Source organism: Granulicella aggregans, from assembly GCF_014203275.1.
In the GTDB taxonomy this organism is placed as follows: domain Bacteria; phylum Acidobacteriota; class Terriglobia; order Terriglobales; family Acidobacteriaceae; genus Edaphobacter.
In genome coordinates, this window is sequence record NZ_JACHIP010000013.1 from 1 (window position 1) to 57,671 (window position 57,671).

Consider the following 57,671-nt stretch of genomic DNA (forward strand, 5'->3'; position numbering starts at 1 on the left):
GGGGGGACGCTTGGCGGATCGACTGCGCTCGGAACCACACAGACACTGATCTCGGTCGATGCATTGCAGGAGTTCCGCGTTCAGAGTTCGACCTATTCTGCCGAGTTTGGCCGATCGCCTGGGGGCCAGTTCTCGCTCGGGACGCGTGCTGGGACCAACTTCCTCCACGGGAGCGTGTTCGACTATCTTCGGAACGATGTCTTCGACGCAAATGACTGGTTCAACGCTCACTATGGCAAGCCGACGCCTGCTCTTCGACAGAATGACTTTGGGGGCACGGTGGGTGGTCCCGTCTTGATTCCTCGACTCTATAACGGCAGAAACCAGACGTTCTTCTTCGCTTCGTATGAAGGCCTTCGTCTGACACAGCCAACGGCCGCGACGATCCAATATGTTCCAGACGTGTTCATGCGGCAACAAGCGGTCGATGCCATGCGGCCTATCCTGAATGCCTTTCCATTGCAGAACGGAGTCGATTATGGGACTGCTGCAGGCCCAAGTCTCGCGCAGTTCATCTCCCCCTTCTCGCTTCCCAGCAAGATCGACTCGACTAGCGTACGGATCGATCACGCATTTCGACCCAAAATCGCTCTCTTTTTTCGGGTCGGAGTCACGCCAAGCTCTACGGTCGCCAGGCCGTATTTCGCCCGGACAACTACCAGTAGCAACGCACAAAGCTACACGATCGGGGCAACCGTCCAGTTGTCCGATCAGACTACGGATGAGTTTCGTCTCGGATATGCGCGTTCGGACTCTGCGCAGATTGGTGAGTTGGACAGTTTTGGTGGTGCCACTCCGATCGACCTCGGGGCTGCGATGGGGGCCGGTTCCTATCAACGGGCCGAGCCAGTGGTTGTCATGTCAATCTCAGAAATCGGATCGCCGTTGTTGACCGCTTACAACGGACGCAACGCAAGCCGGCAGTGGAACGCCATCGACACGATCAGTCTTCTGAAGGGTGTTCATGCACTGAAGTTTGGGGTGGACTACCGCCACATAAAATCACCGATAACGCCTCCGACTGTGGAACCGTATGCGATCTTCCTCAGTGCGCAGGAGGTGATCAGCGGCATGCCCAGCCTACCCTACGTCTTCAACTTCGTTCCCGCTACGCCACTGTTCAATCAAGCTGCCATCTTCGCGCAGGACGAATGGGGTGTCCACCAGCGGCTTCACCTCTCGCTTGGCGTTCGCTGGGAGCTGAACCCACCGCCAACAGAGGAACACGGCCGGGACGCGTATACGTTGCTTGGAGATATCAATAATCCTGCGACTCTCACGCTCGCGCCTCAAGGCACCTCGCTGTGGAAGACGGCTTGGTACAACTTCGCACCTCGGTTGGGCATGGCATGGACAGTCCACGACCAGCCGGGAAACGAAACGGTGTTCCGCGCAGGCGGGGGCGTATTCTTCGACTCTGCGAATGAAGTGGCGTCGCTCGGATACAGTGGGCTCGGGTTTCAGTCATTCGCGCTGCAGAGTGGAGCCGAGATTCCGTTTACCCCCAGCCAGCTGGTCGTTCCCGTCTCCGTGACAGCACCGTATACCAGCGGGACGATCACCGCGTTTCCATCTCATCTGCAACTGCCTTACACGCTACAGTGGAACGTCAGTATGCAGCAGGCACTTGGGAAGAATCAGTCCCTGACGCTTTCCTATGTGGCGGCTGAAGGACGACGACTAATCGGGCTGCAACAGGAATCTTTATCCGCGCTCAACCCCAACTTCGATCAGGTTCAGTATCTCGCATCAGGCGTGACCTCGAACTATCAGTCTTTGCAGGTAAAGTTTCAGCGCTCAGTGTCCAAAGGACTTCAAGCACTTGCTTCCTATACGTGGTCACATTCGCTCGACTTTGGGTCGAACGCCAACGCGCTGCCTTTACAGCGAGGAAACTCAGACTTCGACGTGCGTAACAATCTACAGGGAGGTCTTAGTTGGGAGCTTCCTGCTGCTTTCGATTCGAAGTTTCCCGGGTTGCTCCTGAACGATTGGGGAGTGGACGGTCGCCTCAGTGCGCGCACCTCCTTTCCGGTAACGCTTGGCGGAGCGCTCACCACCAACGCGGCCAATGGGAGCCAATACTCAGGCGGCCTCAATCTCGTGCAGGGCGAGCCGGTCTACCTTTACGGGTCGCAATATCCTGGCGGCCGCACGATTAATAGGGCGGCGTTCAGCCTGCCAGCAACGGGAGCGGCGGGCGATGCTCCACGAAATTTCATCCGTGGCTTCGGAAGCACCCAAGTCAACCTCGCGCTCCGGCGAGACTTTCCTTTGCATGACCTACTGGTTCTCCACTTTCGCGCCGAAAGCTTCAACCTTCTTAACCATCCAAGCTTCGGGTACGTCGATCCGACTTATACCGACGCGACTTTCGGTCAGGCGACTCAGATGCTGAACGCAAGTCTTGGAACCGTAGCGTCGCAGTATCAGCAGGGTGGTCCCCGATCAATGCAGTTCGCCCTCAAAATGACATTCTGAGGCCCGGCCTCTCCTCTCCCATCTGAAATTCTCTGCTCTCACCCCATCGCAACCCTTGGAGTTGGATATGACCCTTCGTGTGCATTTCGTCGCCATCGTCTTCGCTCTGCTGTGCCCTTTATCTAAAGAAGCATACGGCCATTCGTTCTCTGTGAAAGACGATATTGCGATGGTGCGGTTTAGCGACCCATCCTTCGATCCTGCGATCGTGGGCAGCGAGATGGCGAGGCCGTCGCCGCGTGGCGACTACGTCGCGATCGTTACGACCAAAGGCCTCCTTGCAACAGACGAGATCGAGTCCGACCTCACAGTCTTTCGAATCAAGGAGCTCTCTGTGTTCCTCGAGGGCGGGGGAGCTCGGCCTCAGCCGCGCATCGTCGCCTCGATCGTCTCCTACCCTCACCGGGAGCAGACGATCTCGTATGCGCCGGTGATCAAAGACATTCTGTGGTCGCCGGACGGGAAGGGCATCTACTTTCGGGGTGAAAACGGATCGGGAGCCTACCAGCTCTATCTCGCCAGCGCAGATGGAAGTGGGTCTCACGCCCTGACGCCCGCGAATCAGAGCGTTGACCGCTTCGACATAGTCGCAAACATGGTGGTCTATAAGGCTTCCATGCTTGTAGACAAGCATAGTTCAGAGATCGCTCGGGTCAACGCCGATGCATTGGTGGCGACGGGTGCTCGCATACAGGACGTCGTCTTTCCTAGCCAGCTCGGTACTCTCGAACCTGAAGTTTTCGCCATTTCGGTGCTCGAACATAAGAATGGTCGCTGGATCGCCCGGCGTGTGCCGGGCGATTCGAGCACGGAGATGACCTATCTCTCGGCGCTCTTTCCATTCGTGTTATCTCCGAAGGGACACCAGCTAGTTGCGCCTATGCCCGTTTCGACGATCCCAGATACTTGGCAGCGATTTGAACCGGTAACGGGATCCGAATATCTCCGTCTTCTGCCCGGTAAAGATGCTCAAATTACGAACGCTGGCGAAACCTTGCGGCCCCTGCAGTACATGCTCATCGACCTCGACACCGGTAAGCGAACGCCGCTCACGGATGCACCGAATGCCCGGAGCCTCGGATATGCTTTCGATAACAGCCGGGTGGCCTGGGCGACTGATGAGAAGCGCGTTCTGGCGACCAACACATTTCTCGGAACGCACGACGACAACCCGCTGGAGAGAAACCGGCCGTGCGGCGTTGCCAGCTTCGACCTTCCGTCGTTTGAACCCCGGTGCCTCTTCTTTGAAGAGAAGGGTCTCGACCGAACGGCATTCCACATTGAGGAAGTGTCTTTTGGGGCCAGTGACGATGAGGCCATCGTCACTTTGACACAAAGGCCCAACAGGCGCGTAACTCGACGCTATCGATTCTTTCAAGATAGCTGGCATCTTGCAGGGGAGGGTCCTGCCGCTGATACTACCACCGGGTCTACGGCCCTGCTTTCTCCTGAGATCTCGGACATGCAGATATCGGTCCGGCAGAGCCTTAATGAACCGCCGAAGCTGTGGGTATCGAGTCGCCGTACCGGAAAGGCCCGCGAGGCTTGGGACCCTAATCCGCAACTCGCGGATATGAGCTTTGGCGAGGTATCTCATTATCAGTGGGATGACGAGAGCGGCCACCACTGGTCTGGGCTGCTTGTAAAACCCGTCGGTTATCAATCCGGACGGCGATATCCCTTAGTCGTGCAAATGTACAACTACGTTGATGGTGAGTTCATGACCGACGGACTTCACCCGACAGCCTTTGCCGCGAGGCATCTTGCCAGCGTGGGTTTTGTAGTTCTTCAGGTCAGGAGGCAGGTGGATACCTTGTCGGAGGACGATCCAGAGGTGCATCTGGAAGGCTATAGGAGTGCAATTGATAGTCTCGACGCGGCGGGGATGGTCGATCGTAACCGGGTGGGCGTAGTCGGGTTCAGTTGGACCTGCTGGTACGCAGTCAATGCCATCATCAAAGACCCTCAGCTCTTCAAGGCTGCGACGATTGCCGACGGGCTCGACAACAGCTACATGCAATATCTGATGTTTGGTGCCGGCTCGGAGTCTCTCGAGAGTCAAATGGCACAGATACGGCAGACAACTCCGTTTGGGCAAGGACTGAAGAAATGGGTCGACGAGGCTCCAGGATTTCATCTTGACCAGGTACAAGCACCGGTCCGCATCGAGGCGATCAATCCGTTGTCGGTGCTTCAGGAGTGGGAACTCTACGCATCGCTGCGGCTACAGAACAAACCGGTTGACCTCATCTACTTCCCGCGGGGAACCCATATTCATCAAAGACCTTTGGAGCGCCTTGAGTCTCAGCAGGGAAGTGTCGACTGGTTCCGCTTCTGGTTGCAAGGCTATGAAGACCCGGACCCAGCGAAGGCGGCACAATATGAGCGCTGGCGAGGCTTCGCCAAGCTTCGAGCTGCAACCGCTCGAAGCTACGCCAGCCCAGCTGGAACGACGCCGGTCCCATCCCGCCCATAGATCAGGCGAGACGGGGCCGGCTCTAACGTCAACTGCAATTCCGACTACTCGTCCGCCTGGTAGGCGGCGTTGGAATTGAGCAGGGAGGTGCCGACTTCGTGCGGGGTGAAGATCTTCGGTCCCTTGATGGTTGATGTAGCCTTGAACGTTGCTGTTACCTTCGGTTGGATGTAGCGCATAGGTTTGTCCTCTTTTCGTCTTCAAATTTCCGTCGTCGCTGGAACGTGCACCGGCGCAGGCGGATCTTGTCGGCCGCCGTCAGGCGATCAATCTTAGGCCAGCATCGCCGGCGCGTTCTCCGCTCCCTCCGCGCATCGAGCGAAGCCAAAGTTCGAATGCAGTGGCTCGGAGAATCAAATGCCACCATTTTGGGTCGCCCTCAACCGTTTGGCGCAACGAGTGACGTAGCTTATCTCCATCAACCAACCCGGCATCGGCGATCATTGAGTTTGCAAATAACCCCTCGAGAACTTCGGATGCCTGCTGAACGGCGTGCAATGGCGCCCGAAGCTGGAAGGCCTTGCGGCGTCTCTCAAGTACTTCGTGAGGAACAATATTGATGAGCGCCCTCCGCATCAGCGAACGCCTACGGCCAGGGCGAAGTATCTGCTCCCTTGGAACGCTAAAAAGGAAGCTCACTAGGTCCTTGTCGAGAAAGGGATATCGATACTCGGGCCGCACAAGCAGTTGCGGAAACAGATGCGGAAGTGTCTCCATGACAAACCACCAGGCCGAGCTGTTATCGATGCGGTGCGGTGCGATCCCGATTCGAGCAGGAACCATCGCCTTGACGGATTCGATTCGCAGCGCCCGCTCCCGCAGTGATTGCGAAAGCCACGGTGGAAGATCGATTTCCTTCGGGCCTGGGTTAAGATAGAGACCGCCGGTATAACGGACTGTGCGCCACAGCATTCCGACAAGCGGGCTGCGATCAACCAGAGACCAGGCAAGGGAACGGCGAAGCAGTTGAGAGACGTTCCCTGAGAGTAGATGACCAGCGAGTTCCGGCAGCGGGTCGGGGACACCGCCCAAAACCTCATCCCCTCCGATGCCAGAGAGCACGCTGCGATAGTCCCTTTTCCACGCGGCACTATGGAGCCGGCGTTCCTGTTCGATGGAGAAGCTGTCCGCGCCAGGCATCAGGTAGACGCCACCACTGCCATCATGTGGCTCGAAGGTCCGCTGAGAGAAGGCAGTATTGACGTGCGCGCCCACCTTCCCTCGTCTCGCCTCAGTGATGGAGAAGTACGGTCTCTCATTAAGTGAGGCCTCTGAGTCGTCATAGAAGGACACGGTATCGAGAATCTCTGCGTTGGGATACTTGCGCCGGCGCAGGAAGTCGGACATACACACGATCGCGGTGGAATCCATGCCTCCGCTCAGTTGCGCGAGGATCGGTTCTCCAGGACCGCTGCGTCGCTCGACTGAATTCCGAAATAGCGCGAGAAAGTGCTCTTCATACTCGGTATCCGTGCGGTACTGAACTGTGGTCATGACCGTGGAATTCCAATGCTGATGCCGGCTCAGCACTCCCTTATGAACCTTCAGGAAGTGGGCTGGCGGCACTGAATAGATGCCCTCAAAGGGGGTTAGGTCGCCCACTTGACGGCCAGCCATGTAGCAAGCGGCGTAGTCATGTGAGAGCTGGAGTGTATCGTCCGTCAAATGGAAGGCTTCGAGATAGGTCCCCCAGACGGTTTCGCATTGGGTATGGCGGTAATAGAGCGATCTCGCGCCCGCATGGTCACGGGATAGATAGAGCGATTGATCCGTTTCTGACCACAAGGCCAGCGCCCAATCTCCAACGAAGCGGGAAAAGCATGCCTCACCCCATCGAGCGAATGCCGCAAGCGCGATCTGTGAGTCTGAGAGCGTTTCCGGATGTTTGACTCTAAGTTCTTCTGCGAGAGATTCGTAGTTGTCGAGACGACCGTCGAACGAGAGGACGTAGCGACCTTGAGGACTCTTGACCGGGCCTCGTTCAAATGTCGAACGCATGTGGCTCAAATAAGGTTGAACTCCCATGCCGAGCCTGCCGTCAAGGATCACTAATCCTGCGCCGGTCGCGTACCGTTGCATGTCAGCGCCAAGACGTTGCAACTCGGAAGCTGTTGCCGCGATTCCGTGTTCCTTCAACACACCGTAGAGGATGCTCATCGAATACCTCGCTCAGCAACGTTCTAATACCTCAAAGATCTCCGTGACGTATGGTTTGTCATTGATCACGCGCCCGTCGATTTCAACCCATGCGTGTGATTGGAAGGGAAGCAGCTGTGCCCCGATAACCATCTCCGCGTTCCGGCCATAGCGCCGCAGCAGAACAGTTGTTGTGGCCGAACGTTGAAGGCACAGCACTGGTTTGAAGTAGAAGACGCAAGCAAGATCGACGGCACGCGACAACTCGCCGTCACCCCGCGCCGTCTTGCCCACAGCCCGGGGTTTCAAGTTGCGGACAGCAGCATGGATCTCCTGAAACCCACGAAAGTGCATCAGCCAATCGAAGTACAACAGCAAGAGCCAGCTTTCAGCGACGCGTAGCAGCATGTTCTCTCCTGGCCAATCGATCAAACGAGCAACGCTCTCAAGAGGCTTGGCGCTTGTGCCGCGCGGTCCATATGCCTCGCAATCGCTCTCACTAAGGGGAACCGCCGCGGATCGCTGAGTTCTCGCGTCTGTAGCCAGTCCTTCCTGCCGAGAATTGTGGAGGCCGCCGCGATGAGAGGAGCGAAAGGCAAAGCGTCCTGGAGCACTCTCGCATCACAGATCGACGACATGGCCGTCAGATAGGTGTTTCGGAGATGCCGGTTGTAGGAGGCCTTCTGTGATGGATCCTCGATCTGATTCAGGAGCAGAAGGTGCTCCAAGGTCACAAGAGGATTCCCAACGTAGGCTTCACTCCAGTCAATAAACACGCAATGTGTACCGGCAAATAAGATATTGTCGATATTCAGATCGCCCTGCAAAATCGTGTCCGGAATGTCCAACTCGCTCAGGTAGTCGCAGGCATCTTCAAAGATATTCTTGAGCTCGCCGAGCCGTTTCGGCCCAAGAGGTGAAACTTTGGTGGATGTTTGACAGCCCATCGCCTCGTCGATGTACGCGAAGAGCGCTTCCGCGTCGTTTCGCAAGACATGTGTTCTGTGATCGACAGCTCCGGCATTGAGTAAGTCGAGTTCCTCACCCACCGTTCTGATCTGCAACACGGCCAGGGACTCGACAGCGATTTGCAGCATGCGTTCTACCTCGGGGGCTTCCCGCGGCAATTCGCTCAGGCTCTGTCCGCTGCTGTGCATCAGCCACGCATTCCATTCTGGCTTTTGCGCCACGACTTCAGGGACGTAATCACGGCATAACCGTGACAACAAAACAGACATGGCCCGTTCCTGCGTGTTCGGTGCGCCGGTTGCTTTGAGCCAACAGGTCGATCCATCGTTTATATGAAAGCGGAGAAGGCTAAACCCGTTACCAGCGTTGAATTGTTCGACATCGGCCTTCGATGAAACTTTGCTGGCAGTCGTAGTCTCAACCCACCGAACGGCCTCATCTGCCCACCCGATTTCGGTGATGGCATGAACTGTCTCCCCGCCCAGGACGGACAGCAGCCATGCTCGCTCCGTCGGTGATAGTTCATCCTTCGGAATTTGGCCAGGCTTGATTCCGATAAGGCCTTCGAAAATCTCTCTTTGGAGGAGTTCAACGATCGCGCAGGGGCGATCGCTATCCTTCGGAATCATCACATCGAGAACCAAGACCGGGAGTCCCCATTCCTCGCGAAGCGCCTTCTGTAACTGTTGCGCTGGCCGGGTGCCGGTCGGCACCGACACGCGGATCAGACGATACTGGTTTCGGTCTTCACGCACATACATCGCACGAGCAAAGGGACCCACTACGAGGACTCGGTACAGACTGGCGTCCTTAGAGGATGCAGACATCATGCGTCTCCTTCCAATGCTTAATGGGGCAACAGCTTCTGCGCCCGCAATGACTCGACAAACTCGAGGACATCGCGTTCCACGATTTCTGGGGGAACTCCCGCTTCACTGGATAGGCTGGCGACAATCGTCTCTAGACTGTCGCCGCGCTCAAGTCCCTGCCATACAAAGGCACCGGTTGAGTTGAGCGTCGCAATCGACCCAAGCTTCGTGTCGAGGACGGCTGCGCCGTTCTGGTTCACGATGGTCCGTAGATGGGAGCTGCCGTTTATCATGAGCGCACCTTACAGAGATCGTTCCTGAATCGTGAACTGAGCTTACCTCGGTCTCGGCGCCCCGCAAGGGCAAACTGCCCGTTTGGCCAAACATACTTCCATCGCTGAATCAACGGCAGTTACTAGCAAAAGTCGTGGTACCTAGCAATGAAGTTTTGGCCAGATCTACGCGTTCGTAGAAGTGATCTCTATACTGGGACGGCGACGCCGGAGACGCGGCTAACATCGCGAAGGTCATCGGCGTCTAGCATTATCTTTGAGCTAACGTCTTTGGGATTTGCTAACAATACAAAACGATTTCCCTCGCGCACTAGCCGTCCGCAAATAATTTCCATCCCTCGCCGCAGCACATAGATTGGCTGTGACCAACCCTGTTTGCGAGCGTCCCCGCGCGTATCGGGGACGCTCGACAGCGGCTCCAGAAGCATCCAGGATCCAGGCTTGATCACCGGATTCAGCCCCTCAATCGCTTTCTCCTTCGCCAATCGAATTACGCGGTCGTCCCAGATACGAAGCTTGGGAAACTTTACTGCCAGCAACGATGGCCATTCCGCGAACTCTTGTCGTCGAGTCTCCCAGACTTCCCTTGGTATCGGTGTGCTTGCTATCAGGGGTGAAACCAAAAGGTCGGCGTAGGTTTTCGTCATCAGCAAAAATTCGAGTGAAAAGCGGCTAGTGTCGCGAATCGTGTAGCCCCCGGATTGCAAGGCGTCCGTATAGCGCGTGGAGTGCATCAGTGCCAGCGTTAGGAGTACATCAACGTGCGGTTCCGACCGATTCGGACTGCGATACCGACGCAAGGTGCGTTCGCTGACTTTCGATCTAAATTCCATCTCAAGAAACTGTCGAACGGATCGCTCCTCGTCATGTGATCGCTGGAACCGTCTATACATCGTGGCAAGCAACCGATCTCGAGTCTCATGCTCCCAGGGAAGTAAGAGTTCGCCGCTACCATGGTATTTAGCAAGAGAGACTGTCGAATACTCGGGCAGAGGCAACTGCGTAGCAAACATGCGGATGCGACCGGCGATGCGAACTGAGCCAGGGTAGGAGAACTCCTGCGGGCCAGCGTAGGTTCGTTCAGAGGTCAGAAGGTAGAGCTTGCCCCGGATGACCATGCATCCGCTACAACGGTAGCCGTTGGGGAATTGAAGCAGATAGATGGAGCGCGGCTGCGGCTGGCGCAACTCTTCCGCATCTATAGGCTCAACCAATGCCACCGCTCCCGGCGGGAGACTCGATCCAAGACTGTCTTCTGTTCCGACTTGGACGTAGAACGCGTGAGGACGGCGCCACATTGCTCCCCTCAACGAACGCATAGGGACATCGCGCTGCCAGCTTCGTACCAGCTCGCGAAGTGTGCTGTCCGATGTGAAGCTTTCTGCGGGAGCCAGATTTAACGGCACGTCCGACAGCCTGTCTCTTTCGAAGGTGTAGGATTCCACGATCCGAGTGCGTCCTGCATTGAGTTGGCGGTCGTAATCTCCGAACACGCCCAAATCGTAACCAAACAGCCGATGTGCACCTTCGACCGTCAACGAAAACATGTCGGCGATCTCAAGTAACATGCTTAATGTGGGGTGCTCTCTCATCCGATGGAGGTTTGAGAGCAGGTTTTTCGTAAGGAGTTCGCGTCGTTCGGCGGCATGGCGCTCGCGACTGTTCGATGGTGTGATCTGCCGGTGCAGGTCACGCAGGTGCTCTAAGGCATCAGAGATCTCACTACGGGGAACGGGTCGATACACAGCGATGGCCCTCTCCTCAAAAGACTCAATTGCGGAGATGCGACATTGCAGATACAGGAACCGTATGCCACCGTCGGGTGGGTGACACACAATCGAATCCTTGCTATTAGAACCAGCAAAACGGATATTGCATCATTGGCAGCTTTGCTGAATAAAGCGTTGGTACCGGCTATGACGTTTCTTGCAAGTTTGCCTTGACTGCGCGGAATCTGCAAGGAGGGGCAGAGCTTCCGAATGGGAACACATGGCACATCACGTATAGCGTCGGCATCGGGTTTGTGCAGAGCCGAGCATCGATCTGAGATACCTGCTGCACTTGAGACGAGCTCGGGACCGGCGGACTCTTGTCCTAACCCATCGTTGGGAGAATGTGATATCGCGCGTGGCGTGCTTGGCATTGCCGAAGTGTTTCACGCAGTCAGCAGCCATTTGAACACTTTGCGTCAGCTCCTCAGCTGTGGCAAGGCAGTGATCCTGCCACCGGACGGATGGTGCGGATCCTCGGCGCCGTCGATGCCTACACGCGCGAGTGTCTGGCGCTGGAAGCCGACACCAGCCAGGGAAGTGCTCGTGTGACGCGAGTGCTGGAGAGTCTCATCGCCGAGCGTTGCCGCCCCGAGAAGTACGCTCGGACAACGTACTAACACAGGAAGGAAAAGCTGGAAAGAAGAGAAGATCCCTTAGCATCAAGTATGGGATGTGCTTGACGACGACTGTACCCTGCACATCCTCATTTATTCATTTTCCTGACCACGCGTCGGAAGATACAGAATAGCCGCGCCTTTCAACCCAGCGAACGCCTTTGGCAACAGCGGCTGAATGTCTACGTTGACAGATGTCTTATTCAGGTATAACCAGCGACCCTCTTCTGTAAGAATCAAGGGTAATTTAGCTTCTGATTCGTTGAGTTTGGGTTCGCCAAGCCTTTGCCTAACTTCATTAATTGTAAGGAGCCCGGTTTCAACATACCGTTTGAGCCTCCTGACATGTTTACGAGATAAGGTCATTTGGTTGCACATCCGCTTCGGGTTAAAGGTTAGGCCGCCTAATCATACTGGCCGTTGCGAACCACATCGGGAGAAACAGCCGAGGATAAACATCCTTAAAGGGTGGAGCGGGCGCCCTCCGCCTCGCTGGCATCTTAGACGCGGCCATGTGGGCTAGACAAGTGGGTAGCTTGGATCATCTCGTGTCGCTGTCTTGCACAAATATCTGGCCTAGTTTGGCTGAAGCTGAGAACTGTTGCGGTTCATGATCGATTCGCGGGCGGCGGCCCAAGCCGATGCAAGTCTCTGTTTTTGTTTGTGAATGCACGGAAAGGCCGCTTACGACCTGCCCTCATCACCCGGCTGTGAAAAAGCCTTGACTACACCAATTTGGCTGGAGGCTACGCTCGATGATTCTGACAGGGACGCGCCGGTAAAAGCGTATTTGGCGGCCACCGCCAAGAGGTCCTCATGAGAAGATTATCTTTGGCGCGTATGAGGATGCCCAGAGCTAAGAGACGGAAGCGATAAATAACATTTCGGCCTCTGGTTGCCAACGGTGTAGACAACGTTGTCATTTCCTAAACACTTCTGTATTGTTCCTGTATAGATCGACCGCAGACTGCCGCCACCCCTTAGACCAAAGGCTGAAAAGAGCCTTGACAGCCCTCGGTTGAGACTTAATTCAATGTTCGCGACTTGAGGGCGAGATGATTCAAATGCGTACCTTCAGTTGGGTAATGTGCAAAATGCTCGCGGTGTTTGCGCTGATTCCGCTTCTTCAAGCTCAACAAGCGGTGATGCCGTCAGAGGTGGAGAACGAGCAGGTCCTAGGTATCAACAAGGAGCCCTACCACGCCACATTGATGCCGTATAAGGACCGGAGCGAGGCGCTATTGGCTAAACGAAGCGCCTCAACCTGGGCTCGAAGTTTGAATGGCCAGTGGAAATTTCATTGGGTTCCGCGGCCTGAGGAGCGCCCTGTCGACTTCTACAAGCCGAGCTTCGATGTGAGCGCCTGGAAGGAGATTCCCGTCCCGTCCAACATGGAGATCCAGGGTTACGGAACGCCGATCTATACCAATTTCACCTACCCGTTCAAGAAGGATTGGCCCAGGGTGACCAGCGAGCCGCCCAAGGAATATACGGCTTTCCTCGAACGCGATCCGGTCGGGAGCTACCGGCGCGAGTTCGAGGTTCCTTCGACGTGGAATGGGCGGCGCATCTTTATTTCGTTCGACGGTGTCGACGCCGGCTTTTTCGTGTGGGTTAACGGAAAGAAGGTGGGATATAGCGTGAACAGCCGCAATCCGGCGGAGTTCGACCTGTCGTCCTATGTGGTTGCCGGGCAAAAAAATTTGCTTGCGGTCGAAGTGTACCGGTATACAGCCGGCAGCTACATGGAGGACCAGGACATGTGGCGGCTGAGCGGTATTTTCCGCAATGTCACGCTGTGGAGCGCGCCGCAGGTCCATGTGCGGGATTTCGCCTTGACGACAGATCTGGACTCGCGCTATCGCGATGGCATTCTGAGCGTGACCGCCAAGATCAAGAACTACTCGACCGTGACTCAGCCGGCGCGTCGCCTGCAGATTGAACTGGTGACGCGGAACGGAGCGAGCATCATCGCACAGACATCTGTAACGGTACCCGGGCTAGCGCCTGGGGAGGAGCAGGCTGTGTCGACCTCGCTTGCGGCCGCAAATCCTGCGAAATGGACCGCGGAGACACCTAACCTTTACACGGTGGTTTTATCGTTGGGAGGCGACGCAACGTCCGCGGAAGTTCTATCCGCGCGCACTGGATTTCGCAAGATCGAGATCAAGGATGCCGTATTCACGATCAACGGGGTGCCGGTGAAGTTGAAGGGGGCGAACCGCCACGAGAACTGGCCCGACACAGGACACTACGTCTCGGAAGATCGGATGGTCCGGGACCTCGAGCTGCTGAAGCAGGTCAATGCGAACCATGTTCGGACGTCGCACTATACGGACGACCCACGATGGTATGAACTCGCTGACGAATACGGAATCTACCTGGTGGCCGAGGCGAACGTCGAGTGTCACGGGTATATGAACGTGCTCGACCGGGAGCCGCGATACGAGAAGAGCATCGTCGACCGCAACGTCGCCAACGTCGAAAACATGAAGAACCATCCGTCGGTGGTGGTATGGTCGCTGGGCAACGAATGCGGCGGCGGCAATAGCTTCAAGACGGCGCTGGCGGCGGTCAAGGCAATCGATTCTACTCGGCCCACCCACTATGAGCCGTTCGGGGGTGGGCCGGACTTGCCCACGGATATTGAAAGCCACATGTACACCAACCCGACGGAGCTGCTACGCGTGGGAGAGGATTCTAAGCGGACCAAACCCTTGTACCTTTGCGAGTACGCCCACGCCATGAACAATTCGATGGGCTCGGTGGGCGACTACAACGATCTTTTCGACAAGTATCCAACGCTAATGGGCGGCGCGATTTGGGAGTGGGAGGATCAGGGGCTGTGGAACGGCCGCGACCCCAACCACCAGTACATGGCCTATGGTGGCGGCTTCGGAGATTTTCCGAACGACAAATACTTCATCCACAAAGGCGTGGTCTTTTCCGACCGATCGCCGAAGCCTCACTATCCCGAGTTGAAGCGGGTCTATCAGTGGATAAGCTTCACTGCCATCGACGTCGAACACGGAAAGATCGGTATCCACAACCGGTACGCGTTTACCAACCTCAGCAAGTTCGTGCCGCATTGGACGTTGAGCGAAGACGGCGTGACCATTGATCAGGGTACGCTCGCGCCTATCGATCTAGCGCCGGGCTCAACCAAAGAGATTACGCTGCCCGTTAAGCTCGCGTCGCCGAGAGCGGGTCGCGAATACTTTGTCCAATTCTCGTTCGAGCTGGCCAAGCCGGAGATGTGGGCCAAGACCGGTTATGCAGTGGCCACGGACCAATTTGAGATTCTCGCGGCGCCCTCGGTAAAAACCATGGTTGCGCAGTCTGCCGGACCTTTGAATTTGAACCAGGACGACAAATCGATCACGGTGGAAGGGGATCGATTCAGCGTCGTGTTCGACAAGCTTCAGGGTACGATCTCGCAGATTACGCGCAGCAGCATGGCGATGTTGGTTTCCGGTGGAGGGCCGAAGCTTTATCTATGGCGGGCACCTCATCGCAACGATGACCAATGGGCATCGATGTCGTGGGACAAGTATGGAGTCAACTCCCTGCAGACGATAGTGAAAGATATCAAGGCGACGCAGCTGAGCGATTCGTCGATTGTTGTCGAGGCGACCCTGCTTGAGCAAGGGCGTGAAGGATGGTCGGCAACCTTTACTACTGCTTACGCCATCTCGGGCGATGGTTCCATTGCGGTGAAAAATAACTTTGTTCCCGTGGGGGAAAAGATACCTCTGGCTAGAATCGGTGTGCGCTTAATGCTGAACAAGAGCCTAGACCGCCTTACCTATCTTGGACGCGGACCGATGGAGAACTACTCGGACCGGGATCGCGGATCGGATGTCGGCTTATATTCGAGTTCGGTGCTGGAGCAACTGACGCCGTATCCGAAGCCGATGGAAGCGGGAAACCACGAGGATATCCGATGGGCCGCCCTGGGCGGAGCCGGCCTGCCGACACTGGTGGCGGTTAGCGAGGGCAAGCTGCTGCAGGTTTCCGCGCTTCCGCTGATGGATGAACAGCTCGAAGCTCCCGCTCATTCGGAGGATCTGCCGCCGAGCACGTCCACGGTGCTCACGCTGGATACGAAGACGCTGGGTGTAGGGTCGAACAGCTGCGGCCCGAAGCCTCTACCCCAATATATGGTCTGGTCCGAGCCGACCGAGTTTTCCTACGTGCTTCGTCTTCTGCCGGTTGGAGACCACAACCTATCCGATGCCGCCAGATTGCCTGTTTCCAACCAGTCCAGCCCAACTGTCAATAGCCAGAAATAGGCGGTTCGTCGATTCTGCATCGGGAGTGCCCTGTTGAGTTTCAGGTCCGTTTGAATGAATCCTCGCTGGTCCAGACAGCGGTTCGGCTGCGGCTGCCGGACTGGTCAGCGCGTGGCCGGATCTGTCCGCGGTCTGTCCGCCACCGACTAGCCCGGGACATACTTGAACCCGGTCATCTCGGGCGCCATCCCGATGCGGGCGCCATCCGCGTCGGGAAGGACTACTACCTCATTCATACAACCGACCATTAGATCCTCCCGACAGGGGCATACCGCCCAGCGAACGATTTCCTCGCACTTGCGAAGATTTGGTTCGCTGCTAGCTGGTGGGAGGGATTCAGCATCGGGCCCGTCTCTGTTCGCGACTAGCATTGAGGAATGATGGCACCGACCCTGAAGATCATTGGTGTATATCAGCCTCATATCTGTGCGGAGGCCTGGAGAGAGAGCAACATCAGGTCACGGACAATGAAACTTACACGCAAGAGCACTTCGACAAAGCTTGTACTCATCGAAGCCGTCGTGGACGGCTAAAACGAGCCTTTTGATATGGGCGGGTTCGTGCAGGGGGACTCTGAGTCTCCGGATGATCGCATCCGGATGCAAGTGAAATATGACGAGGAGTCTCTCAGAAGGCGGCGATACCCTAAGGAACCGGAAGATAAATTGCATTTCCAGAACGGGACCGCTTAGATTTGCGGTCTGCCTCCATAACTTTCTTCCCGGCGAGTTCTGAGATGGCAGCAGGGCGAAGTAATATGCCGCCCGTTCAAGATATCCCCCTTCGCCTGCTGCTTTTGATGCCACACAACTTATTCGGCTCGTAGGAGTGCTAAAACCGACGTGATTCCAGAGGGCAGAACAAGTTGTAGATGGGAAGACATTCGTTGGATAGCCATTCGCCCACCAAAAGGTCCATGCTTCGAATTACTTGCCGGGCGGTCAGGGGATCGACATATCATGAAGCATTGGAGAAAAAACCCGAGCGTTCAATGCCTAACGCTGGCTCTCAGCACCACAATCTTCGGAATCACTGTTGGTCTATGCTTTCCGCCGGAGATGATTCGCCGATTCCACACCGGCGGGAGTGCTCTGATGACAATGGTAAGCAGCGTTTCCTTGCTTCTTGTTATCAGGATCATAGCGCTCAGATCCAAGCAGGACAGCAAAAACCAGATAGATCACGACCTCCTAGAGGCCTTCCTAAACCACATCCCAGATAACGTGTTTTTCAAGGATCGAGACAGTCGGTTTGTGCGCATCAGCCGCGCAATGGCCGACTATATTGGACTCCCTGATCCGAAGCTGGCAGAGGGGAAACTTGATTCCGATATATTCAGTCCGGAGCACGCCGGCCAGGCCCTCGCGGATGAGCGTGAAATTATTCGTACAGGTCAGCCTCAGATTGGTGTCGAAGAGAAGGAGACTTGGCCGGATGGTCGAGAGAGCTGGGTGCTAACAAACAAATTACCACTGACCGACCACTGCGGTCAGATCATTGGCACGATGGGAATCGCCCGTAACATTACTGACTGGAAGCTGGCTGAACAACGCCTTCAGCACATGGCGCTTCATGACGCGCTGACCGGGCTTCCAAATCGAGTCCTTCTGCAGGATCGTCTCTTGCAGGCAATAGCTTTAGCTCGTCGCTCTAAGAACTCAGTGGCAGTCCTCATGGTGGATCTGGACCGTTTCAAAAATGTCAACGATTTTTTCGGTCATAATGTGGGCGACCGTCTCCTAGTAGGCGTTGCTGCCCGCTTACGAGCCACCTTGAGAGAGAGCGACATTTTAGCGCGATTGGGCGGAGATGAATTTGTCATCGTGGTTCCTCTCGTCCTTGCAGACGGGGATGTCGAGACAGTGGCAAACAAAGTGATTGCTGCACTATGCGAACCGTTTCAACTCGAGGGACATACTTTACAGATAGGCACCAGCGTCGGAATCTCCCTTTTCCCGGCCGACGGAGCCGATGCGACAACCCTGCTGCAGTTTTCAGATGCTGCAATGTACGAAGCTAAGAAGAAGGGGGGCGGGACCTATTGCTTCTTCACGTCAGAACTTGCGAATGCTTTACGACGACGCCAGACGCTGGAAAAGAACTTGCACGGAGCATGTTCTCGAGGTGAATTTGCCGTCCATTACCAACCGCTTATATCGACTAGCTCAGGGCAAGTGACGGGTGTTGAGGCGCTGTTGCGGTGGAATCATCCAGAAGAGGGGTTGATCTCGCCGATCGAGTTTATTCCGAGACTGGAAGATTTGGGATTGATGGTAGATGTGGGAGATTGGGTTCTAAAAACGGCATGTCTCCAAATCATGTCATGGAGAAAGAAAGGGATTACGATCCCTCGTGTCGCGGTCAATGTGTCGGCGCAACAATTTTATAGAGGGGACCTTGCGCGGAGCGTCGAACAAATATTATGTGAGACGGGACTGCGTCCAGATTGCCTGGAACTGGAATTGACGGAAAGCCTGACACTCGATGATTCTGCGATCACTATCGAAATCATGCAGAGTCTCAAAGGAATCGGGGTGAGCCTCTCGCTTGACGATTTCGGCACCGGGTGGTCGTCGCTATCGTATCTAAGACAATTTCCTATCGATCGGCTCAAGATCGATAAATCATTCCTGCGAGATATTTCCTCTGATCCAGCCGCAGCTAGGATCGCTCGGAGCATTCTTGATCTGGGAAATAACCTCGGACTCAGTTGCATAGGCGAAGGAGTCGAAACCTGGGTGCAACGTGAATATCTCTACGAGCAGGGATGCGAGGAAATGCAGGGATTTCTATTTAGCCGCGCATTACCTCCGGATGATTGCGGGGAGCTGTTGCGTTCGTGGGAACCATGGAAAACAGAGGATCCAGAAATTCCGGAGACTAGCCTCCCGATTGAAGAGGTCAGTTTAACCCGCGTTGTCGGCCCGGCAATTTGCAGTTAAGTGAGCACACCTTCAGTCGACCAATTGACTCTCATCCCTGTTCGCGGAGCGGTTCGTTAGCTTCAGTCTGCTTCTGACCCAACGACTGCTTGGACCTCAGAGAAAGTCCCACGCGGCCTGCGAATTCTGTGCCGGGCGCCCTCGTACACGCGGTCGATCCCGGAAGCTGGGCCCAGGAAACCGGCTTCTGCAAATGAGACCTGATCTTTAGCATCGAAGGCAAAGATGTGGAGGGTATCCGTTTTGGTGATGAGAGGAGGATTCCTGCGCCATCACTATTCGCACCTTCTTCGACCATTATGGCGTTCTGTCCCCTTCCGTCCCGGCTTACTCTTTGACCGCTGTCGTTTAGGTTGTACCACCCTGCGCCCGGCGAGAGCGACAGACCGCCAGGTCGCCCTCATGAGGCGGTTGAACGGCGCAACTGGTAAGGTCCAGACCAGCAATTGACTTCACTCCATAGGAAGAAAGTCCAAGAGTGTCTCCACCAAGAAACCCGGCTGCTCCTCTTGCACGAAGTGGCCGCAGTCGGCAACGATGACCGACCTCAGCGTTGGCGCGACTTGTTCGAAGGACTTCGCCGTGAGTCCGTTCACGGAGTTGTCGCCGTCGATGGCGAGTACCGGAAACGTCCAGGGAGGAGCGACTGTCTTGCTGAAGAAATCTTTGCCCGCGAGCAGAGCGCGGTAGTAAGCAAAACCTGCCTTGAGCCGGCCAGGGCGGATCTGCTCAGCAATGTACCGATCGATGTCCGCCTGCGTAAAGGCTTCTTTGCGGTAGACGAAGTCTCCAAAAGCGAATTCACTGAAGAACTCCTTCTCCTTGCCGGTAACCAGCAACTCCGCAAAAGGTGACGCCAGGAAGCCGAAGTGCCAAAAGCTGGCAAACAAGTTCTCAAGGCCAAACCCTGAGAGTGGCGACTCGATCACCACGAGTGCCGCTACAGCATCGCGATGCTTTGCAGCGTATGCACTCACAATCTGCACGCCAAAATCCTGTCCGATGAGGCTGACCTCCTCAAAGCCCAGCGTTTTGACGAGTTCGTAAATGTCGTCAGCCACCTCTTCGAGCGAAAATCCATCTGCCAGGGAAGACTGCCCGGTTCCTCTGGTATCCGGTGCGATCACAGTGAACTTCTTCGCGAGCTCCGGCATGATCTTGCGCCAGGTCAGAGACGACTCAGGGTATCCATGAACGAGCACCAGAGCTGGTCCAGTTCCGGCTCTCAGGAAGCGAATCTTCTGTCCATTAACCTCAGCCGTTCCTTCTTCGATCCCGGGAGCTAGAAGGGCTCCTCCCGCCGAAGCAACAGAACTTTCGGATCCCGCATGCCCGTTTAACACGTCGGACGTTGGCGGCACACGAAACACCTCTGTAAACAAGCCCGGCTCGGGTGAACCGAACTGCGCGAGAGAAGCGCGTGATTTCTGCGCCTCCGGATCGGCGGCAATGGCTGTATCGAAAGCTTCTTTCGACTGCCAACGCCCTTCGACCAGAACGCGGCCATCCTCAGCGCATTCCAGCACAGTCATGGCGACAAACCCTGCCTTGGATGCGAGCGCGGGTGACTCATCTTTCATCCGGGCGAGTAACGCAGCGCGATCCCCAGGAGTTTCGGTCCGCCACATATTGTAAAAGGCGATGTCTGGCATGTTTGTCTCCGATCTGTCGTTGATTTTTGCTGCGAAGGTCGAGAGATAGGAAGTCCTATCATTGTGGCGTTGAGAGACCAATCCGGTCCAGCCGGACTCAACTCCGGCTGAACCATAGACTGCCACCATTCTGCGATCTAATCCATGATGGATGGCAGTAAGGACAGGCATCAAGAACTACTGGCGTGGTCTAAGAGCCGCGTTCCGCGCTCTGCTTGCAAATAGATACGATCAACGGCAATCTCTTGGGCGAGAGGGTGCCTGGATTGAACGCTAACTACGTGAAATCCAGCAGAACGAAGAAGTGTCTCCAATTCCTCAGATGCGCACGCAGCCCAAAACGTATCTACGGGGCCGCCCATGGGGTCAGGAATCCACATCTCACCCTCCCCTCTTTTCATTACGATCAGAAGTTTCCCACCGGGCCGCAGAACACGAGCAAAGCCTGTGATCACTTGAGACCATGAGCGCCGTGGAAGGTAATGAAGGAGGTAGTACGCGATCAAACCGTCCAAGGCGCATTCGTCGAACTGCAGGTCCGCCGCGTCCATGACTCGAAGATTTAGCGAGGGTTTCTCCTTTCGCGCAAGATCAATGCAAACGGGGGAGATGTCAATTCCCACGAGGTCTAGACCGAAGTCGGCTAGCAGGCTTGTCACGTGCGCGCAGGGACCGCAGCCGACATCGCACACACGAGCAAGCGGGCCCAGATCCTCGGCAAAGCTGCGGAGCACGGCGAGGTCGAATGGCTTGCCCTGCAATTCGTTGCGGAACATAGCCAGATATTTGGGAGCAACTGAATCCCAATAGCGAATGACATCTGCCTGTTGGCTGCCCTTGTAAACCCGTAGCCAATCGCTTAGCACGTCATTGTTGATTTGGTTGCTATGCAAGAAGGCTTTGCGGTCTTCGGCGGCGGAAGACTTCCTGGCGAGAATGTAGGCTCTTCGACTCTGATGTTCAATCTTTGGTGCATACGCTTCTCGCTCCAAGCTTCCTTCGAGGGTGAGGCCGGCATTCTCAATAGATTTACGCACTGTCGAAGCTTGAAAGAAGAAGAAGCGCAATGAGATCGGATGTCCCCATAACTCCGACAACTCAACCAATCCGTTGCCGATATGAAAGGCAGCCAACAGCACGCCATCGGGCTTGAGGACTCGAGCCACCTCATGAAATACGGCGTCCAGACAATCTTCGCTTAGATTCACGATGGAGTAGAAGGCGACGACCCCTGCTAGTGTTTCATCTCCGAGATTTAGCCTCAGCATGTCACCTTCGCGAAATGGGATGTTGGGGTTCAATCGCCGCGCCTCTTCGATCATCCGAGGAGATAGATCCACGCCAAACACATGGGAGCCAGCGTCGTGCAGGAAGCGCGCCACATGGCCAGGGCCACAGCCAAGGTCACAAATCAAACCTTTCCCACGCCTCTCTTCGCTAAATTTGAGAAGTTGACTTCGGTCAAACGGCTTATGTTGGAGTTCGTTTGCGATGCGACAGGTGTACTCCGTCGCCAGTTCGTCGTAACTCTCCCGAATAGACTTTGCAATTGCCTTGTCCACTTTGGTGTTGGTCACGACGACCGCTGATTCCGGTGTCTTCTTGTAAATTACCTTGGTCCGATCATTATTCGGCATTAGCTACTTTCCTTGTCTACAGTTTTGTGCGCGTTTCGGAGCACGAGGGCACCTGCCTATGTTTTGCCGGTATTTTGGGCGCACGAGCCGGAATCGCCAATTGGCATTCACAATTACCCACCATCGACGTTCTACGTATTCTTGCAAAGACAGCCAGACCAGATTAGTATCAGTGTACCAATGTACGCACATACCTGTGAGGAATTTGATGATCAATTTGGGATCAAAGGCATTAGCCGATGACGCTTTTCTTGCCGCATTACGCGCCTGCGACTATCCGATAGAAAACTTTCGGCACGCCGACCATCTGCGCCTAGGTTGGATTTTGCTCAGGAGCTCGGAAACTGAGACTGCATCGAACGAGGCAGTCAAAATCATCAGAGCTTTCGGCCTTCATCATGGTAAAGGTCATGCTTACAATGAGACTGTCACGAGAGCTTGGATGCGGCTGCTCGCGACTCACACGGAGGAGGCTTCGTTCGAAGAGTTTTTGTCCAAGAACCAAGCGCGAATCTCTACAGGACTACTCCATGAGTTCTGGCGGGCGGAGACGCTGAATAGTTCGAAGGCTCGGGCAGAGTGGACGGAACCCGACATCAGGGCGCTTCCCCCGTTAGCGACCGCAAGGATACCCTAGACCGAAGTTGCGAATCCTACGTCTTCCGAGCCGGTAGGCGTCTGTTGCCTTCCTTGAGACTGTGGCTGTCCGAGGCGCGAAGCGTCAGTCCGTAAATTCCTCGAAACTCGCCGATCTGTCTTAGCGTTTCCGGAGTAAATGCAGATTTACCTTCAAAGGCGTGAAGCACGATGCCCTCGAGAAGATCACCGACGGACATGTCTTTCAGTTCGGCGGTTGCCTTTAAAACTTTGAGAATCCGACGTTCGATGCGAATTCCTGTCTGTACTCGCTCCACAATGACATCTCTCACTACCGCCATGCGGAAATTGTACCAGTGTACGACGTACCGAACTGATATGTGATTTGGGTACGTCGATACCGAAGTGTGGAAGTAAAGATCCTGTTGAACAATTCGTGATCGCCTTTCGTTCCTAGTCTTCACCAGCCGATCCGTGTTGGAGTTGCGAACAGGAAACACTTTGATTGCTGAGAGGATGTTGTGCGTCGAATCCAGACCAAGTGTTTGCAATCCTGGTAGCTCCCCGACTGAGACTGCTACAAGGGAAGTGGACGGTTCTTTGTGCTATGTGCACTCGGCGAGACACCTGTACGGTTTTAGTGAACTGCGGCGCCAATCCCCGGTGCTTCCAAGAAAGCTTTGACGGCGAGCATACGCCCACTTGAATCGAGGAAGTTGGTCCTCAGGCATGATTTGGTACTTCAGCCCTTCACGTCGAATACGAGTTGGCGGAACCGGTGCGCGCACCCGTTATTTCGTTCCTGAATCATCTTGAACAATCTGCACTTCTGCTCAGTATTGCAGCCAACGGACTGGATAACGGTCCGGCAGATCATAGTAAAGACGGGAGTGGCCGAAGGAAACGCCGTTGGATTACGGGGTTAGCCCTTTCAAGCGGGAACGAGGTCAAGCCCTTTGGCAAGAGATAGGGGCAGCGAAAGGCGGTTCCATAGAAAACGACCTTCATGCCGTCGTACCTCACTATCCCGAGTCTCAAATTGTCAGGAGATGTCTCCAATGGCTTCCCTCGAAGTCGATCACGTGTATGGTTGCGCTTTGCTTTGACGGCATCATTCACCAGGACACTGTGCTCATTTTCAGGGATGATGTCGGTGTAATCCTGATCCCTATCTCGGTGGCGTCGCCATCATGCGCAATAATTAATTACCTACCGGAAGTTGGGATTCGACCAACCTGGCGAACGCCGCGATCTTCTCACAGGCTTCTAACGTGTGACCGGCAGCAGCGATCGGTGTGCGGTCGCGCCCAAATAGCTCGCGATCATCTTCTGTGCGCGCGCAACTTACGCCTACTACGTCCCGCGCTCGGCCCCAAGATGTGTGTTAAGCGCAACCAACGTGGCGAGCCGCCAGAACCATGAATTCGCCTTGCATATGCGTTTATCCCGATCCGAAACTCGTTTGGAATTTGCCGAGGACATGCGCTACGGTAAGTTCGTACTTCCGACTTGTCGCCGATTCCGCTGGGTTTAATCTCACACGCCCTTAAGCTCCCGGAAGCCAGAGGCAGCCGACAGGATCATCTTGGAGTTCGGCTATTCCTCCGTTAGAGTCCCGCTCCGGAATTTTGCAGTTGCAGGAGCCCGGTGCGATTTGCTAATTTGTACTCATGCCACGGTACACACACAACGCTGGCCAACAGCAAGGCCTTTCTGTGGTCTTGCGTATTGCGCATCGTTCAGGTACAGCGTAGGGAGTCTAACCCGCCACCGGACTGAGCCGCATACCCAAGACCCGCCAACCGGCGGGTTTCATGTTTTTCGGCTGAATCCTGTCGGTTCGAAACATGGAGGCCGATATGATTCCCTTTCTATTCACGAATGAAAATGAGATTTACGAAATTATGTCTGGACTTCTTGACCTAACTCTTCCACGCGAAAAGTGGACTCATGCTGCGCATCTTGCCTCCGCCGTGTGCGCCTTATCCATCTACTCAGAAGAAGCAGCATTTGAAGAACTTGCGCGGCTCATCAGCGTTTATAACGAAGCCACTGGCTTCCACAATACCGACTCCAGTGGCTTTCATTACACGATTACGAAGGCATCTTTGATTGCTGCGAAATCGGTAGTCGAATGCCACAAGGGAAAGCCACTTCACCTAGTGACCAATTCACTAGTCGCTTCGCGATTTGGCAAAAGTGAATGGATTTTTAAGTTTTGGTCGAAAGAGGCTCTGTTTTCTCCTAGCGCAAGGCGTACGTGGGTAGAACCAGATGTCAAACCGTTACCATTTGAGTGATCTCCGACGTAGGCGGCGCCGCTTCCAGCGAATCTGTGCCTCAACGGGTCCGCAAGGCTCACCCAGAGATCATTTCAACCGCGCATTGAAGCGGGACCCTCCCGCGGAGGGTGTCTCTGTCGTTTGTCAGTGGCACGGCGGCGAATGGTGCAGTTTTGCCCCGGGGGCACCTCCGGCATCGGGGTAACAGTCTACGCATACTCCAGCACGTGAGGCGGTTCCCACAGGAAGATCTTCCCATCAGATCGATATCCTGCTGACCCCAAACCCACTTCATTCGCTCGCCAACTCGCTACAGATTCTTGCTGACAAGCTGTTTGACTTCCGTGATACGCACTTCGTCGCGCTTGTACAAAGTCCACTGCTTGATTCGCTTGGTCTGGAGAAGACCACCGTAGTCAAGACCTTAAGGTGTTCGCTGGCTGCTGGTTGACTCACTCCGAGCTTCTCCGCGATGAGTAAGCCGCATACACCATTCTTCCCCGGCAAAGATAAATCGGATTCGCGAATTTTGATCCGAACTTGTGATCACCGGCGAATCGTACGCAGAGGCACTCGCGGCCTCAGAAGAGTTTGGGCACAAGTCAGGTGCGATGCCCGTCCATGCCCTTGGCCAAAGAGAAACCATCTCGGTCAGGGAACGTTGGAGCAGGAGTTTGAACATCGATCGCCACAACTGGATACGATTTTGGCTTCGGTGGGAGGCCGGGGTCTCATTGCGGGCATTGGCGATTGGTAACCGCAATACGACAGCAGTGATTGGAGTGGAACCGGAACTCTCGCCCACAATGACGAGAGCGCCTGAAGCGGGCGGCCCGGTCGACGCCGATGTCGGCGGCATAGCTGCAGACTCTCTCGCCCCGAAGCGAGTGGGAGAGCATGTGTTTCCTCTTGCGAACCACTATGTGAAGCAAGTAGTCCTCGTCAGCGAGGAAGAAATTCGATCTGCACAACGTACACTGTGGAACAGTTTGCGGGTCGTAGCAGAGCCCGGTAGGGCTGCCGCTTTCAGTGCAGTATTGTCAGGAAAATACATAGCCAGTTCCGGAGAACATATAGGCATTGTCATCAGCGGCGGGAAGACAGTCGCAGTGGATTTTTGAATTGCAGGAGACCCGAACGCAGTAGAAACTTACCCAGCCGGTGTCGAGCTCGCAGTTAATCCTGCTTGGCCGCTTCACGCGCACGCACCAGATCGCGTAGTGCCTCAGAACCCTTGTCTGGAACCCAAACCGGCGTCAGTTCACGGGATCGATAACTCCGCGCGCGCTTCTCGGCGTCGCGCCGATCGGTCTTCACCTGGTCGCCAGCCTTCACCGGCTCCAGTGACGGAGCGATCACCTCGCATTGCACACCCAGCTCCGCCAACTGCCAGCAAAGGACATAGCCGGTCGGCTCGGCCTCGTAACAGACCCCCAACTTCTCCACTGGGCCAAGCTTCTTGATCAGCTTGCGTATCCGCTCGATCCGCTTAGGAATGGTGCCAAGACTTCGTACCTCGCCACCCGGTTCGGCTGTGGCCACGGCAATCATTTCGGCATGGACATACATGCCTAGAAATCGTAACTTCTCCTTCATGACCGGCTTCTTCCGCTTGTGGCTGTGAACTGTGCGTCCTTCGGACGATCAAAGCTTAACCCACGTCAGCGCATCGCGCCGGTCACTCCATAGTGACCGTTCTCAACTCGAGCGCGTTTGGAGATCGCTCCGACACGCCGACATACCCAGACCTAACTTGTATAGCGCGGGAGCCCTCATCTTCTGTTCGAAGATTCGGGCACCCGATGCGCGCTCCTAACGGGGTCATCGAACCGGCACGGCCGGTCCTTAACTCCTCCCAAGAGAGCAACGTTGAAAACTACGGGCGTGCGAAATCAGGGCGCTCGTCCGCGCTCGGTCCCCACGACGATGGCACCGGCACGTCCAATATGCGCAGGTAGACGCTGAACTGTCCGCGGTGCTGGTACCAATGGTTGAGCATGATGTTGCGGAGGAAAGTCTGTCTCGGAATAGCGAGCAGCTCTTTGTTCCCGTCGACAATTCGCCACAGACCATGCATGGCTTCATCGTCGAACGTTGGCATCGTGCGGCGCACGGTGGCAATAGAAGTCTCAAACGCATCAAGAATCTCTCGGACCGATTCAGGTTGTGGAAACTTAACGTTGGGCGGTGGCACTTCGCTCTTTTGCGCTCCGCTGATGACACCTGCAGGAACCACGGCCAGGTGGTGCGCGAGTTGCCCTGCGGTCAGCGATTTCTCATGTGGTTTCCAGGTCAGTTTGTCCTGCGGAAGGCGCTCGAGAAAGCGACGCGTGATCGGTGCCTGCTCTTCGAATTCGTTCAATAGCTCGTTTGCGATAGACAAAGTAGACTCCTCTTTCCGTGTAATGAGTAGGTTTACTGGGCGCGGTCAGGGTTGGCACGGGTATGAACGCGCTCATAGGCTCAGGTTCGGGCGCAGCTCTTCGGCAATTGTGCCGAATGTAAGGATCGGGCGGCGTATTCACCCCGGGCATAATGCCACACGGTGCGGGCGTAAGGGCATCGACCGCACCGGCGTCCGCTCTTCTCCGAGTGAAGAACGGCTTCGCCAGGGTTGAAGTACATCGTGCTTACGGTCCTGGCGTTTGTGTCAAAGCAAAGTGGCCATCCTGATCATCTATGGCCTGCAGGATTCGCGAGCCTCCAGGAACGTCCATCGGAGGGACCACTACTTTGCCGCCTGCTTCGATCACCCGTTTCTGGGCTGCCTCGATATCGTCGACAATAAAATAGAACTTCCAGTGTGACGGGATACCTGCGGGCATTTGGACGCCGCTACGGTTCATCATTCCGCCGGAATAGAGGGGCCTGTCGGTCCTAAAAGTCTGATAGATTCCCATGGCACCCATGTCGTGCTCACGGTCTTTCTGCCAGCCGTAATGCTCTGAGTAGTAGTCAAAAGCCGCCGCTGAATCGTCGGTAAGCAACTCGTGCCATCCCACATTTCCCAATGCCATTTGATCGAGACGAGGCCGGGCATCCTGCTTGCCGGGTTCGAAGAGCAGATATTTAGCCTTTTGTGGGTCCAGCACGATGGCGAACCGTCCGACGCCCGGGATATCCTGAGTGGGCTTCACGATCGTCCCGCCGTCGGCTGTTACAGCCTTCAACTCTTCGTCGAGCTTCGCCGTGTGGATGTGGCCCATCCACTGTGTCGGAAGATCAGGCGTGCCAGTGCCCGGCCAGGTCATGATTCCACCGACATCTTTGCCGTCCTTACCGAAGAGCATGTACTTCATGCCCGGCGTGCCGGAGTCTTTGACGTCCCAGCCGACTACTTTCCTGTAAAAGCTGACTGCCTTGTCCACGTCTCTGGTGACAAGCTCGTACCATATGAAACCGTCTGCCATTTCGTACCCTCCGTCTGCGAGCTATGGCTCTAAAGTGGACGCCGTCTACATAAACTAACACCGATAAGTGGATGCTGTCCACATCAAGGCTACGCGCGGTACACTCTTCTTTAGCAGACGATGAAGAGGGAGGTTTCCATCGAGAAGCGCAAGACCTTTCGCCACGGAGATCTGAGCAACGCCCTTGTGATGGCGGGACTCGATATGGCTCGTGCTGGAGGCCCCAATGCAGTCACACTGCGAGAGGCGACACGCCAGGCGGGTGTCTCTCCAAACGCGGCTTACAGGCACTTTGCTGGCCAGGCTGAACTGCTGGGTGCGGTTCGGTCGGCTTGTCTTTCACGGCTCGCCGCGGCGATTGAAGATGAGATGAAGAAATGCCGGCCGGGACGCGATCCGCAGACTTTCGCACGGAAAAGCCTGCGCGCGGTTGGGATAGGATATCTGGGCTTCGCAATGAAAGAGCCCGGGATGTTTCGGACGGCTTTCTCAGTTCCGCCTCTGGTGCAATCTACCGATCCGGCGAACACTGCGGCCATGGAGATGAATCCATTCCAGCTGCTTTCATTGGTTCTGGATCGCATGCAGGAGAGCGGCTTACTTGGTAAGAAACTTCGCCAAAACGCGGAGTATCTCGCGTGGTCGGCGGTTCACGGGCTGGCACTCTTGGCACTGGAAGGACCGCTGCACACGATGCCAAGGGAGTTGGTGCTGGAACTAGGCGAGCGGCTGGTGGTCATGGTGGAACGGGGTCTTAGCGAGCTGTGATAATAAAAGGTACGCTTCTCGTAATCGATCTCCTATTGACCTCAACGAGCAGCCATCAGCTCGCTCTTCTACGATGGACCTGAGTGTTTCAACTCCGTGGGTTGGACAGTGCCACGAAGCACGGTAGTGACTTCGATCTTGATTTGAGCGTTTCCTTGACGAACAAGGACGACGGTTACGCCCGCGTTAGCGGTGTCGGTGAGCACGCTGTCTGGGATCGCTTTACCAATCTTCCGGGCAATACGACTTATCGCAGATCGCATTCCGATAGGTGACGTCTCTCAGTCCTCAATCGGCAGATAAACCAGATCGATGTCTTCTGAAAGACGAGGCAGGTCCCCAAGTTCGCAAGACAGTCAAACAGGGCCTCATTACAACCCTCATTGGTGTCTAGCGCGCAAAACGGGAGCCTCCGCATAGGTAAATGAGGGATCCGGTGCCACTTCCCGCTGAAACAATTTCGGCGGACTATATGCCAGCTATGCCAAAGCGTTCATCATGCCCACGGAGAGCCTTCAGAAGAAGCTGCTGGAGTTGTTGATACTCTGCATCTGACAAAGCAGACAAGAAGTCGCGCATTGAACTGTTCAATTCGCGGTCGCTAAACTCAAGTTGCCGCTTTCCTTTCGCTGTCAATCGGACACTGTGTCTTCGTCGATCTTGGCGGTCTTCAACCCTCTGCACAAGACTCATCGACTCAAGCTCATTCATCAGCTTTGTTACATCGCTCTTGTCGAGGGCGATGTATTTGGAGATTTGCTTCTGGCTGCACGGCTCCAACTCGGCCAATATCGCGAGAACCACATAGTGTGGCATCCTCAACTCGATGCCACTACGGATGGCATGTTTATAACCTTCGCGAGTCAAAGCCAACATGAGGTAGACCGGTAAGCGCAGGACGCGCTCCGGCAACGAAACCTTTCTCGTAGAGTCATTAAAGTCTTTCATTCGAGACAAGGATATCAGAGATAGTTGACTACTACCTACCAAATTGGTAGGGTAGTGCCTACTATGCCCCTCTCTCCAAATCGTCGTTTTCCTGTCAGTCTTTTGGAATACCCGTTTGAGGACCATTGGTTTCCCTACCGGGACGGTTTCATGCACTACGTCGATGAGGGTAGCGGGCCAACCATTTTGCTGCTTCACGGCAACCCTACGTGGTCTTTCCTCTACCGCAATGTCATTAAGGAATTGCAGGGGTCATGCCGACTCATCGCACCCGACTACTTTGGCTTCGGCCTTTCAAACGCTCCGTCGGACTTCGACTTCTCGCCGAGCAGTCATGCTTCCGTCGTGAAAGATCTGATTGAGAGGCTCGACCTCGAAGACATCATTCTCGTAGTCCAGGATTGGGGTGGTCCAATCGGAATGAGCTACGCCATTCAGAACAGCGCGAACGTTCGCGGACTTGTGGTGATGAATAGCTGGGCTTGGGAGGCATCGATCCCGCAGAAGTTGTTCTCCTTGGTGATGGGCAGTTGGCCTTTGGGATATATGCTCCAAACGAGATTGAATCTGTTTGCTCGCAAGATCGTTCCGCAGGGCATCTTTCACAAAGAAAAGATCACTGACGAATTGCAAAAGGCTTACACGGAACCTTTCCCAACGCCGGCATCGCGTCTGCCGACTTGGGTCTTCCCTCGGCAAATTCGTTTGTCGCGTGATTGGCTCCGAGCGATTGAGAGCCGCTTGCATCTTCTTTCAGACAAACCGACCCAAATCCTCTGGGGCGCTAAAGACGAGCCTGGTTTCAGGCCGGTCGAGATGCGCCGTTGGCAATCGCATCTGCGGTCCCATCGGACAGAAGTTCTAGACGATGCCTCTCATTATGTCCAAGAGGATCGGCCCGATCGAGTGGTTGCTGCCATCCTCAGCGTGATCCAAAGGACGCCTCGATAACCATTGAACGGGAATCTCACTTTCTCGGCTGAAACGCTGTTCACGTACCCTCCACCCAATACTAGAAGGAGACATCAATGAAGGTAACTCTATGGGCCACTCTCAGTGCCAATGGCAACTACTCACGCTCGACTCCAGAGAATCCACCGCGCCCGCAAGCCTTCCAAGACTTTGAGAGGCATGCGAGAGTGGCAGGCAACTTCATTGTGGGCCGCTCTACATTTGAAGGCTTCGCTGCACGCGGCCCCAATCCAGCTTTTGCGTCATTAGATATTGTGGTTGTGTCTACCAACTCTCCAGCGATAGAGGGGGTTCATGTCGTATCCAGTCCTTCCGAAGCACTTGAACTGCTCGAACAGCGAGGGTACACTTCGGCGCTGCTGTCGGGCGGCGAGAAATTGCACAATGCATTCCTCGCACAAGGTTTGGTTGATGAGCTCGTGCTAAACCATACACCAGTGATCGAAGGCGCAGGTCTGAACATCCATCTCCCTGCAGGGAAACATCAAGTCGGAGAGCTACTCGAAATGATCGACCTCGGTGGTGGTGTTGTCCAAACTCGTTACTCGATCAAACGTTAGGGATCAAGGGACAGCAGCCCATCAAATCCGAATTTGGTCGCCAGCGCCAAAAATGCTATTTCCCTGGGTTTGCACCAGCTAGCACACAAAAGCCGGGGGATTGAAAAGATGAACGCTCAGAACATTGGATCTGTGGCGGTACTTGGAGCGAGCGGCCGTCTCGGAAGGTTGGTAGTCCAGTCTCTCTTAGCCAACGGCCTGAGGGTAGAAGCCCTCGTTCACAGACGCCCTTTGGAGTTGAAGGACTCGGGCCTGGTCGCTCCGGACACGGACTCGGGCCGCACGCATTGCAATTGGCACGGTGTGGGGCATTGGTCGCCCAAGTTTTTATCCGAAGACGTCTTTAAACTCGCCTTTCGCGAGCTAAGAAAATGGCTGGTAGTTAGCCGCCGAGAAAAAGGATCAGAGAGAACAATTTCGAAGAAAAGAGATCAGAGCTCGGAGCGTTTGCGAACCATCGGACGTCGGCAGCGTAATGGATCACGTTTGACCGATGTCCCTACAGGTCTAAGTCATGCTGTTGGTCGTTCTTCTCAAGCCGGATTACCCAGGGGCAGTGCGAATACTCTGTTATTTTCGTAATCTTTCGGTCGACCAGACTTAGACGATGCCGATGTGTTTGGACATGTTCCGTCGTTCTCCTAAAAGAGCGCAGGGTTTAAGGATCTTATGTCCCCAAGCCAGTTCTGCCGGGCAGCAGCGTCTTGCTTCTCTGCATCCTCACAACGCCCTAAGGCCTTCTCGCTTTCGGCCAATAGCTCCAAACTCAAAGGATCAGAGGACCAATGCAGGAGAGCCTGCTGAACTTCAACCTTCGACGCACGCGGGTCGCCTCCAGCGAGAAGGGCGGCAGCGACGCTCCTTCGGATCGGATACCACCACGCAGGTGGGTCTGTGAACGCAGAGAGTTTCTCTTCTTGTATCCCGGCCGCGGCGCGGTAAGCCGCCTCGGCATCGCTCCATCGTTGTTCGATCATCGCCAACCGTCCAGTTAAGACCAGTCTCGCAATGGCAATGAGAGCTTGTGCCTCAGGGGATGAGTCCTTTAGCCTTCCTGCTTCCTCCGCTGAGATCTGGACCGCAGCAATCTCCCTGTTCAGCGAAGACACATCTGACGAGCGCGCCGCGAATTCACCTCTTGCGTAGTGCCACATGGCTCGGGCGTAAGGCATCGCCGGCCCGGGATCAATGAGCCATTCGATCTCCTTAGCAGAGCCATAGCGCCCGTAGACTTCGTAGGCCGTGGCAAGTCCAAACTGTTGAAAGAAATTGCCGGGTTGCATCGTGGGGAGTTGTTGCAGCTCCGACCCAGCGAGCAGGAGCCCGCCGTGCGCATCGCCGTCCATCAGGGCCGCGGCTTGTCCGTACAGAACGCTGTGATCGTGATACGGGATGGCAAAGACACCGCCTTTGGGGTTTAAGCTGAGCGCATTCGCATTGTCGATTTTGACCGCATCAAGATTCGCCTGCTCTGCCTCTTTATACCGGCCCAGCCAGAAGTACACATGCGACGGCATATGAACGAGGTGACTCGCCGCCGGAGTGAGAGCCTGAAGTCTTTCGGCATAAGGTAGTGCTTCTGCTCCTACACCATCCATTTCCGTTGCGTGTATATAGAAATGGATGGCTCCCGTGTCATTCGGAGACCTTCTCAGCACTGACTCCAAGATTTGGATGGCGCGATCGAGGTGTTCCCGCGTGTCTTCTTGAGCCGCAGGTATCATCCAGGCGTCCGCAGCCAGGATCGCAATCTCGTTGTCGAGAGGGTGGCGACGGTAGACAGCATCCATTGCCAGAGCGTATGCGGCGTCGCCCGGTCCTTTTCCGCCGCCATCCCTGTAACGTTTCTGCATCGCTGCAATAAGCTCTCGCTCAATCGGCGCATTGTTCGCGGATAAAGCAGCTGCTTTGGCCGCCAATATGTCCAGCTCGTGCTGACGTTCCTTGTCGATCGTGAAGTTGATCGACGGACCTCGCGCCCAAGCTTCGCCCCATACACACATTGCACAACCCGGATCGATCTGCTCTGCTCTTCGGAATGCGGCTACAGCCGACTTGTGGGCAAAGGCATGTCCAAGTTGCATTCCGTTGTCGAAATACAGCTGTGCATCCCGGCTTCTAGTCTTGATAACAAATCCACCTGAGCCGTACCCACTGAGGATGCGATCTGCGACCGGAGACTCTTTAATTGTCGGCGGTTCTGCATGACATGATGTCAGCTTGGCAGGCCCATCAGATGGATGTGGAGCTTGAGCTGTCGCGAGAGTTGATGACAGTGCGAGCGTCAGAATTAGGATTTGAATTCTAAACATATCTTCCTTCAGTCAGAATACTCTCGCCATCACCTGATCATTTACCTTCCAATCGCTCTTGCTTCAACAATCTGAATGCAATGAGAGAGAGCCAGCAGCAACCGGCGATGCTGAACAGCCGCTCCAGGAGACCAGGTGGCACGCCTCCGCCGTCGGGATGGCGGGTTGCTGCACCGACGGCGGCGAAGAACCACACAACCAGAACGATAATCAAAATACCGGAAGCGATTGAGTACACTGCCCAGCCCTGCGCAGAATCGCGGGCGAAGCGGCGGGCCATCACAAAAGACAGAGCGGGAAGGGCGATGAAGACGATCAACGAGGCAATGTTATGAACCGTTCCATGAAGACTAGGCGATCCATTGCTGGGGAGAGTTGGCGGGTAACCAAGAATGGGATCGGTCACGAATGGGCCCGCCAGGATAAGCCCGACTCCAATGATGATGAGCAGATGAGGTCCCCATCGTGAGCCTGGGCCGTTCCGCATCAGCCGCTTCAGTGCGATCGCAATGCACAGCGTCGATGCACCGAACAGGCAGAAATTTCCAATCTGTACCCATCCTCCGTCGCCCAAACTCAGTGTGCTAATCGTGGTTCGCCACTGGTTGTAATTCGGACGGATCGTCCCCGCGATGAGAAACGCGCCACGAATAGAAGAGGGCCTGTTGCTCCACAAAGAAGTAGAATTCTGGTCTGCAGTGATCGTCCTGTTGCATGCTCGTCTTATATTTCCATAACTTGAAATGGTCCTTTGATGAAGGAGCGGCTGCTCGGTGAACGAGCCTATTGTGATGAACGTGCGGTCGCCTTGGGCAGCGCCAGTAGGCTCTCGGCGATCCTGACCACAATCGATCGGGGAGCAAACCGCATCGACCATACCTGGAACCAGTTCTTGAATCCGGTAATGGTAGTCATTTGCCCGCGCATCATGGCCTGGTATCCCAACTCTGCGACTTGCTTTGCGGTCATCAAGTTACCGTGGAAGACCTTGGTCTGGAGCATGCCTGCCCGATCTGCGAAGCCGGATTCTGTTGGCCCAGGGCAGAGAACCCCGACGGTCACACCTGTTCCCCGAATCTCAGCGGAGAGGGATTCCGAAAAGCTGAGGACGAAGGCCTTTGTGGCTGCATAAACGGCAACGTAAGGCGCAGGCCCGAACCCAGCCGTGGACCCGATGTTCAGGATCTTCCCCTTCCCTCTGCCCACCATGTCGCGAAGAACCAGTTGCGTGAGAATCACGAGGCTGGAGAGGTTCACCTGAATCATGGCCAAGGTCGTGGAAAGCTCTACATCCGCGAAGGGGCCATAATAGTTGAAACCGGCGTTGTTGATCAGAACCTCGATGACCAAGCCACACCTCTTGACCTCTCCGTAAAGCTCTTCCGCTCCTGAAGGCTCGGAGAGATCGGAGACGATGTAAACGGCGATCACGTCGTACCTTTCGCGAAGCTCGGTGGCTAATGATGCAAGACTGATTGCGTCGCGAGCTGTGAGAACGAGATCATAACCGTGTTCCGCCAACACATGGGCAAAGGCAAGACCGATTCCGCTGCTTGCTCCTGTGACCAATGCAAGGGGTCGGGTAGGACGTGATTCTAATGAAGATGTAATCATTTCGCTCCTGTCTCTGCCACGACGGCGGGCCTGCCCGTTTGCGTGCCAGGGTGATTCAAGAAAGTGGAACGTCACGCGAGATATTGCGAGCTTGACGTCACGGAAGGATTGACGCTCTTACCGAGAATGGCGCGCAGTGTGAGATAGAGGAGCAAACCGATCGGCCCGAAGAGGAATGTGAGTATTAGGCAGGGCACCACTAGAAAGTGGGAGATCTGTCGCATCGTTGCGTCGCGTGCTTCCCATGCGCCAATGAAGAGATCGAATGCCAGATAATGCACCCAACCGCCCAGCAGAAGCCAACGATTCTCAAAGAGCCCATGCACCTGACTGAGAGAGCCGAAGCCGCCCGTTCTCTCATGCCAATGAAGAACGATAACGCAGCCGTAAACAATTCCGATAAGCGCCGGAAAGACGAACCCAGCGACCAAGCCGGCAACGACGCGAACCCGACCCAAGAAGACTAGCAGGAGCCACCCAAGAACGGCGAGATCGCCACATAACGTAAATAGGAAGTCAGGACTCATGTCTCGCCTCCGATCTGGGGTACATCATTGGCTGTGCTGTTCCTACAGAATTCATCGCAGCAACGCTGAGCGCAATCGCAGCCACGAAGAGGACAGCAAAGATGGATTTGACGAAGTGGTCCGGGTGAAGAAGCGGCTCGCCTTTCAGCGCTTGATACAGGAGCAGAAAGAAAAGGCCACTGTAAATGCCAGCCCCCAGCCGAATCAAAACCTCAGCTTTTCGGAGATCCACCTTGGTCACGTTAAACAACAGAGCCAGTAGGCCGAGTCCCTGGAGTCCATGGATACCCACGAAGTGAGCGATTCGTATGTCTCCGTGCTCCATGCTCCATCCCAGGACCGGCAGTCCCGGACCGCCGTCAGGCGCACCGACAGTATGGGAGCCAGAGATGGGCATACGGTGTGTGACTTGGGCCACTGCTATCTGCGATGGCGAAGGGGGAACCATAAACGCACCGGTCCCAGCGCCGAGAACGACCAGGGCCATCCCGACCCGAGCCACAATGCCCCAGAGCGCAGAGGAATATTGATAGCGCATTGTCGCTGAGGTCACAAGGACGGCTGAGAGCCAAAGAATCGCGATCCCAATGGCCATGACCAAGAACACGTTCCGGTCAAACGGCGTCGAGTTGTTGAAGTGGCTGGTGGTGTGTCGGAAGGCTTGCAAGTTGATGAGCGCAACTTCAAGGACGAGAGCGGCAGCCGTCGCGAAGTCGACGATCTTCAGAGCCGCTGTCCATATCTTCGTCTCGCGTATGACAACAGCGAGCGATGCCGAGTAGATCCCGCTAGACACCCCGAATTTCAACGGCTTCACCCACGCGGGCGTCCCCGTGATCACGGTGTGATCTGTCGCTAAGCCGAACGTCGTACCGGCGACGTCGAGGATCATAATCGCGGTCACGATGCATAGCGCAGGGGACGCACGAAACGCTCCGGCCAGGCACTGTTTTATGCGAGTTTCTTGTTTGTTGATTTTGTACAAAGCTTCCATGTGTACTCCACTTTCACGGTTGTCGCTATCTCACTGCGTCTACTTGCCTGTGAATTCCCCGATCAGATTGCCAATGGGCAGTCCGATGTAGAAGTTGCCGCTGATCCGTAACGAGTCGCTCACGGAGAAGCGTGAGGGATACCAGCCCGCCACTCCGCTCTCAGCTGCCACAAAGGGTGCGACGATCGCCGGAACAGACAGTACAGCCTTACCGCTTCGCGTGTGGGCAACGAAAGACTGTGTGACGGCGTGGACAGTGCGGGGCATCACACCTGTACAGGTGCAGGGATGATAGGCAACGTCTTGGCGTAGCAACTCGCCCAGACCGTAGCGCGTTGTGGTTCCAATCATGCCCATCCCGAAATTCGAAGCGTATCGCTTACTAAATCCGCCCATTCCCTGGCCCCACTCCGGTGGAGCACCATGTGTCGGATGCTTTTCGGGGCCCTTGTACCCTGGGTAAGGATAGCCATCGTTCGGATAGCCAACATTCAACCCGCGAACCTGATCGATTGTCGTGATGATTGCAGGCCCGATGAACGCTCCGGGGCCCACAAGTTCGTAGAGGTAACGCTTGCCACGCGCACTTCTGCTTGGAAATCCATCGGGCGTTGTTGCCGCGGGTGGAGTGCGCGGACTTGCAGACGAAACGTCAGTCTGCGACGAGGCGCCGGGCGCGTCCGGGAGCGTTTCACCGCTGTTGCTGTTGAGTGCCGTAGCCGTCTGAAATATCTGTGCAAAACACGTGGCGGAGCCAATACCAATCATCATGATCCCAGTGAGTGAAATCCTCAGGTGATTTTCTTTCCACCGCCGCAGTCTCATCAGCAATAGCCTCCCCATGCATGTGAACAACGATCACATACAATGTCATCAGTGTCAACATGTGTATGGAAGCATCAAGAGCTGTGAGAGATGCCTTCGAAAGATTGTGTCCCGCCGACTGCGAGCCTGTCGAAAAGGTATGCTCATAGGCGGAACTTGAGCAGCCCGGGAATCTTATGCTCCGGGGAGGAACTAGTGACGATGGATGCCGCTTCAAAAATACGAAAGCAATTTGCCTTTCTTGCCGAGTTGGATCAACTCAAATCAGTCATCAGACAGTCTCCACTAATCAATCGCACCCGGTATGAGAATTCCGCAGAGCACTCTTGGCATCTCGCGATCTTCGCGATAGTCCTTTCTGAGCATGCCGATGGTGTTGACCCGTTGGCCGTCGCGACGTTGCTACTGGTGCACGACATAGTCGAAATCGATGCTGGTGACACGCCACTACATGATCCCGGCAGGGACATCGGCGTGGTTAACATCAAGGAACGTGACGCTGCGAGACGGATATTTGGTTTACTACCGGAACCTCAGGCAACGCACCTACTCTCTTTGTGGGAAGAATTCGAGGCAAATGAAACGCCGAACGCACAGTTCGCCAAAGCGCTGGATCGGTTACAGCCTTTGCTTCTCAACACTCTTACGGATGGAGGGACATGGACACGAAACAACATCACCCAAGAGCAAGTGATGCAGCGCTATGGCCCGGTAATCGAGGGTGCTTCAAAGTCTCTTTGGGTGGAGGCAGCTGCTTTGATCCGAAGGCATTTCAGCAAAGTCGAAGGAGCTGAAGAAGCGAAAACAGATTCGGTCGAATCTAACGTTTGATTATCGAGAGCTTCTTTGCCCTTGTAAGAGATAAAGGACGGAAGCGACCATCGACTTCGCGACGCTCGAACTCGTTCCGGCCAGGTGTCCGTTGATGGCAAGCATGGAATACCCATGTAGCAGTGACCACAAGCCAGATACGCGCGTTTCGATGAGAGTTGCGCGATCCTTATCTGTTTCCGGAGTATCCTTGACCACCTCGTCGACCAAGCAGGCGAGCGGGCGCTTCGCAGCAGCGTGCACCTTGGCTGAGTTTGCCTTCTTGAGCACGGTAGTATCGAACATAACGCGATAATGTCCTGGGTTCTGTCGCGCAAAATCGAAGTACGCGCGCCCCATTCGGACAAACACGTCCTCTGCGCTCTTGGAAGCACGGGCCGCGTCCAACGCATCACCGAACCGAACAAAGCCTTCCTCTGCAACTCGAACCAACAGCGTCTGCTTATCGGGAAAGTGTCGATAGAGGGCTGAGCGGGAAACGCCGAGTTCTTCTCCTAATAGCCTCAGCGTCAGATGCTCCACTCCCTGGTTCGCAATGACCTCGGTGGCGCGGTCAATAAGGCCACGTTCTAGATTTCCGTGGTGATAAGAAGTGGCCGGTTTGGCTCCTGTCTTTAAGATCTCATCCGGCGTTTTGCGAGTTTTCATCTCATGCTATTCTCACGTAGAGTAATGTAATCATTGTTGACATAGCATCTTCTGACAATCCTAACAGAAGAATGCGCGAGTTGCTCTAGCGCGCCTGGGGCCAGACAAAGGACCGAGAAAAGGAAATGCGCTTGGGAATGCAAAGTCGATCACGCAGGTGTTATCAGACCTTATCGATACTTTTTGCCTTGGCAGTAGCTCGCTCATTCAGGGATGCACATTCCTGCAAATCAGTGTCCGAAAGGTGTCTGTTCTATTTAGAACGCCCAAGACGGTTCATAAATTGGATCGGTCCGATGTCCCCGATGGCTCACGCCTCTCCGCAACATGGATCGGTCACGCGACTGTCCCGTTACAGATGGACGACGTTTTCATCCTCACGGATCCAATTCTCACGGAGACCATCGGCGGATCCTCAAAGCGCATTGTCGAAGTGGGTATGGATATTCAAAGAATTTTGCCACTTACTGCGGTCTTGATCTCACATCGGCATATGGATCATCTGTCACCCGCAAGTCACAAGCTTCTGGGTGGTCGCGTCTCATCAGTCATCGTCCCTTCCGGTGTCAAGACAGATTTACCGACAACGACATTTTCCGTGACGGAACTTCAGGCATGGCAGGTCCGCGAATCTTCGGGTTTAGGGATCGTCGTGCCAGTGATTCACGATGGCGGAAGGTTCGTTGGAGATGCTAGGTCCCACCCGGACTCCTTTGCGGGTTACCTGATCGAGTACCACGGCATGAAGGTGTATTTCCCGGGCGTCACCGCCTATCGAGCTGATATCCTCTCGAACGCCTTTACGCGTTTCGGGCCGATCGATCTAGCAATCATGCCGATTTGCCCGATCGTCCCGGCCGAAGAGATGCTGCCGCACCACATGAATCCGGAACAAGCAATCGAGGTGGCCAATCTTCTTCACGCTTCTGCCATGCTTCCAATTCACTTTGAGACCTTCGTGAACTAGATGGACCAGTGGACTGCCGGCGAGCCTAAGCGGCAGCGGCGTTCCGCTCACGCTCTAGAGATTTGAAGATTTGCCTTGGGAGGTCGGAGAATCGATTGTCTTTAGGTAACCCCGATTGCGATCGAGAATCAGGTGCGGACGAGAACGCAGCTCACCGAGATCGCTTAGGTTGCGCATTGAGCTCTCCCCATCGAGGATGCCCGATTCACTGAGCCACCGCTCGAACAAAACGAATGACCAACTCGAACTGCCCGCAAGGATTGAGGATGAGGATGCAAACAGCCGAGGTCACCTACGAAGCAAAGATAGTGCGAGGGGTAGAACTACTACAGGGCATGTGGACAGTTCAGATCTTATGCACTCTTTGCGAGAGGCCTGCCCGCCTCAGCAAACTTAAGTGGCGGATCCCAGCCGCCTCGAAGAAAGCACTGTCAGCCAGCCTCCGCTCGCTTGAACTGAAGAGATTGGTCTTGAACCATGACCTAAGCACTTCAGTGCTACACGTTGAATATGAACTGGCGGGGTCCGTGCGAGAATCCTCAACTCTCTGCTAGACCAACTCGCGCGGTTCGCCGCTTTCGTCGATGGTGACGGCAACCATGGATAGTATCGAATTGACCTGTGTGGGTCCAGGATCAAACCTATTTCGATGTGGCGCCGTAGAGGATGTGATCTACCTCGTCAAGCCAGCGTTTCCTATCCTCTAACGAACTCGTTGCAATGATTCTGAACACATGTCGGGTCACGTTTTTTACTCCACAATAATAGAGGAGGCAGTCTTTCCAAATGCGATCAAGAGGGTCACCGAATACAAGCCTCTCGCGTTCCTCGGTTGTATTGCTCGTATTGAACACGACCGCCGCATTCACTCGAAGTAGCCCTTTTGGAACGTCTCCCAAATCAGACGACTTCTCGAATGCATATGCCGAACCCTCGGCGAAAACGCGATCCATCCAACCTTTCATCATGGCGGGAGGTGAGCCCCAGCAATTTGAATGCACGATCACGAGCACTTCTGCCGATGCGAGGAGGTCTCGATATCGTTGGGTCAGGGGATCATCTGTCTTAGATCCCCTCACTTCTCCCCTGGTCAATAGAGGATTGAAGTTGTCACGATACAGATCGCAGAAATGGGCGGTAAATCCAAGTGCCAGCAACGCGGCCTCCGACCGTCGCGCAATCGCTAAGGAGAAGCTAGCATCATCGGGGTGAGAAACGACGATCAATGCGTTTCGATGAGGAGGTGTGGCAGTCATAGACTGAGCATAACCCGTTACACCTTGACCGTTCCATAGGTTCCGAAACAGTTACAGTTCTACTAACGGCCGGCCGTCGTCCTGATTCTATGCGGAGAAAAGATACTGCGATGAACAGAGTGAACCGATTTCACAGCGCGGAGCAACATGGATCGTCCGTCTGCGGTGTCGAAGCGATGACGCTTCTCTCCAACCATCAGTTTCCGCGTCATTCCCATGATCAGTTTGGGATTGGTGTCATGGCTTTTGGCGCACAGCGATCGTGGAGTTCGATTGGGCATGTGGAAGCATCGGCTGGCGATGTCATCATGGTGAACCCGGGCGAGATGCATGACGGCTATACCCAGCACGGCGAGAAGCGCGGTTGGCGGATGCTCTATCTATCCCCGGCACTCTTCGCGAACGCGATTGAAGATGAGTTTTCGCGGACAGTTGATATCGTTCTTCCAGTTGTCCGCGATCCTGTTCTTGTCAACCACTTCTCCGGTCTATTTTCTTGCGTCACGGATCGCAACTCCGATCCCATCGAACGTGAGGGAAGGCTAGTCCAGATACTGACTTACATCGCGAGACAGCATGCGATGGATGAACAACGTCCGCGCGTGTTTACCCCTCCGTGCGTTGCGAAAGCGATGGAGCGCATCGATTCTGCACCGCAGATACCTGTATCTCTCGCGGAACTTGCCGCTCTATCAGGTATCAGTCGCTTCCAGCTTCTAAGAGGGTTTGCGCGAGAAACGGGCGCAACACCGCACGCGTATCTCGTCCAGAGGCGAATTCGCCTTGTCCGTCAACTGCTAACCGCCGGTCAGACTCTGTCAGAAGCGGCTCTACAGGCAGGATTCGCAGACCAAAGCCACATGACGCGGGCATTCGTACGGCAGTTCGGCATATCGCCGGGACGTTACCGAGAAGCGATTGCGTAAGAGGAGCCAATCTGCAATTTTGTTCAAGATCGGGCGTGGCTGTCCTGCGAACATAGCGAGAGAACGACCCAAGGGGGTATGACTCGCATGATCCGACGTTGTTTTGACGAAGATTTTGATCAGGTTTGGGAGGTAATCAATGACGGCGCGAAAGCCTACGAAGGATCGATCCCCGCGGATCGCTACGAAGATCCTTATATGACAAAGGGCAAGCTTCGAGACGAAGTCAATGATGGTGTTGAGTTCTGGGGACTCGAAGGCGAGGCAGGCTTGGCCGGTGTTATGGGCATCCAGAAGGTTCGGGATGTGACGCTGATACGGCATGCCTACGTCCGTACAACAAGTCAGCGCCGCGGTATTGGCACTAAGCTTCTCTCTCATCTGCGGATGCTAACGCACACGCCGGTATTGATTGGAACCTGGGCGGACGCCGTATGGGCCATCCGATTCTATGAAGGCCACGGATTCAGGGTGGTTTCCCCGAGGGAGAAAGAGCTTTTGCTCCGGACCTATTGGACAGTTCCAGCGCGCCAGATTGAGACATCTATTCTATTGACCGACGAAAGGTGGCGCGCCGAAGGTCGGCTCGGCGAGGGCGTCTTATGAGCAAGCGCTCGTCAATTGCTCCTACCTAGTGCGCGTACGGGAGAGGAGTGTCCGTACCATGCACTATCTGAGGTGTGATAATCCACTGAAGCTATCGCTACCTACTTCGGTTGTCTGCGAAATGGCCTAAGATCGAGGCGGGTATTTATTACCTCATTCGGTATTTCGAGTTGTTTGCATTCAGATACGGGGCCACGCTGTGGAAATGAGAGGGATTTTGGACATGACGAAATTGCAGCCGCGCAGAATCATGGGTATGTCGGGCGTGTTGATCGGCGTTGGTATAACCCTGGTACTTCCTCTCTACTTTCTCTACTCCGGACCTCCGCCCGCATGGGACGTCTTCACTCGTGAACTAATCAATCTATTCGTTTTGGTGCTCTTCTTTATTTTTTTTGCTTGCTTCAGTCACTTGATCCGAGAAGCCGACCAGGCATCAGGGTGGCTGGCCTCCATTGTGTTCGGTGCGGGGCTTCTGTACGTCGCTATCGGACTCATCGCCACGGCGAACGAAACTGGGGTAGTCTATGGATCGCCGGGCCACCTGCTCGACCCAACCATCGATGGACCGCTTGCTGATGCGAACATCTTGATGCACGGCTCAATCAAACGCTTGTTGACAACAGTGGCGCTGCTGGCCGGTGCATGCGCGATCAAACGTACCGGGATTCTCCCTTCGTGGGCGGCAATGAGCGCCTACACAGTTGCTCTCTGCAATTTACTTTTTGTTCCGGCTCTTTTCTTCGGACACGACGTGACCCGCTTTTACAGTGCAGTTGGTTGGGGAAATTCGGCGCTTGTCGGTAGTTTTTTCGGCTATTGGACATTCGCGACTGGTTTCGCGGCATTGCGCCCGAAAAGCGACGCCCCCATAAGCTGACTTTCGTAGGACATACAGGTCTCGCTCTGCGCGCGAGTAAGGGTTCCCGGAACGGACATTCTAAAGCTGGCTCGCGCCGAAGTTTCAGCCACGCACTGATTCGATGAGTGCATAAAAACTGTGACCAGGAGTAGTTCGCAAGGGAGTTTCATAGTGGAACATCGATTCGTGCTGGCTCTACTTTTGTTTGCACTACAAAACAAACTCTGTCTTGCGCAAGATGACTCAGCTCGACCCCAGGTCTTCGCCCCCGGCGTCATTTCAGGACCGGCTCACGATTCTTCCCCCACCTTTGCTCCGGATGGGAAGACTCTTTACTTCGCGCGAAGCAACACTTCATCCTCTACAATTCTGGTCTCCACTTTCAACGGTCACCGATGGGCCTCCCCGGACATAGCTGCTTTTTCAGGAGAGTGGGATGACGAGGAGCCAGTCATGTCGCCGGACGGATCGTACTTGCTCTTCATCTCCAATCGTCCTTTAGCGAAAGGAGCTAATCTCCGCGACGGTTTCTACAACGGGAAGAAATGGCCGATGCGGGGCACGCACTATGGCGGGTCAATCGAAACGACGCGGGTTGGGAGAACCCTTTTCCTCTGCCGACAGTGATCAACGACGGATCATCGGTTTTTGCTCCAGCTGTAACGACCGACGGGAGTTTATTCTTCATGAAGCCCGACGGAGCGAAGGGTAAGTTTCGGTTATTCCGGGCACAGCGGGGAGATGCCGGGTTTGAGAATCCGCTCCCAGTCTCTTTTAGCAACGGGAAATTCACCGATGTTGATCCTGCAGTGGCTCCCGACGAGTCTTTCATTGTGTTCGGTTCGAATCGCCCTCCAGCCCTAACGCATATCGATCTGTTTATTGTCTTCAAACAAGGGATCGGTTGGGGGAAACCCCAGCACCTAGGAAACCTCATCAACAGCCCAGGTTCTGATGCCGAAGCGAGACTCTCGCCGGATCACCGCACCTTGTACTTTTCAAGCGACCGAGTGACGCCGACGGCGTTTCCAGAGAACAAAATCACCCGCCTGAGTGATCTGCAAGCAATGACAGAATGGGATAATTCGCTCTACAACATCTGGTTTGTTTCACTCGATACGTTTTTGCCGGTGATTCGGAAATGAAGAGACGAAGAGACACCGTCCGTCCCTCCAGCGTGGTAACTTTCGGGATACGGGCGTGGATCTTCACTGATTTCACGGTCCGCCGATAAAGACCCCTGGGAGCTGCTCGTAGGCAGCGTGAGCTCGGCGATCGCGCCAAGAACCTGAATTGGAGTATGAGATAAGTTTTCGTGAATCCGCCGTTCACTTTCTGATCATCGCCGTTCCCTGGGCTATCCTTAGTTTCTCCATCAGAAGAGCGTACGCTGATGTTTGCCGCACACCTTGCTGCTGGTCTCGCTATCAGTGAAGATGAACATCGTCCGCCGATGTCTTTGCTGCTTGCCGACGTGTTTTTCCCCGACCTGATCGATAGGACTCCGACCGCCGGTGTTGAGCATCCGCACCCGCGCTCTTTTTCGGCGGCTGGTCACACTCATTTGTTTCAGTACTCGTGGAGGCCACGGTGTTCGCGCTTCTATGTCGATGGAGAACTCGAGATTTATTTCTGCTATTGGCGTTTCTGCCAGTTGCTGATCTCTGTCTGGCTTTTAGCCGTATTTCTCTACGATGAAGGCCACTCTCGCATGCTTTCCTGGCGGGCATGGACAGTCGCCTGCATTGTGCCGGGGTAGATCTGCGTTTTCTGCTAGGAGTTTGACGCCACCGCATGGAGTGGGCCTTCGTGAGTCAGGGCGCGGGCATACGGCGTATACATCATTGGTATGCAATGTATACATCGAGGGCCGATCTATCCAAAGCGATCCAAAGAAAGATATGGCGGCATCTATCCGCGAGGCTGCGCGTAAGCTATTGGATCGAGAGGGCATCACCGCACTCTCGATGCGTGGTGTGGCGAAGCGAGTCGGGGTCACTCCGATGGCCCTCTATCGGCATTATGCTGACCGCGCCAGCCTGCTGAATGCAGTGGCTGACGAGGGCTTCGGCGAACTGGCGGCGCGCGTACGGGCGCTGCGGCTGGACGGAAGCGTGGAGCAACGCCTGATGCAGGTGGGGACTGTATTTTTGGACGTGGCTTTGACGCTCCCGAATCTTTACGAACTGATGTTTCTAACGCCTCGGGCGGGGGCGCGGGTGTATCCCCGTGACTTCAAGGCGGGTCGCTCTCCGACTTTCAACCCCACCGTCGATCTGCTCGCAGAGGCGATGCGCGCGGGGGAGCTGCGGCTTGACGACCCCGTGGAGATTGCCTTCGAGCTAAGTGCGTTGTCGCACGGCCTGATCGTGCTGTATCTGGGAGGGCGCGTGGCGCAGAGCGAGAGGCAATTCCGGATGCTTCACCAACGTTCCTTCAGGAGATATCTCAATGGTCTTCGTCCTTAGACGTCCTCTGATGTCCGCGATACTCGCCATGTTCGCCACGGCCGCACTGTTGCTGGTGGGAAATGGAATGGAGCCAGTATGGCCCTTGATGTGGATTGCATTCGTGCCGGTGCTGTGGCTGGCGACCGTGGTCGACTCGTGGATCTTTACGGCTGGAGCGGCTGCACTTGCCATGCTCCTCGGCAGTCTCAACATGTTGTACTACCTGCATTTTGTGCTGCAGGCACCGATGTCCGCGTGGCTGATTCCTTTTTCGATTGCCCCATTACTCTTTGCTGGGGGTGTTCTTTTATTTCGTGGTCTCGTGCTTTGCGGAGCAGTCATTAGCGCGACCATCGCCCTGCCTGCGTTCTGGACTGTGTGCGAATTTATCGCCAGCTTTGCACCCGCGAACGGCACAGCCGGCAGTTTGGCATATACGCAAATGCGCTTCCTGCCTATGCTCCAACTCGCTTCCATTACCGGCCCGTGGGGCATCACGTTCCTCCTGCTAATGTTTCCTTCGGCGATTTCTGCGGCGCTCTATCTCCGGGGCCAGGAACGCTTGCAGTTGATGGTCTTGTGCCCGATGCTGGCTATGCTCAGCGGTGCGCTCCTGTTTGGTGTCGTTCGGCTTGCGGCGCCGGGTTCCGAACAGCGCATCACAGTGGGACTGCTGGATACGGATAGGGTCGTGTTCGCGGACGACACGGCGACGATGCGGAAGCTGGCGATAGGCTATCGGGAGGAGGCCGAGCGGCTCGCCCGCCAGGGGGCAGAGATCGTACTCATGCCGGAAAAGACAGGTTTGCTCCTGGACGACGACGCGAAGAGCTTCGACGCGGTCCTGCAGCCGGTTTCCGACCGGACAGGAACGACTCTCGTCATCGGCGTGCTGCATCGTACCAAACAACAATCTTTCAACGAGGCGCGAATCTACACACCGGATCAGCCCGTCACTACGTACGATAAGCAGCACCTGCTGCCGCCGTTTGAGTCGAAGCTGGCTCCGGGGAGTTCACTGGCGCTGTTGCCGAAGCTTTCGGTTCCGGTCGGTATTGCGATCTGCAAGGACATGGATTTCGTGCATCCGGCGTTAAACTATGGACGTGCCGGCATCAAGCTCCTGCTGGACCCAGCGTGGGACTTTGACGTTGACCGCACCTGGCATGGACATATCGCGATCATGCGCGGCGTTGAAGGGGGATATGCAATCGCACACACAGCCAAGGATGGCTTTCTTACCGTCAGCGACGACCGCGGGCGCATCTTGGGAGAGGTGCGAACCGATAACGGTTCTTTCGCGTCTCTTATCGCGAATGTGCCGCTACGTCACGACCAAACCATATTTGATCGATACGGTACTTGGTTTCCCTGGGTCGCAGGCGTGTTTCTGATTGCCGCAATGATTCGCTTACTGTTCGGACTCCGAACGATCTTCCTTGCGCCCACGTCATCTCAATAAAGAACAGTCGCCGTGTCGCCCAATTCTCATGCTTTGGGCTGGCGCGCCCGCCATCCTCGGTCTCTGTGGTGATGAAATGCATAACCATATCTAGAAACAGCTTTTCGATCATGTCGGGATTTACGCCTACAGTGACTGCCCACCCGCGACGAGTCTCCAGCATAGAAGTGACACGCTCGGATGCCGCTACATCGCGTTCACTGGTCTTGAAGCGTGCAGCATGCTTCACGCAGACCATACGTCTGCCAATCAACTTTACGATCTCCTGATCTACGCGATCGATCTCGGCCCGTACCTCGGGCAAAGATGTAAACGACGATGAGTCTTCCATGTCCTATGGATAACAAATTGAACTGTGATATTCAAACGGCATTCTGGTCATGGTCTGCCCGATCGTCGTCAAATGTTAAAACATAGGGGTTTGATGGTATACACAGGTTCCCGATTCCCTCCGCAAAAGAGATGGGCCCGGCTTCGGGAGCGGGCTCGGGCGCTTCTTTGTTTGTTACCTCTATGGGGTGCTACGGCAAGCCATTCCTCTAAAGAGATACGGCGTACCACGGAGGTTGTGTAGCGAGGTACGTCTTTAAGCTGAAGGATTGGTGTGCTGGGCCGATGAGTAATCGAGGAACACTCATGAGAGCGGGGACTTGCGCCCTATTGGTGACCCCTGACCTCTCACCATCGTCGTATCGGATTGCACGCCCGCGTGTTCAGTCAAAAATGGGTTTCTGAGCGTGCGAATAGCATCCGGAGAAGTGCAGGCTAATGGGGCATATGGGACATACAGTACTTGAAATGCGGTCGGCGCCGGCGATCGGGTTATCCCGGCGAAGGATGGCGGTGCTTCAGATCATTGCGCTTGCTGGCGCGATGGCATGGTCGACACCGCAATCTGGCGGGGCGCAGATGACGCAATCGCCGATCTTGACTACGACCGGTGCCATCCAGGGACTGTCTCACGCTGAGGCAGCGAAGGCGCTTCATGTCGATGTCGTTGTCACGGTCGAATATTACGAGGCGAAGCGGCTCAGGCTATTCGTATCCGACTCCACGGGTGGGGTGTATGTCGCGCTGGGTTCAACAGACGTGCTCCCGATTGAGCGCGGTGACCTGATCGAGATAGAAGGAGTAACTGACGCCAGCTTCCGGACCAGGGTAACCGGCGCGAAAATTCGGATGCTGGGGCGGAAGGGAAGTCTGGCACAGCCGCGAGAGGAAGGATTCAGGGAACTGATGTCTGGCAGGGAGGACTGTCGGAGCGTGCTTATCCGGGGGACCGTCCGTTCGGCGAGTCCGAAGCCGGGATCGGCGAAGGACATGGCGCAGCTGATGGTCCAGATTCCAGGAGGGACGGTCCGGGTCTATGTTGAGAACGCACGGGGAATGGATCTCGAGAGCCTGATCGACTCAGAGGTGCAGATCGGCGGAGTCGCGGGGGGATCTTCAACGGCCGATTCCAGCTTTTGCAAACAGTGCTCTACGCGACGGACTGGCGGCAGTTAAATGTGGTTCGGGCAGCGCGGGTGAAGCCACGAGACCTCCCGTATACCGCGATTGGCGACGTGTTGCCTACAAGATTTCTGGATGACCGGACGGAGCGAGTGCGAGTGCAGGGAGTGGTGACGTTCTACGAGCCGGCGCACATGATAGTGATCCAGCGCAACGGGGAGAGCCTGCTGGCTGAGACTCACGAGGTGACGCCAGTTGCCTTGGGCGAGGTGGTCGACCTGACTGGCTTTGCGGATGGCAACGACGCCGGGCCGAAGTTGAATGAAGCGCAGATTCTCCCGACCGGCCGGTCTGAGCAGGTGAAGCCGCAACCGGTAAAGTATGAAGACGCTATCGGGGGGAAGTACAGCGATGGTCTGGTGACGATCGAGGGTGAGGTACTTTCTCAACTCCATAACGAGATCTCAGACACGATGGTAGTGGTGGTCGAGGGGCATCCAGTTAGTGTCCTCCTGTGGACAGGCGATCGGCCGCACCTGCCGACGTTGCCCATGGGGACGAAGGTCCAGGTCACTGGGATCTGCCGCGTGACCCAGACTGATTCGTGGGGCAGTTCGGTCTCCTTTCTGTTGGAGATGCGGGAGCCCGGAGACGTGGCAGTGGCGGCGAACGCATCCTGGTGGACGGTGACTCATTTGCTGCTTCTACTGGTGGGATTGCTGATGGTCTCGGTGGCGATCACGGGATGGGCGCTGGTGCTGCGGCGACGAGTGTCGGCGCAGGCGCAGCGGATACATACCTCCATGGCGCTGGAGCAGCACCGGAGTCGGCTGCTGGAGAAGATCAACTCGTCGACGCCCCTACCGGAGCTTCTGGATGACATCTGTGGGTCGATCGGCCGGCTAGTTCCTGGGCTGGATGTGAAGTGTGAGGTGTTGGAGGCGTACCACTTTGACTCGAGACAAAGGAAAGCCGTCTCCCGCCGAACGGAAAATCGGGGTGTAGAGACGGCAGGGAATCAGGGCGTGAACGTGAGTCGAACCAAGGAGCTATTCAAGGTTGAGCTGACTGAATCGTCCGGGGCGGCGCTCGGGCACTTCCGCGTCCGCTGTCAAGTAGACAAAGCGCTCACGGGAGAGGAGGAGCACGCTCTTGGCGTGGGTGCAAGCCTTTCTAGCCTAGCGCTTAATCAGCGCCGACTTTACGAGCGGCTAAACTTTCATTCGAATCATGACCCCCTGACCGGGCTGCCGAATCGGAGGTACTCGGATATACGTTTGGAAGAGGCGTTGCGCAACTCCAGCCAGCGCAACCGCCTGGTCGCAGTGATTTACATTGACGTGAACCACTTCAAGCAGGTGAACGACGAATTCGGTCACAAGACAGGCGATCTGTACCTACAGCAGATCGCGGTTCGACTGGGTTCGCAGGTTCGGGCCGGAGATCTGCTAGCCAGAATTGGCGGTGATGAGTTTATGCTGACCGCCGAACTGACGAGTCTGAACGAAGCTGAGAGCTATCGGCAGAGGTTGCAGGGGTGTTTCGGGACTGTGTTCAAACTGGAGGGGGTGGTGGTATCTGGCTCGGCGAGTGCCGGACTGGCGATCTCTCCGGAGCATGGAACGACGCCTGAAGAGCTTCAGCGTCATGCGGATATGGATATGTACGCGGCGAAAGAGGCTCGGCGGCTGGGGATGGGGCCCAGGGCGATGGAAGTGGCTTCGTAGGGCGGGTAGCAATGCGCTGTGTGGGACGGCGTCAGATGGCGTCCCGACACAGTCGGGTCGTCGGTCAATAACTTGCAAGTCCAACTAAATTCGGATTCTCTGCTGTGGTTCGCTACTTCGGCTCGTAATTCCAATTCCGGAAGGCCGCGGACCCTGAGCCACAGGCATACAACGCGGGCCGAAGATCGAGGAAGCCTCCGATAGCATTCTGCTGGTAATTCGTTACGTCCAGGGATTCTCGGATGTGTACCCATTTGGCTGTAGCCGCTCCATCCTGGAGGCGATAGTAGAAGTCGGCGACCTGGTTGGTGTTGACGATTCGGAGGGTCGCTCGTCCACCGCGCACGAGAAAGGTCTTCGATAGCGACTTCGCGTTCGGGTCCGAAGTGAGGCGCAATCCGCAAAAGTGGGTGCTGTCATAGAACAGGATCAATCCCGCCTCGCATCCCTGCGCGATCTCAATGTCAACCTCGACCGTGTATTCCGGCTGCATGGCGGCGCGCGTCAGCGGAGAAGTGGACTGGATGCTGTCGCCGTTGGCCGCCAGTGTGAGTGAGCCATCCGCGAGCCGAAACCGGTTCAGGTCATAACCCTTCCAGAACTGCCATTGCGGATCAAGGGTTGTGCCGGAGAATGCGGGGACCATTTCCGCTGCCGATTCGGGTTCCAGGTGAGACTTAGCAATCGGGACCCCTGCCGATACCTGATCGCGCACCTTGTACCAGCCGTCCGCAGTCCATTGGATGGGCAGCAGCAGAACCTGGCGACCAAGAGTCTGAGCGCCATTCCGATAAGAGTGTAAGGTCATCCACCATGAGCCGTCTGCGTCGTCTACCAGGCGTCCGTGGCCCTGCGACCACCACGTCTCGGCCCTGCTGCGGGTGTGAACGATGGGGTTGTGTGGCGACCACTCCCAAGGTCCGTCGATGTTGCGGCTGCGGGCAGAGAGCACCATGTGGCTGGTGGGCGGCCCGGACGTTCCGCCCTCGGCGACGGACAGGTAGTAGTAGCCGTTGTGAGATAGCAGCTTAGGAGCTTCCAGGCACTCGCATTCCACCTGCCAAGTGTCGGGGATAGTCCAAGGCCTGAGGACCTTGCGAGGTTGCTCCTTCACGGAAAGACCATCGTCTGAGAGCTCTGCCATATCCCCGCCAGCCATATAGAGAATACGGCGGCCCTCGGGAGTCACTCCGTGCGTGGGATCAATCCCGCTAAGACCGAGCGACACCGGCTTGCTCCAAGGCCCCAACGGATGCGTTGCGTGTATGACGAAAATCTTACCGTCACAGGGATAGTAGATGTAGAAGAGCCCCTTATATTCGCACAGGAATGGCGCCCAGACCGCTCCATAGTAGGCATCGAGAGCTGCTCCCGCGACCTTCCAGTGCACTAGGTCGCGTGAATGCCAGATGAGGAGACCCGGGGAGTAGTGGTCAGTCGTATGAACCAGGTAATAGTCACTGCCTACGCGGAGAGCACCCGCATCGGGATGATCGCCGGCAATCACTGGATTCACATAGGTTCCGGAAGGCCAGGACGGCCTCGACGATGCAAACGAGAGTGCCGGCCAGGAGGTGGCTGCAGCAGCGGTTACGGCTGCCCCTCCAATCTGCACGAACTGGCGTCGCGTCCATGATGGGTTCAGTGCGTTCGTGGGGTCAGAGCGCATGCGTGTGCCTTTCAGTGAAGTGTCGGATAGACCGGAGAAGACGGTGTTCCACGATGTAGGCCAGCTTGCCTTTATGGTCCTAAAGACAGATTTTGCCGCAGAGTGGAGATGTGTGCCCCAGCAATCGGCGCTCGTTCGGGTTTGTACGTTTCGGTGGACGAGAACTGTCAATCAAGCTTGTTCCGCATAAGTGTATGGAGCGTTCTTTGAGAGTGGTTTGCTGGGTGCTCGCAACGCTGCATGTCCCGTTAGAGAGCAAGTGAGTGCCGCTGTACTAGTGGATCGGGCCGAAGTGGGCGTCTTCCAGAGCCGGACCTACTCCAAGAAACTGGATGGTTGTGGCCGGTCCAAGATCCACCGGAGGGCTCCATGACTGGAGCACCCACACCACCTGCTTCGCCGGTGTTAGTTCGATGGCCTGCACGGAGCCTGGTTCGTTCTCCGGAGTCTTAGTCCATTCGTTGATCCAGTTGTTGATCACAGTGTTGCCGTTTGGCAGCCGCCACGCCTGCTGCAGGCTGGTGAATTCGTAGGCGGCTGTATCGGACGGGCGGAAGCTCCAGGGAATGTCTCCACGCTGCGTCACCTCGCGCACACCTTCTTTGTCCGTGATGAGCACGTTGCCGTTCGAAAGGGGCGTGACGCCCCATGGCACGGTTGCCGGGAAGGACCATAGTTCTTTCCCATCGTAGTCGTATTCCACGACCTTGTTCGAGTCCATGTGGGCCACCATCAGCGTGCCGCGGTCTGTGAGGCGGGCGTGGCGAAACTGTCCATGCGTGCTGTCGGGGTGTCTCGTCTGCAGGGTAACCTCATGCTCGGTCACATTCGTGACGATGTTGACGACCCGCAACACGGCCGGATTGCCATTCTGGATGTAAAGGACACGGTCCTTTCCGATAGGCATGGCGGTATGGACCTCATGTCCTGCAGCGGTGTCGTAGTTCCAGACGACTTTCTTGCCGGGTGTGATCTCGGTGACACCGAACTGGTGGGCAAAAAGAACATTCCCGTTGGAAAGTATCACAGCGTCGCTCACTTCGCCCTTGCCAGTAGGGTCGTCATAGGACCACACCACCTTCCCTTGCCGCACAAGGAATATGCGCCGCTCATGCGATTCCCCGGCGTACAGGAAGTCGTGTTCCGCCAGCCCCTTGCCGGGCAACGGTGAGGACGTGCGGGCGCCCCCCTGAGTTTGTGCTACGGACGCGCCACATGCGACCAGCAAACACGCGAGCAGTCGAATTCCTGACGTCATGATCAATCCACCATCTTCTTGCGTTTCGGCGAAGCGATCGTCGCGTTGTGGGAGAGAGGACTAACCCGTCCATCCACATCCATCGGGGCGGGGAACAGGCGTATGGCCCTGCTAGCAAGACAGAGGCTTACGATCAACCAACGCAAAGGCGGTACAGAAGCGTCGCGGACAGAGGTAGTACGAGTCATTCGGCAAATCTCCTTCATGCGGCTCCGCTTCTCCAGTCAGAGATCTGAAACAGAACAGCCACAGCTACTGTGCTCTTAGTTATCAGGTGAGCCCTATGGTTTCGGCAACGTTCCGAAGTACAGGCTGATGTGGCCCTTGTATTCACTGTTTGCAAGGGCCGGCTGGCCCGATGGCCCCATGGTTTGCGGACCGCCGAACTTGTTGCCAATGGCTGGGATGGCATTCAGGAACGAAAGTCCGGTGGATGGAAACGGCACAGCAACCTGGCCGAGCAGTTTTTCGGATGCCGTTTTGGGTGCAAAGACCTGCAGGTAGACCGGCGAGTCAGGGTGCTGCTCCAGCGTAGCGGTAATCTCACCTTCGGTGGTGTTAAATTGCACCCAGCGCACGCCGGAATAGAACCCCTTGAACACCGGGTAGTCGAAGTGATCTCCCGGCTCCAGGTCATCCGGATCGCCCACCATGGTGTTGTTATAGGACCTCTGCCACACATCGAGAGTTCCACCGGCTAGGCGGTTTTGGTAGACGGGATTGGGTCCTTGTCCGAAGAAGCGCATGCCCTTCACGTCGGCCTCAGGATAGTCGAATCCTATGCCGAAGTACTCATGGACACCGCTCATGGCGTACTCGTAGTCAAGCGATAGCCATCCGTTAGGCTTCAGACGGTAGAGCAGCGACTTCATGGGACCGTCGAACGTCACTGAGACGACCAGATCGCCGCCCTCTATCGCGTGCGTGACTGATACCAGCTTCGAGGGTGCGGCAGTGGATTGCGGCGGCAAGGACGTAGTTTGCCCGCGGACAGGCACAGGTCGAGGGTCCATGGCAACAACGCGAGGTCCGTTCTTCAGCGAGTACGTATGTCCCTGCCGCGAGGCAGACACTAGCAGCCCGCTGGTCTTGTCAATTTGGATGGACACATCGCCGGCCTTCGCGGTCAATGCGTCCGACGTTTCCGTCCACGCAGGTTTTGCTCCGCCACCATTCTTCGCCGTGGCTTCCGGCGCGCTTGCGATGCCTTGTACAGGCCAGACATAGGTCTGGATTACCCGTCCCGTTGCATCCCGGATAATCAGCCGGGTGGCGTCTGCCTTGGCCTTGCCGCGTCCGGATGCGGAAGCCGGAAGCCCCCATCCATCCCACGCTGCCGAGACCCCGGGCGCCAGCGAGTGTCCGTGGTCTGTCCGCGAGGCCAGCACCACGGACCCTGACAGTGCGTCGCTGGGTCGGCGGAATTCGATCGTCTGCCACTCGTACGTGCATCGGCTCGCGTTGAGGAAGCTGTAGCGGTTCGTCACGGCGTAGGCATGTGATCGGCTGTCAGGAGGCGTGACGATGACGGGCGACCAGAGCTGCTTGATGGTATCGAAGCTCGCTTCATGCTCGCGATACGGCCCAACAATGCCATCGGGCGCATAGTTACCCTGGGAGTCGAGGATGCCGCCTTTGTCCACGCGCTTCACATCTTCGTCCAGTAGCGCCCAGACGAATCCGCCTGCGCCTGCCTTGCTCTTCAGTATCGCGTCCCAGTAATCCTGCATGCCTGCTCCCGCGCCGCCGTCATAGAGGCCGTGCAACATTTCCGTCGGGAATAGGACAGGATCGGCGGCGAGTTTCTGCTGCAGTCCTTCGTAGGTGGGATAGTGCTTGGTATCCGCAACACCTACAGGAAATTCGGCCCATGGATGCAGGACGAGACGCGTCTGCGGATCGTACTTCGCGTAGTCGCCGTCCAGATCGAAGTTGAAGCCACCTTCATTCCCGTTATCCCAAAAGAGAATGGAGGGATGGTTCACATCATGCTCGACAAGCTCCTTCACCAGTTTCCTGCCGACACCGGTGTCATAATGCGCCTGCCAGCCCGTAAGCTCGTCCAGCACATAGAGACCAAGTTCGTCACAGGCATCCAAGAAGTGACGATCCGGCGGATAGTGGCTGGAACGGACCGCATTGCCATTCATTTCCTTGATCAGGTTGATGTCGTCCTTGGAGATCTTCTCGGAAAGGGTGCGGCCGGAATCCGGCCAAAATGAATGCCGGTCGACTCCTTTCAAGAAGATGCGATTGCCGTTGACGAACAGGCCTTGCCCGGGACGAACCTCAATCGTGCGGAAGCCGAATCTCTGGTGGACCGTGTGCACGACTTTCTCGTTTATCTTCAACCGCACGTCAAGCCGATATAGGTTCGGCGTCTCGGCGGTCCAGAGTCGCGGATTGGAAATCTTTCCGGACAGGTGCGCCATACCGCCTAAAGTTGCACCTGTCACTATTACCGGATCTCCGAGCGGCTTGCCGCTCAAATCGAACACCTGTGCATCCACCGTCGCCGCTGTGCCGGTCACTCCTGCCGTGCTTCGATCGGCGAGCCTGGCATCGACCTCCAGCACTCCTGCTGCGGTCGCATTGATGGCCAGGTGTTCAATGAACGTCTTCGGAACTGCCTCCAAATAAACCGGACGGAAGATTCCGGCGTAATTCCAGAAGTCGCCACGGCGCTCCGCGCGATTGACAGAGGCATCCGAGGATTCGTCATCGACGTCAACCTGAATCTCATTGGGCTGACCGGCGGGCTTGAGCAGGTGGGTGATGTCATAGTGGAAGGCATAGTACCCGCCCTGGTGAAGCGGACCCGCGGATTGGCCGTTGACCGTGACCCGCGTATCGGTCATGACGCCCTCGAAGTTCAGAGTGACTGCCTTGTCTCGCCACGTCGCGGGCGTAGTGAACGGGCGCTTGTAGACCCCGTGGATCTTGGTCCAGCCGCCTGCCGGCGCGACTCGGCCGTAGGTGTAGATGCCGAAGCCCTGCAGTTCCCAATTGGAAGGCACACTGATGGTGGACCACTGATTTGCATTCGGCCCGTGGTCGCACAGGAACTGCCACTTCACTGGATCGTCTTTGCCGAGCCCAGACAGATATCGAACCTCAGTTTCGGCGGCGTGTGCTACTGGAACCACACAAAGGAGTAACAGAACCGTAAGGCAACCGAACGAACGCATAGCATCTCCAGACAACAACAAGTTTGCAAAGGACAGACTCCCCAGTGCTCCTACACCAATGGGCACGAGCACAAAGTTTCTGCCTCTAGTGATCTTTCTTCTTTGGATGAGCAATTAGATTTGCTATCGTGCCCTTCAACTCCGCTTGATCCGCAGGATCTTCAGAAAGTGGCGCTGCCTGAAAAGCTGGCAGAAGGTGATCCCAGATGGCGTTCAGCTCTCCCTGCATGTTGCCTGTATCCGCGGTGATGGCAACGACGGCGTCCTGGTCCGGCATCACGACGATGAATTGACCGCCCGCTCCGTCCGCGCGGTAGGCGTTGTGACGGCAACGCCAGAACTGGAAGCCGTACCCTTCTATCCAGTCGGGCCCGATCTGTGCGTGGCTCTCCTTCTGGTTATCAATCTGCTTGGAAGTCGCCTGCTCGACCCATTTGCGTGGAACCAACTGCTTGCCGTTCCACCTGCCTTTCTGCAGGTATAACTG

Annotated in this window: 48 protein-coding genes and 1 pseudogene (1 of these 49 running past the window's edge); 22 read left to right on the forward strand and 27 right to left on the reverse strand. The window is 55.8% G+C overall.

The annotated features are described in order from the left end of the window. Together HDF16_RS24630 and HDF16_RS24635 are read left to right on the forward strand one after the other, a co-directional pair. On the forward strand, positions 1-2,481 hold a 2,481-nt coding region (locus HDF16_RS24630), incomplete at its 5' end, for a TonB-dependent receptor domain-containing protein (protein WP_184222662.1). 67 nt (positions 2,482-2,548) lie between these two features. Then, positions 2,549-4,957, forward strand: a complete 2,409-nt coding sequence (locus HDF16_RS24635) for a hypothetical protein (protein ID WP_184222664.1) — start codon at positions 2,549-2,551, stop codon at positions 4,955-4,957. 44 nt (positions 4,958-5,001) lie between these two features. On the opposite strand, the gene HDF16_RS31400 is transcribed toward HDF16_RS24635, so the two are convergent. The 6 genes from HDF16_RS31400 to HDF16_RS30950 form a co-directional block, all read right to left on the reverse strand. After that, a complete protein-coding gene (locus HDF16_RS31400; protein WP_277751196.1) occupies positions 5,002-5,136 on the reverse strand; it encodes a hypothetical protein in 135 nt (44 codons plus the stop codon). Positions 5,137-5,215: 79 nt separating this feature from the next. After that, a complete protein-coding gene (locus tag HDF16_RS24640; RefSeq protein WP_184222666.1) occupies positions 5,216-7,114 on the reverse strand; it encodes an asparagine synthetase B family protein in 1,899 nt (632 codons plus the stop codon). A gap of 12 nt (positions 7,115-7,126) precedes the next feature. Next, positions 7,127-7,501, reverse strand: a complete 375-nt coding sequence (locus tag HDF16_RS24645) for a lasso peptide biosynthesis B2 protein (RefSeq protein WP_184222668.1) — start codon at positions 7,499-7,501, stop codon at positions 7,127-7,129. Positions 7,502-7,521: 20 nt separating this feature from the next. Next, positions 7,522-8,706: a phosphotransferase gene (locus HDF16_RS24650; RefSeq protein WP_184222670.1), complete on the reverse strand. Its 1,185-nt coding sequence runs from the start codon at positions 8,704-8,706 to the stop codon at positions 7,522-7,524. 203 nt (positions 8,707-8,909) lie between these two features. Then, complete coding sequence (locus HDF16_RS24655; protein WP_184222672.1) at positions 8,910-9,164, reverse strand: PqqD family protein; 255 nt, start codon at positions 9,162-9,164, stop codon at positions 8,910-8,912. 188 nt (positions 9,165-9,352) lie between these two features. After that, on the reverse strand, positions 9,353-10,909 hold the full coding sequence (locus tag HDF16_RS30950; protein ID WP_246410007.1) for a hypothetical protein: 1,557 nt from the start codon (positions 10,907-10,909) through the stop codon (positions 9,353-9,355). Positions 10,910-11,397: 488 nt separating this feature from the next. On the opposite strand from HDF16_RS30950, the gene HDF16_RS24665 reads away from it, so the two are divergent. Then, on the forward strand, positions 11,398-11,553 hold the full coding sequence (locus tag HDF16_RS24665) for a hypothetical protein (RefSeq protein ID WP_184222673.1): 156 nt from the start codon (positions 11,398-11,400) through the stop codon (positions 11,551-11,553). 90 nt (positions 11,554-11,643) lie between these two features. Here HDF16_RS24665 and HDF16_RS24670 read toward each other — a convergent pair whose 3' ends face one another. Continuing rightward, the gene (locus HDF16_RS24670; protein ID WP_184222675.1) at positions 11,644-11,916 is read right to left on the reverse strand and encodes a hypothetical protein; all 273 of its coding nucleotides are present in this window, start codon (positions 11,914-11,916) and stop codon (positions 11,644-11,646) included. A 689-nt stretch (positions 11,917-12,605) separates the two neighbouring features. On the opposite strand from HDF16_RS24670, the gene HDF16_RS24675 reads away from it, so the two are divergent. Together HDF16_RS24675 and HDF16_RS24680 are read left to right on the forward strand one after the other, a co-directional pair. Further along, positions 12,606-15,842, forward strand: a complete 3,237-nt coding sequence (locus tag HDF16_RS24675; RefSeq protein WP_221313112.1) for a glycoside hydrolase family 2 TIM barrel-domain containing protein — start codon at positions 12,606-12,608, stop codon at positions 15,840-15,842. Positions 15,843-16,936: 1,094 nt separating this feature from the next. Then, positions 16,937-18,784, forward strand: a complete 1,848-nt coding sequence (locus HDF16_RS24680) for a putative bifunctional diguanylate cyclase/phosphodiesterase (protein WP_184222677.1) — start codon at positions 16,937-16,939, stop codon at positions 18,782-18,784. A 452-nt stretch (positions 18,785-19,236) separates the two neighbouring features. On the opposite strand, the gene HDF16_RS24685 is transcribed toward HDF16_RS24680, so the two are convergent. From HDF16_RS24685 to HDF16_RS30345, 3 genes are all read right to left on the reverse strand, one after another. Then, complete coding sequence (locus tag HDF16_RS24685) at positions 19,237-20,436, reverse strand: alpha/beta fold hydrolase (protein ID WP_184222679.1); 1,200 nt, start codon at positions 20,434-20,436, stop codon at positions 19,237-19,239. Positions 20,437-20,606: 170 nt separating this feature from the next. After that, the gene (locus HDF16_RS24690; RefSeq protein ID WP_184222681.1) at positions 20,607-22,073 is read right to left on the reverse strand and encodes a class I SAM-dependent methyltransferase; all 1,467 of its coding nucleotides are present in this window, start codon (positions 22,071-22,073) and stop codon (positions 20,607-20,609) included. A 653-nt stretch (positions 22,074-22,726) separates the two neighbouring features. Further along, positions 22,727-22,987, reverse strand: coding sequence for a hypothetical protein (locus HDF16_RS30345; protein ID WP_348641421.1), 261 nt, complete (start codon positions 22,985-22,987; stop codon positions 22,727-22,729). Positions 22,988-24,529: 1,542 nt separating this feature from the next. Here HDF16_RS30345 and HDF16_RS24700 point away from each other — a divergent pair. Together HDF16_RS24700 and HDF16_RS24710 are read left to right on the forward strand one after the other, a co-directional pair. Further along, on the forward strand, positions 24,530-24,970 hold the full coding sequence (locus tag HDF16_RS24700; protein ID WP_184222685.1) for a hypothetical protein: 441 nt from the start codon (positions 24,530-24,532) through the stop codon (positions 24,968-24,970). A gap of 656 nt (positions 24,971-25,626) precedes the next feature. Continuing rightward, complete coding sequence (locus tag HDF16_RS24710; protein ID WP_184222687.1) at positions 25,627-26,073, forward strand: pyridoxal-phosphate dependent enzyme; 447 nt, start codon at positions 25,627-25,629, stop codon at positions 26,071-26,073. A gap of 55 nt (positions 26,074-26,128) precedes the next feature. Here HDF16_RS24710 and HDF16_RS24715 read toward each other — a convergent pair whose 3' ends face one another. The 3 genes from HDF16_RS24715 to HDF16_RS24725 form a co-directional block, all read right to left on the reverse strand. Next, complete coding sequence (locus tag HDF16_RS24715; protein ID WP_246410008.1) at positions 26,129-26,548, reverse strand: IS110 family transposase; 420 nt, start codon at positions 26,546-26,548, stop codon at positions 26,129-26,131. Positions 26,549-26,828: 280 nt separating this feature from the next. Then, complete coding sequence (locus HDF16_RS24720; protein WP_184222689.1) at positions 26,829-27,335, reverse strand: DinB family protein; 507 nt, start codon at positions 27,333-27,335, stop codon at positions 26,829-26,831. Positions 27,336-27,582: 247 nt separating this feature from the next. Continuing rightward, the gene (locus HDF16_RS24725; protein ID WP_184222691.1) at positions 27,583-28,362 is read right to left on the reverse strand and encodes a VOC family protein; all 780 of its coding nucleotides are present in this window, start codon (positions 28,360-28,362) and stop codon (positions 27,583-27,585) included. A gap of 120 nt (positions 28,363-28,482) precedes the next feature. On the opposite strand from HDF16_RS24725, the gene HDF16_RS24730 reads away from it, so the two are divergent. Beyond that, complete coding sequence (locus tag HDF16_RS24730; RefSeq protein ID WP_184222693.1) at positions 28,483-29,130, forward strand: TetR/AcrR family transcriptional regulator; 648 nt, start codon at positions 28,483-28,485, stop codon at positions 29,128-29,130. A gap of 468 nt (positions 29,131-29,598) precedes the next feature. On the opposite strand, the gene HDF16_RS24735 is transcribed toward HDF16_RS24730, so the two are convergent. After that, positions 29,599-30,078, reverse strand: a complete 480-nt coding sequence (locus HDF16_RS24735; protein WP_184222695.1) for a MarR family winged helix-turn-helix transcriptional regulator — start codon at positions 30,076-30,078, stop codon at positions 29,599-29,601. Positions 30,079-30,228: 150 nt separating this feature from the next. Between HDF16_RS24735 and HDF16_RS24740 the strand changes: the two genes are divergently transcribed. Further along, positions 30,229-31,029, forward strand: coding sequence for an alpha/beta fold hydrolase (locus HDF16_RS24740; protein ID WP_221313116.1), 801 nt, complete (start codon positions 30,229-30,231; stop codon positions 31,027-31,029). A gap of 77 nt (positions 31,030-31,106) precedes the next feature. Continuing rightward, entirely contained in the window at positions 31,107-31,610 is a 504-nt protein-coding gene (locus HDF16_RS24745; protein ID WP_184222698.1) for a dihydrofolate reductase family protein, read from the forward strand. Positions 31,611-32,251: 641 nt separating this feature from the next. Here the strand turns inward: HDF16_RS24745 and HDF16_RS24750 are convergent. The 6 genes from HDF16_RS24750 to HDF16_RS24775 form a co-directional block, all read right to left on the reverse strand. Continuing rightward, entirely contained in the window at positions 32,252-33,922 is a 1,671-nt protein-coding gene (locus tag HDF16_RS24750; RefSeq protein WP_221313119.1) for a tetratricopeptide repeat protein, read from the reverse strand. A 37-nt stretch (positions 33,923-33,959) separates the two neighbouring features. Next, positions 33,960-34,598, reverse strand: a complete 639-nt coding sequence (locus HDF16_RS24755; protein ID WP_184222702.1) for a DUF998 domain-containing protein — start codon at positions 34,596-34,598, stop codon at positions 33,960-33,962. Positions 34,599-34,705: 107 nt separating this feature from the next. Beyond that, a complete protein-coding gene (locus HDF16_RS24760; protein WP_221313121.1) occupies positions 34,706-35,536 on the reverse strand; it encodes an SDR family NAD(P)-dependent oxidoreductase in 831 nt (276 codons plus the stop codon). A 71-nt stretch (positions 35,537-35,607) separates the two neighbouring features. Beyond that, positions 35,608-36,063: an ABA4-like family protein gene (locus tag HDF16_RS24765; protein ID WP_184222706.1), complete on the reverse strand. Its 456-nt coding sequence runs from the start codon at positions 36,061-36,063 to the stop codon at positions 35,608-35,610. Then, positions 36,053-37,057 carry a hypothetical protein gene (locus tag HDF16_RS24770; protein WP_221313125.1) on the reverse strand — a complete coding sequence of 335 codons (1,005 nt, stop codon included), beginning with the start codon at positions 37,055-37,057 and terminating at the stop codon, positions 36,053-36,055. Before HDF16_RS24770 ends, HDF16_RS24765 begins: the two co-directional genes overlap by 11 nt. A 39-nt stretch (positions 37,058-37,096) precedes the next feature. Next, positions 37,097-37,882 carry a hypothetical protein gene (locus HDF16_RS24775; RefSeq protein WP_221313129.1) on the reverse strand — a complete coding sequence of 262 codons (786 nt, stop codon included), beginning with the start codon at positions 37,880-37,882 and terminating at the stop codon, positions 37,097-37,099. A gap of 201 nt (positions 37,883-38,083) precedes the next feature. Between HDF16_RS24775 and HDF16_RS24780 the strand changes: the two genes are divergently transcribed. Then, on the forward strand, positions 38,084-38,713 hold the full coding sequence (locus tag HDF16_RS24780) for an HD domain-containing protein (protein ID WP_184222757.1): 630 nt from the start codon (positions 38,084-38,086) through the stop codon (positions 38,711-38,713). On the opposite strand, the gene HDF16_RS24785 is transcribed toward HDF16_RS24780, so the two are convergent. After that, on the reverse strand, positions 38,714-39,361 hold the full coding sequence (locus tag HDF16_RS24785) for a TetR/AcrR family transcriptional regulator (RefSeq protein WP_184222712.1): 648 nt from the start codon (positions 39,359-39,361) through the stop codon (positions 38,714-38,716). It abuts the gene before it with no gap. Between the two features lie 244 nt (positions 39,362-39,605). On the opposite strand from HDF16_RS24785, the gene HDF16_RS24790 reads away from it, so the two are divergent. Then, positions 39,606-40,328 carry an MBL fold metallo-hydrolase gene (locus tag HDF16_RS24790; protein ID WP_348641422.1) on the forward strand — a complete coding sequence of 241 codons (723 nt, stop codon included), beginning with the start codon at positions 39,606-39,608 and terminating at the stop codon, positions 40,326-40,328. A gap of 335 nt (positions 40,329-40,663) precedes the next feature. Beyond that, the gene (locus HDF16_RS32110; RefSeq protein ID WP_432432281.1) at positions 40,664-40,882 is read left to right on the forward strand and encodes a winged helix-turn-helix transcriptional regulator; all 219 of its coding nucleotides are present in this window, start codon (positions 40,664-40,666) and stop codon (positions 40,880-40,882) included. Positions 40,883-40,969: 87 nt separating this feature from the next. Here HDF16_RS32110 and HDF16_RS24800 read toward each other — a convergent pair whose 3' ends face one another. After that, positions 40,970-41,554, reverse strand: a complete 585-nt coding sequence (locus tag HDF16_RS24800; RefSeq protein ID WP_221313133.1) for an NAD(P)H-dependent oxidoreductase — start codon at positions 41,552-41,554, stop codon at positions 40,970-40,972. A 140-nt stretch (positions 41,555-41,694) separates the two neighbouring features. Between HDF16_RS24800 and HDF16_RS24805 the strand changes: the two genes are divergently transcribed. The 7 genes from HDF16_RS24805 (at position 41,695) to HDF16_RS24840 (ending at position 47,890) form a co-directional block, all read left to right on the forward strand. Continuing rightward, entirely contained in the window at positions 41,695-42,510 is an 816-nt protein-coding gene (locus HDF16_RS24805; RefSeq protein WP_184222720.1) for an AraC family transcriptional regulator, read from the forward strand. A gap of 78 nt (positions 42,511-42,588) precedes the next feature. Next, positions 42,589-43,116, forward strand: a complete 528-nt coding sequence (locus tag HDF16_RS24810) for a GNAT family N-acetyltransferase (RefSeq protein ID WP_246410009.1) — start codon at positions 42,589-42,591, stop codon at positions 43,114-43,116. A 217-nt stretch (positions 43,117-43,333) separates the two neighbouring features. After that, positions 43,334-43,996 carry a hypothetical protein gene (locus HDF16_RS24815; RefSeq protein WP_184222722.1) on the forward strand — a complete coding sequence of 221 codons (663 nt, stop codon included), beginning with the start codon at positions 43,334-43,336 and terminating at the stop codon, positions 43,994-43,996. Positions 43,997-44,523: 527 nt separating this feature from the next. Further along, the gene (locus HDF16_RS24825) at positions 44,524-45,123 is read left to right on the forward strand and encodes a hypothetical protein (protein ID WP_221313138.1); all 600 of its coding nucleotides are present in this window, start codon (positions 44,524-44,526) and stop codon (positions 45,121-45,123) included. Between the two features lie 248 nt (positions 45,124-45,371). Next, a complete protein-coding gene (locus tag HDF16_RS24830; RefSeq protein WP_184222728.1) occupies positions 45,372-45,737 on the forward strand; it encodes a hypothetical protein in 366 nt (121 codons plus the stop codon). A gap of 142 nt (positions 45,738-45,879) precedes the next feature. After that, a complete protein-coding gene (locus HDF16_RS24835) occupies positions 45,880-46,446 on the forward strand; it encodes a TetR/AcrR family transcriptional regulator (RefSeq protein WP_184222730.1) in 567 nt (188 codons plus the stop codon). A gap of 28 nt (positions 46,447-46,474) precedes the next feature. Then, positions 46,475-47,890: a nitrilase-related carbon-nitrogen hydrolase gene (locus tag HDF16_RS24840; RefSeq protein WP_246410011.1), complete on the forward strand. Its 1,416-nt coding sequence runs from the start codon at positions 46,475-46,477 to the stop codon at positions 47,888-47,890. A gap of 79 nt (positions 47,891-47,969) precedes the next feature. On the opposite strand, the pseudogene HDF16_RS32115 reads toward HDF16_RS24840, so the two are convergent. Then, positions 47,970-48,221 (reverse strand): annotated as a pseudogene (locus HDF16_RS32115) (chorismate mutase); the annotation flags it as partial. Between the two features lie 512 nt (positions 48,222-48,733). Here HDF16_RS32115 and HDF16_RS24850 point away from each other — a divergent pair. Together HDF16_RS24850 and HDF16_RS24855 are read left to right on the forward strand one after the other, a co-directional pair. Then, complete coding sequence (locus HDF16_RS24850; protein WP_221313139.1) at positions 48,734-49,396, forward strand: hypothetical protein; 663 nt, start codon at positions 48,734-48,736, stop codon at positions 49,394-49,396. After that, the gene (locus HDF16_RS24855; protein WP_348641423.1) at positions 49,366-51,069 is read left to right on the forward strand and encodes a GGDEF domain-containing protein; all 1,704 of its coding nucleotides are present in this window, start codon (positions 49,366-49,368) and stop codon (positions 51,067-51,069) included. The genes HDF16_RS24850 and HDF16_RS24855 overlap by 31 nt, the downstream gene beginning before the upstream one ends. Positions 51,070-51,181: 112 nt before the next feature. Here HDF16_RS24855 and HDF16_RS24860 read toward each other — a convergent pair whose 3' ends face one another. From HDF16_RS24860 to HDF16_RS24875, 4 genes are all read right to left on the reverse strand, one after another. Continuing rightward, a complete protein-coding gene (locus tag HDF16_RS24860) occupies positions 51,182-52,738 on the reverse strand; it encodes a family 43 glycosylhydrolase (RefSeq protein WP_184222737.1) in 1,557 nt (518 codons plus the stop codon). 274 nt (positions 52,739-53,012) lie between these two features. Continuing rightward, a complete protein-coding gene (locus HDF16_RS24865) occupies positions 53,013-53,996 on the reverse strand; it encodes a PQQ-binding-like beta-propeller repeat protein (RefSeq protein ID WP_184222739.1) in 984 nt (327 codons plus the stop codon). 281 nt (positions 53,997-54,277) lie between these two features. Next, complete coding sequence (locus HDF16_RS24870) at positions 54,278-57,184, reverse strand: glycoside hydrolase family 2 protein (protein WP_221313141.1); 2,907 nt, start codon at positions 57,182-57,184, stop codon at positions 54,278-54,280. Positions 57,185-57,269: 85 nt separating this feature from the next. After that, a protein-coding gene (locus HDF16_RS24875) for a serine hydrolase domain-containing protein (RefSeq protein ID WP_184222743.1) crosses the window boundary here: on the reverse strand, positions 57,270-57,671 show its 3' portion. Its footprint extends 708 nt past the window's final position; the window shows 402 of its 1,110 coding nt (coding positions 709-1,110); its start codon lies off the right edge, out of view; it ends in the stop codon at positions 57,270-57,272.

Bases quoted from the DNA above. Each gene is read 5' to 3' on its own strand.
- HDF16_RS24825 (WP_221313138.1), top strand. From the start codon at position 44,524: ATGGCCGATGCGGGGCACGCACTATGGCGGGTCAATCGAAACGACGCG.
- HDF16_RS24870 (WP_221313141.1), bottom strand. From the start codon at position 57,184: ATGCGTTCGTTCGGTTGCCTTACGGTTCTGTTACTCCTTTGTGTGGTT.
- HDF16_RS24715 (WP_246410008.1), bottom strand. From the start codon at position 26,548: ATGAAGGAGAAGTTACGATTTCTAGGCATGTATGTCCATGCCGAAATG.
- HDF16_RS24645 (WP_184222668.1), bottom strand. From the start codon at position 7,501: ATGCTGCTACGCGTCGCTGAAAGCTGGCTCTTGCTGTTGTACTTCGAT.
- HDF16_RS24740 (WP_221313116.1), top strand. From the start codon at position 30,229: ATGCACTACGTCGATGAGGGTAGCGGGCCAACCATTTTGCTGCTTCAC.
- HDF16_RS24655 (WP_184222672.1), bottom strand. From the start codon at position 9,164: ATGATAAACGGCAGCTCCCATCTACGGACCATCGTGAACCAGAACGGC.
- HDF16_RS24680 (WP_184222677.1), top strand. From the start codon at position 16,937: ATGACAATGGTAAGCAGCGTTTCCTTGCTTCTTGTTATCAGGATCATA.
- HDF16_RS24670 (WP_184222675.1), bottom strand. From the start codon at position 11,916: ATGACCTTATCTCGTAAACATGTCAGGAGGCTCAAACGGTATGTTGAA.
- HDF16_RS24770 (WP_221313125.1), bottom strand. From the start codon at position 37,057: ATGGAAGCTTTGTACAAAATCAACAAACAAGAAACTCGCATAAAACAG.
- HDF16_RS24750 (WP_221313119.1), bottom strand. From the start codon at position 33,922: ATGTTTAGAATTCAAATCCTAATTCTGACGCTCGCACTGTCATCAACT.
- HDF16_RS24780 (WP_184222757.1), top strand. From the start codon at position 38,084: ATGGATGCCGCTTCAAAAATACGAAAGCAATTTGCCTTTCTTGCCGAG.
- HDF16_RS31400 (WP_277751196.1), bottom strand. From the start codon at position 5,136: ATGCGCTACATCCAACCGAAGGTAACAGCAACGTTCAAGGCTACATCA.
- HDF16_RS24865 (WP_184222739.1), bottom strand. From the start codon at position 53,996: ATGACGTCAGGAATTCGACTGCTCGCGTGTTTGCTGGTCGCATGTGGC.
- HDF16_RS24805 (WP_184222720.1), top strand. From the start codon at position 41,695: ATGAACAGAGTGAACCGATTTCACAGCGCGGAGCAACATGGATCGTCC.
- HDF16_RS24810 (WP_246410009.1), top strand. From the start codon at position 42,589: ATGACTCGCATGATCCGACGTTGTTTTGACGAAGATTTTGATCAGGTT.
- HDF16_RS24735 (WP_184222695.1), bottom strand. From the start codon at position 30,078: ATGAAAGACTTTAATGACTCTACGAGAAAGGTTTCGTTGCCGGAGCGC.
- HDF16_RS24725 (WP_184222691.1), bottom strand. From the start codon at position 28,362: ATGGCAGACGGTTTCATATGGTACGAGCTTGTCACCAGAGACGTGGAC.
- HDF16_RS24665 (WP_184222673.1), top strand. From the start codon at position 11,398: ATGGTGCGGATCCTCGGCGCCGTCGATGCCTACACGCGCGAGTGTCTG.
- HDF16_RS24840 (WP_246410011.1), top strand. From the start codon at position 46,475: ATGTTCGCCACGGCCGCACTGTTGCTGGTGGGAAATGGAATGGAGCCA.
- HDF16_RS24765 (WP_184222706.1), bottom strand. From the start codon at position 36,063: ATGAGTCCTGACTTCCTATTTACGTTATGTGGCGATCTCGCCGTTCTT.
- HDF16_RS24830 (WP_184222728.1), top strand. From the start codon at position 45,372: ATGTTTGCCGCACACCTTGCTGCTGGTCTCGCTATCAGTGAAGATGAA.
- HDF16_RS24835 (WP_184222730.1), top strand. From the start codon at position 45,880: ATGGCGGCATCTATCCGCGAGGCTGCGCGTAAGCTATTGGATCGAGAG.
- HDF16_RS24685 (WP_184222679.1), bottom strand. From the start codon at position 20,436: ATGCCAGACATCGCCTTTTACAATATGTGGCGGACCGAAACTCCTGGG.
- HDF16_RS24745 (WP_184222698.1), top strand. From the start codon at position 31,107: ATGAAGGTAACTCTATGGGCCACTCTCAGTGCCAATGGCAACTACTCA.
- HDF16_RS24640 (WP_184222666.1), bottom strand. From the start codon at position 7,114: ATGAGCATCCTCTACGGTGTGTTGAAGGAACACGGAATCGCGGCAACA.
- HDF16_RS24730 (WP_184222693.1), top strand. From the start codon at position 28,483: ATGAAGAGGGAGGTTTCCATCGAGAAGCGCAAGACCTTTCGCCACGGA.
- HDF16_RS24635 (WP_184222664.1), top strand. From the start codon at position 2,549: ATGACCCTTCGTGTGCATTTCGTCGCCATCGTCTTCGCTCTGCTGTGC.
- HDF16_RS24690 (WP_184222681.1), bottom strand. From the start codon at position 22,073: ATGCCGAATAATGATCGGACCAAGGTAATTTACAAGAAGACACCGGAA.
- HDF16_RS24860 (WP_184222737.1), bottom strand. From the start codon at position 52,738: ATGCGCTCTGACCCCACGAACGCACTGAACCCATCATGGACGCGACGC.
- HDF16_RS24775 (WP_221313129.1), bottom strand. From the start codon at position 37,882: ATGAGACTGCGGCGGTGGAAAGAAAATCACCTGAGGATTTCACTCACT.
- HDF16_RS24700 (WP_184222685.1), top strand. From the start codon at position 24,530: ATGATTCCCTTTCTATTCACGAATGAAAATGAGATTTACGAAATTATG.
- HDF16_RS24760 (WP_221313121.1), bottom strand. From the start codon at position 35,536: ATGATTACATCTTCATTAGAATCACGTCCTACCCGACCCCTTGCATTG.
- HDF16_RS24675 (WP_221313112.1), top strand. From the start codon at position 12,606: ATGATTCAAATGCGTACCTTCAGTTGGGTAATGTGCAAAATGCTCGCG.
- HDF16_RS32110 (WP_432432281.1), top strand. From the start codon at position 40,664: ATGTGGACAGTTCAGATCTTATGCACTCTTTGCGAGAGGCCTGCCCGC.
- HDF16_RS24785 (WP_184222712.1), bottom strand. From the start codon at position 39,361: ATGAAAACTCGCAAAACGCCGGATGAGATCTTAAAGACAGGAGCCAAA.